We start from the raw sequence: 52774 nt of genomic DNA on the forward strand, positions 1-52774 counted from the left end.
GCAAACAACGACGCTCGCGATGATGTCAAGTTCTCACGCAATCTTAGCCAGTAGGGCAGGTGCTCTTGCAGGTGAAGCTTCAGCGAACACTTTGATTGTAAAAAAAATATCTCAACGTTTCGAATCTGAGCGATTGCTTCAAATTTAACGCAAATTGCGCATTTATACCTTCATCGTGCTTCGACGCGTCCATATAATCGATTCACAGTTTTAGCCGATGGAGGCATCGATGCAGGAAGGAATCGACTTGGAGAATCTCCCCGTCGTGCGGGAGATCGACGCGGAACGCGACCGATTGGGACGGGCCGGGGATGTCATCATCAGCGATCTGAAGGCTCGCGGTGAGTTGCCGAAGGAGCAACACGACGCGATGACTGAAGTGCTCGGTGCCGTGGTCGAGTACTCCGATTCGCTCAACTTCGCTCGAGCCGGCATTTTGGCGTCGACCGTGCATCCTGACGATCCGCAACTGGATCGGTTGATTGCTCGCTCGAACGCGGTATCGACGAGCATTCTGGCGGCAGCGTAGGGAGAGCCTGATGAACCTCGACTACGTTGCACTCAGAAATCAGATTCACGAGCGTTTCAAGGCCTTGTCGCCGAAGTCGGCCGAGCTGACGCAGGACGACCTGCACAAGTATTTTCGCGATCGCTTGGCGCAGCGCAGCGCGGCCAGCGAAGCGGACGCAGCACGTAGCGCTCGCGCGGACCGTATCGGGCTTGCGATCGTATCCGTGGCCTCGATCGGTGCGGTCGGCAGCGTGATTGCTGCGGGCCCGATCGCAGCTCCGGCGGTTGGAGCGGTGACGATCGGCGCTGCCGGCTATGCTGCTGCTCGCGCTATCGTGAATACAGTGCGGGGTCTGCAGGATCGCGACGAGCGATTCCGGACTGGCGCATTGCTCAAGGCGTCGATCGACGAGCAGCGCCGGGAATATGCACGCGACCAGAGCGGCGGATTCTTCAAGCGCCTGTACATCGACATCGCCGATCGGTTCAAGCGGCACGACGCCACGGTCGAGCAGCTGATTGGCCGCATCGACAATCTGCAGGTGCCGCGTGGCGAGACGTACGCGTCCGCAGTCAAGAAGGAACTGGATCGAGCGATGACGCCCGAGCTCGTCGACTATGTGAATCGGACCGGGCTCGATCGTCATTCGCATTCAGCGCATTTGCTGGCACGTGTATCGACGATTGCCGATCTGGCGGGACCCAGCGGAGAGTTGCGTCTTGGGGATACCGCGCGCGCGGCACGCGGCCGGACGGCACTCGCCGCGATGGGGATCGGTGGATCGGAGCGGGGCGTGCTGTCGTCTACGGAAGGGCGGTCAGCGCAGCAACTGCTGGGGATGCCTCGAGCAGCGGCTCTGAATGCGCACGCCACCGACGTGACTTACTACGGCTACATCCGAGGATCGGAAGGCGATCGCGAATTTCTGGAGTCGTTCGGGATCGAGCTGGGCCCGTTCAACGGAGACACGTTCAATGTGAAGGCGGATCCGGAAGCGTATCAAAAGATCCTTTCGCTGGGTGGTGCAGTCGGCGCTGTCGAGATGTATCCGCTCAGCGAGGCGACAAAAGCACCGGGTGCAGTCACCGCGCAGGTGGACCTCGACAAGCTGTCTGTATCCGAGCTGAGCGCTTATGGTGCCTTTGTGGCCTATGCGACGGTGTCCGATGAACTGCCGAGCGATCCTGTCGGCCGCAGTCGTCGCGCCAGCTTGGTGGCATCCGGTCTCGCCGTGGCGAACGAATGGGCTCGCCGTAACGAGCTCGAACTCGCAGCGCCGATCGGCGACCATGCGGCAGCTCACAGATTCGAAATGTAGCAACGACCGCCGCAGCGCGACAGCGAGGGCAGCGACCGCGACGCGGCGCTGCCTTTTTTAACGATGGACGAAAGTGATCAAACGGTTTTGTGCAGCGCTCGACCTGCACGCATAAACCAGTGACGAACCGCCGGCCGCCTATTCGACTGACCCGTAACGGCGCCATTGCCGATTCAATATTCTAGATCAGGCGTCCCGTGGATTAAAAAACATATCTTTTTTTGCTTGCTGTGTGAGAGTGCACTCCGTAGAATGCGCTCAATCCGCACGAAATCAGGCGGTCAACTCGCTGCAAGCGAATGGGGGTATCGTGGATCTTCGAAAAGTCGTGGCCGCGCTCGCGGTCGGTCTCATCACAACCGGTGCCCACGCGGGCGACCTCTATCTGCAAGGCGGCACGCAAGGTGTGGGCGTCGGGTACGCACAGCCGCTTTCGTCGTGGGCCGGACTCCACGCAGACATTAACGGGTTCGGCCTCTCGCACAAGTTCTCGGCCGGCGATCTCGACTACGACGCGCGTCTTCATCTGTTCAACGCCGGCACGTACCTCGATCTGTTCCCCTTCAGCTCGAGCTCGTTCCGCATCACGGCCGGTGTGCTGTTTAACGACGACTACATCGACGGCAATGCGGTTTCACAAAATGGTTCGTACAAGATCAATGGTTCGTCGTACTACGCGCCGAATGCATCGGTCAGCGCGCGGGTGAAGTACCCTACGGCAATGCCGTACATCGGCCTCGGCTTCGGCCACAAACCCGTGACGAAGCGCGGACTCGGCTTTATCGCCGACGTCGGCGTCGCGTACGGCCGCCCGCGTGTCGACTACAACGTCTCTCCGGACCTCGTCGCTGCAGCGGGGGCCGCCAACGTCGCGGCCGAAGAGCAAAAGCTCCGTGACAAGGTCGACCGCTACCGCTTCTATCCGATCGTTCAGGTGGGTGTCAGCTACCGCTTCTAACAGCGGCACATTCAATACTCGGGTCGCTCGTAGGCGGCCCGCTTCTATTTCAGAGGTGAAGATGAAGTATCAAACTCTGGCACGCGCTGCGGCGTTCGCGCTGACGCTCGGGTTGTCGGCCATCGGTTCCGCGCAGGCTCAATCGGTCAAGGATTCCGGCATTACGGCGCCCCACGAAAAGACGTCCGGAAATATTGGCGCCGTGAGCTCGTCAACCGCGTCTTCGCCCAAGAACGCGCTGTACGTCGTTACCATGCGTCGAGGGAAGTCGGTGACGCAAACATCCATGGCGTCGATTATCGGTGCAGCGGCCACGGCGGGTTTCAGAACCTCGGCGCCGGACGCGACGTGTACGTTCAAGAGCGCACTCGGAACGAGTACGCTGCAGATTGCCCAAGGGGATGACGTTTCATTGACGGTCGTGCCGGCGGAGGAGAAGGACGGTGCCGTCGCCACGATCGTTCGTGCGACTACGTCGCACGCACCGCAAACGCCGAGCAAGGTCGTCGGCGGATGCCCGCTGTTTGCCGGCGAGACGAAGTCGGAAGGCTGGCTCGATGCCACGACCCTGCGAGTCGGGCAGGAAATGAGCGCGCGCTTCGGCGATACGCAGATCAGCGTTCGATTGACGTCGCTGGCTGACTGACCAATTGAGTGAGGCCATGGACGCGATGTCACGAATCGCAGCGCGAGCCGCATTACTTCTTGCCACCGCCACTCTTGCGGGAGGGGCGCCGGCGGTATACGCGCATGCTGCTCGGGTTCATGGCCATACCGACCGCTCCCTTTCGCGTCATGACACGTTCCGCTCACCGATCCCCGATGGGACGTTGGACGGAGCGGTTGATTTTGCGGACGTGCATTTCGTGCCCACAAAGGGACGATCCGGCTATCTCGTTCCCATTCCAATGCAAGGGGATTTCGATTCGGTCCGGATCAACGTTCGCGCGTCACATGCCGGAACGAGCCTTGGGACCGTGAGGGGCGGAATAGTCTACTGGCGCCGAGGACGCCCAGTCGTCGCATTTGGAGGAATGGAGGGCAGTGGAGGCCAGACCATCCCGGTTCGGGGCTACTTCGAGGTCGCTGCGCTGGTGCCGAACCGGGCGCCTCAACGAAGCTTCAAGCCCGGAGAGAACCTTCTTCTCGTCCGAAGTGCCGAGATTCGGTTGCCGCTGGTCATCGATCACACCGAGATCCCACCGTCCGATGCCGAGGACGACGACTGACAAGCTCGCCTATGCGGCCTTGCCGATCGCGCAACGTGGCGCTGCGTGCTGGCGGCGAAGCAGTTCCTTGTTCGCTTTCATGACCAGATGAAGCGGTGCCGTCCGCAGCTGGTTCTCATGCAGCTCGAGAAGTGCACACAAAACGCCATACCCCTCGCCACGCAGCACCCATGATCCCGTACATGTGCCGCTTTCCTGAGCCTCCATCAGCGCGCCTTCGATCGCCGCCACGCCTTCGGGCGACAGGTCCCCGATCCCGAGGTCAGTGAGAGCGCACGACACAACGAGCACCTCTGCGAACGTAACCACGTGCGAGGCATCGGTCGAGCCGCCGCGAAGGCAGTCGAGGTCGAAATGATATCGAATGAAGAGAGGATCGAGGATCTCGGAAGGCATGACGCTCAAGCGCGTAGCCGCATCAAACAGGGGATCTTTCCCGGAGGTCGAGCGCATCGGATCACGTTTCCGAAATGGTTGTGCGCGCTATTACGGCAAATTGCCGCTCTTACTTTAGTGCTCGCATCAGAATAGTGCGATGTGCAGCCGATCCCATTGACATAGTGCACATGTGCACCTACGATTATTCAACATGTTTGACCTTCAAATCACAACCCGAGGGATTGATGAAAAGAGTCTTTTTGCTCTCACTTCTTTGTGTCGCCGCGTCTGCGACAGCTCAATCGACTGACTTGCCGTCGATCGCCGCTGCTCGCCCAAATCCGGACCTCGTTGCCTCTGCATGTACACAGGCGGTAATGCGCGAGCAAACTCCGTTGAAGCGAATCGACATTCGCAAACTCTCGATCGCAAGGGGAACGACCGATTCGACCGCTACGTGCCAGATTAGCGCTGCGGTTCGCGAAGGATCCGGTGTTGCCAGCCAGTCAGGGACCGTCACGCAGGTCGACGCAGAGTACAGGGTGCGCGTCGATTTGCGAACTGGCGATACGATGCTGGCCCGGGTCGATACGCAGCAGGCGGAGAAGACGGCACGCGACGCGCTGGCCTCGATGTTCATCGACCTTCGGCCGATCGCACTCTCGCCTGACACGGCAAGCTACAGCGCCATCATCGCTGGCCGAAAGTGCAAGATCGACGTTGCCAAAGAGAACGCGACCGAGCCGCAACAGTGGCTTACGAAAAAAATCGAATGTGCGGGCGGCGCTGCAGGCAGAAAGTAAAGTTTCTCGAAGTCCGTCCGTTAACTATGAGCGGAACAGTTGGTAGAAAAATCAAAATGACCAAAATCACACGAGGGCGCCCGACATTTCGGGCCGGGGTTAAGCAATTCGTCACGTCTCCAACCAACTGGTTGAAAGTCGCAGCGACGTCGCTACTGCTGAAACTCGTCTGGGATATTGAAGCCGAAGCGATCGTCGCAATGACGCCGAGTTGGTTTCTACCCATCGGTTTGGCAATCACGGCCGCCGGCATCATCGTCTCCGCGCTCGTGATCGAGCCGAAGGTCGGGGAAGTACTTTCTCTTGCTATGTTGGTCTTTTTGCCGGGCGTCCTGCACGTGACGATGAAAGCGTCGGGCTCCTCCGCGCCTGTCGCCGCGCAATTGGTTGTGGCCGTTGTTCTGTTGGTCGGATCGTGGGGCGTTGGGATCGCTACGTGGATCGATTGCGCAATGCATCGAGTGGACCGCTCTGTGCCGAATGGGGAGATCTAGGCATGGACAAGCAGATTGATCGTCGACGTCCCGATCCCGCGCGCACGCTCCTCGAGCGGCATTCGCTCGGCTCGGCAGGGTTCTGCGTCTTGATTCTGTTGGCGCTTACTGGATTGTCTAAGCTCGACCTGCAGCTGACGGTTGCCCTTTGGTGCGTGTGTCTCGCGCTCCCGATCTTCCTCAGCGTGTACTTGGCAAAGGAGGAGATTCTCTATCTGCGAAATCGCACGGAACCGAAACTCGAGGCAGCGCTACATGCAGCGATTCTTGTCGCGCATACCGGCCTGCTGCTTCTCGGAACGGCAATCGCATGCTTGGCTTCTCATCACAGTCCGCCGCTCGGCGTAGTCGTCTGGTTCGCGCTCGCCACCATATATTGGCTCAACTCGGCGCTCGAGAAGGCAGTTGAAAGTGTTAAGTGCCATCAATCCGTGAGCGGGAACACAGCAGAAAGTGCTCAGCATCATTCGAAGCAGTTAATCGTGTCGAAGAGTGAGTGCGACGGCGACCATTCCAACGAACAGAGGCCGGAGGGTGTGTGAGTCAAGCATTCTTTAACGCGACGTGGAAGGACCAACCCGTACAGGTGATGGCAGGATGGGACGGCGTCGAATCCGAGCTATACGTCAAGGTGTTCTATCTGGACGAGCTCGGTGAGGTAGATGAGTCTGCCGGCCTTTTGCTCGATACGTGGAAGAAGGTGGATCCGCGTCCAACTGAAATCACCGATGGTGCGGCCGCTCTTGTAATGGGGATTCAAGACAAGCTCGCTCGACTCGACATCGCCATACCGCAATTGATGCTCGGCGAGATCCTTGCTCACATGGTCGCCGACGACAACCATACGCGCTCGATATACGACGACGCAGGCAACCGCCGGGTTCTCAACGGCGCTTCTTGAGTTAGGAGAGACATGCACGTGAGCGATCTTGACCATCAACAGCTTGTCGCAGCTCGAAATGCTATGGCCTCGGCCCTGAGCGACCTTGCCGACAAAGCCGAGGCGGGTGCAAGCGAGGAAGCGACTGCGGCTGTAGTAGAAGCCCGCCGCGTGCTTGCGGAGTACGGCGAGCGTAAAGGTTTTGTCTTGCCGGACGCACCGGTTCGAAGCGTCTTAGAAATACCGTGGGATTCCGTAAAGAACTTTCTGATGGTGTTCTGGCCAATTTGCGCCGTGGCGGTCGTTACGGTGGTTGCTGCATACGGCCTCGTTTATTGGAGTAATGCCGATCCGATGTGCGACAACCGGCTCTATCGTATGCTTCACCGGTCAGAATGTGCGTGGGCGGGTGAGCGTGCCAGTAGCTCACGGTAAACCCGAGGACAACAAGTAAGGCCCTTTCCTGAAAGCCGGCGTGGTGTACTCCGCGCGCTTGGCGATAGTCTCGCCGTCGCACGCCAGCAGAATGACCTTGAGGAAAATTAAATGAAGGTTAGCCCGATCAAGCTCCACAAGCAGGCCGGCAAAACCGCGCTCCCGCCGATCCCAAAGAAGCTGGTAGACGATTGGCAGAACGTCGTGGACACCAAGCTCAACGTGCCGGGCGGAACGATGCTCACTCGGCTCGAGGCGGTCTATGGGTATCTCGATCGCTACGCGGAGTTCGTTTCGTCGTTCAGTGTCTGCAGCAAAGGCTGCAGTCATTGCTGCAGCATTGATGTGAGCGTGAGCAGGCTCGAAGCTGAATACATAATGTGGAAGGGCGGCCCCACGCTTGATCAGCACGGGAAGACGCAGACGACAGGGCACAAGGATACGTGCACGTTCTTAGCGGAGGACGGGGACCTATCCGTGATTTCGTGGGCGAGGCATATCATGAGGTGTAAAGGCCATGGATATGCCGATGAAGAAGAAAAGACAAACTGTAGCGCGTCAGGCAGCGGCCCGCGGGCCGCTGCCTGAACTGCCCAAGGAACTGCTGGACCAGTTGGTCAAGGGGCCGATGACGCCAGCCGAGGTGCAGGACCTGATGCTGGCGTTCAACAAGGCGGTCATCGAGCGCGCGATGGGAGCCGAGATGAATCTGCATCTGGGCTACCCTCTGGGCCAGCCCAAGCCGCCCGGGCAGGTCAACGAGCGCAACGGCGCCAGCGGCAAGACGGTCATTACCGATCGTGGCCCAGTCCGGGTCGACGTGCCTCGTGACCGTGACGGCAGCTTCGAGCCGATCCTGATTCCCAAGCACGAGCGCCACTTCACCGGCTTCGACGAACGCATCATCGCGATGTACGCCCGCGGCATGAGCGTGCGCGAGATTCAGGGATTTCTGGCCGAGCACTATGGCACCGAGGTCTCGCCCGACTTCATCAGCTCGGTCACCGACGAGGTGATGGCCGAAGCGCTGAGCTGGCAGAGCCGCCCCCTCGAGACGATGTACCCGGTGGTGTTCTTCGATGCGCTGCGGGTCAAGATTCGCGACGATGGCGTGGTCAGCAACAAGGCCGTGTATCTGGCTTTGGGCATTCAGGCCGACGGCCAGCGCGACGTGCTGGGCCTTTGGATCGAGCAGACCGAGGGCGCCAAGTTCTGGCTCAAGGTGTTCAACGAACTGAAGACGCGCGGCTGCCAGGACATCCTGATCGCCGTGGTGGACGGCTTGAAGGGGCTGACCGAGGCTATCAGCGCAGCCTATCCACGGACCACCGTTCAGACCTGCATTGTGCATCTGATCCGCAACAGCCTCGAATACGCCAGCTACAAGGACCGTAAGGTACTCGCCGCCGCGCTGCGCCCAATCTACGCGGCTGCCAGCGAAGAAGCGGCTAGACAGGCGCTGCAAGACTTCGCCGACGGACCTTGGGGCGTGAAGTACCCGACAATCGTGCAGTCGTGGCAGCGGGCATGGGAGCACGTCGTACCGTTCTACGTGTTTCCGCCGGAGATTAGACGGGTCGTGTACACCACGAACGCCATAGAAAGTCTGAACATGCAGCTGCGCAAGATCATCAAGACGCGCGGCCACTTCCCGAATGACGAGGCGGCGATCAAGCTGCTTTGGCTGGCGCTGCGCAACGTGCTGGCGAAGACCGTGCGGTCCGCCTTCGACTGGAAATCAGCGATGAACCAGTTTGCTATCCTGTTCGGAGACCGATTTATGCAGGCGCGCGGATAACGTGCTGTTCAACCGCCTCGCCCACAAAAATGCGGACAGGTTCGAGGACGGCAGCTGCTCGATCTACGCTACGCGCCCATTCAACTGCCGCACGTTCTTCACGCTCGACGATCCAAAGTATTGCGAAACACCGGAGGTCGACCATGAAGTGTATGGCGCCGCGAGTATTGGTTATGGCGTCAGCGTCTACGCCGGAATTGCGATGTGGATCGGCGATTGGCAGAAGGCGCACAACATGCCATACCGCGATATTCGCGACTGGTTTCCGAAACCCGTACCGGAAGTCACGTCAACGACACCGAAGCGCACGTTGATCGATCGTCTGTTCGGACGCAGTCGTTCGGAAGACTAACGCAGCGCCCGTATTCCAGACCCAAGTCCTCAAACCTCATTCCAGTTGCTGGGTGCAGTTCCCCGCTGTGCCCACGGCCGCGACGCATGCCCCTTAACATGCGTCGCATTGAGCCGCCCGCATTCGCCGAGCGGCTCCTTTTTCCGCGACCACGCACTTTCCTCGCTCCCTAGACCGCGCAAAAGAAACTCGAATATTGACGTTGACATGGTGCACATGTGCACCTATCATCGAGCCATGCTTTAGTGCTTTTAGATAGCCGCTGCGGGAGAATGGACGTGAATAGCGAAACACGAAGAGGGGCGACGATGAATGCCGAAGAACGCAAGGAGCTCAAGGAAGCCTGCGCAGTGATGTACGGCAACAAGAAGAATTCAACGCTGACGCACAGCGAGGCGCGAACGATAATCGACGCGGCGGATCATCAAGGGCTGAAGTTCGACACAAAGGGCAACATCGTCGAGCAGCGAACGGCTCTCACTGCAGGAGAAAAGCGGGTGCAAATCACGCTTTGCGACTTCCCGGCGGTGATGCAGAAGTACGCTAAACGGAATGAACGCTTTTCTGGTCGTGGAACGCCGGATTGTCCGTATATCGGAGGCTGGACAGTGGAGCGTGAGGCCGCATCGTACGACGACGAGGCGAAGAATTGGCTTAAGTCGCAGGGCTTTGCTTTCAAGGGCCGACGCTGGTACCGGGCTGACAAGGCCTGATAGAAATTTCCGGCGGCCAACCGCTCCCGCTACAGGAGAAAGACGTGTCTACCCAAGTCAGATTCGGAACGATCTTGCGTGACCACGACTTCATGTTGAACGGACGCAGGTGGCGGCGCATTCGAGGGACGTTTGCGCTGCCCGTCGACCAGATCGGGACCGGTCATGTCGGCTGGCCGTTCAGTGTGAATGACCTTGTAACGTCGTGCCCTGACAACGCCTGACCAACCGCTCCCGCCTTAGGAGAAAGACGATGGGCCGCAAACCTGACATGCCGCGCATCACTGAGCCGAGCACTGGAGACGTCCATTACGAGGGCGCTCCGTTCATCGGCAGCATCACCCTGTGCGGCCTGAACGACTTCATTGGAGTTCAGGCAGGTGAACACACGCAAGAACCGGTCACTTGCGTCGCTTGCAAGGCAGTCTTCGACTGGTGCAACACGCACCACGCCTGATCAGCCGCTCCCGCGATCCGCACCGCGCCGAGCTTATTGAAGTCTGCGAATGGTAACTGCTTTCGCTACCGGAGAATGATGATGGACCGATGGATGCAGCAGACGACGAAAATGCAGCGAGAGAATGCACTGAAGTACTGGGGAGAGAGCATTGCGATGCTGGTGTTTTGCATCGTCGCTGCGTTGCTCATCTACTACTTGTGGGTACAACATCCAAACGAACAACGTGAACGCCTGTGGCAGAAGAACGGTCTGAACGCCTGCTCGCAAGCGACTCATCACACCGCCGACCGAATCTCAGGCGCCATGGGCGTAAAAAATGATGTTTCCTTGGTAGCAATCCACATGACCGACCACGACGGGTCGTACGCATGCATGGCGGATGTGCGATTTACTATCAACGGTCATGAAGTGAGTGAAATGTGGTCAATGAAGGGAGGGCGCAAAACGCCTTGCGTTCTCACATCGGCGCCATATCGAGGGAATGATTGGGCCACCGGCTCGCCTGCCAATAGTTTACGTTGAATGCGTGCTATGCTTGGTGCACTTGTACACCATTGATGGAAGTCATGAGCGACGTTTCAGATAACGGCGCCGCGTTGCGCGCGCTGATCGAGGAGGCCGGTATGACGCAGGCGGAAGCGCTTGACGTCGTCAATGCAGGACAGGCGTTCCCGATCGCTTTGTCGACGTGGAAGGCCTATCTCGCAGCGCCGGAGAGCGCAAGGCGACGTGTCTGCCCGGACAACGTTCTGGACCACGCGAAGAAGACGATCGCTGCAGCGGTGAAGAAACGCTAATCGAGTTGCCGAGTCCTGATCGAAGCCGACAACTTTCTCCGGTGAGGTGCTTATGCCGCTGCAACTTCAACTTCGAACGGGCTTTCGCGCGCTGTCGGTGCTGATCACGTCCGCCATCATGCTGGCGGTCGCGGCGGGCGTATGCATCGGTCTGGATCTAAACATCAGCGCAAGCCTGCGGGCGCGCTTCGTCGCAACGCTGATCTTCATCACGTTGCTCAATCTGTACGATGTGCGGCCACTGGCGAATTGGCGCGTATTTGGGCTCGTCTCGATCGGCCTCGTCGCGTCATGTGTCGTCGCCGAGCTCATCGTCGACCTGTCGGCGGCTAGCTGATTAATTTGGAGAACACTATGCAAGCAGGTGCACTGGCGACCCCGACAAGTCAGGTTCCGGTCGAAATCGTACGAGCTGACGGAACCGTGATTCGGATCGGGCGAGCCGAGCATTTCGAGGTCTCTCATCGCATTTGGATCCGCGATCTCGATCTTGATCTTTCCGGTGCCGAATCCGTACGCATTGCCGACACGACGTGGCTGATCAAGAGCATCGAGCGCCGTACGCAGGTGCTGGAAGTCCTGCTCGAATCCCGTTGAATTCATGCACGACGACGCCATCGCTCCGCTCGATGGCGCATTCGCCGTCATGCACAGCCGACGGGCATCTCTTTGCTGTGCGTGACATGCTGCCGGCGTTGGGCATCGCAGTCGATCGGTGGCGAGATCTCGTCGGGTTCGCTCTATGATCGGCCGCGCGTTCACACCATCCTCCAATTGCTTGCACGCAAGTGGAGCCTGTTTGAGCGAGGCGCGGTGCCTTGGTGGATGTGGTGGTGCCACTCAGGTCAGCAGCAGATGCGCGGTCGACGATCCACTTTGCCCGTCACTCTACGACGGCTGTGAATGTCTCTGTGACAGCCATCTCGACGGTACGACCTTGGATCAGTACCGCAAGCGGGCGCTCAATGCTGAGAGAATGCTCCTGCGTCTTGTCCAATCAGTTCGCTGCGGGAACGTTACGGAATTGCTCTTGCAATCGGCGGCTCGGGTCGCCATGCAGCACGACGAGGAATAGTGCGCGGCCGCGCCCGCTGACCAGAGCGGACGCGCGCCTCAATCAAGGCTGCGGCGTGGGATCTTGCGGCGGCGCAGACGGCCGCGAAACCGTCCCAGCGTCGCGAGCAAGCGCGACGGCGTCACGCAGGTTCAGCTTCAGCATCTCCATGCCGCCCACGTAGCCGCCGATCGCCTCGTTCGCGCGGGCCTCGATCTCGTCCGCATTGGTCAGACCGAGGCGGACGAGCTCGCGGATGTCTTCGCGATCGTTGTCCGCCAGACGAGCGATCTTGCTGACGGCAAGGTCGACTGGCGAAAGCACATTGACCCTAATTTGTCCGAGGCCAAGATGCAGACGCCGCGAATCGTCTTGGTAGTCCTCGTGCATCAGCGCGAACGTCGGGTTGTAGTTGGTATCGAGATAGACGACCTGTTCGGAGCCGTCTTCAAGCCGAACCACGACCGCGAGATCGCTAGGCAGGATCACGCGGCCGGCAAACTCGGCGTCGATGTCGCTGGTGACGCGACTGCCGGTGTACAGATGGACCGCCATTCCGCCAGCCAGATAGACCTGCAGCGGTTGCTTCAGGTCCAGCGTCTGCTCGAGCTGCTCGAGCAATTCGCGAAGACCCTTCGCAAGGGCGGTTTCCAGTTTGAAAGTCGGATCGTGATTCATCGTGCGTGATTCAGTCGGAGACGGTTTTCGAGCATATCGTGCAGTCGCGGCAGGCTGACGATCCAGCCTTTCCGCACCACCTCACCCGGTTCGAGCAAATCGCCGGCATGGCGATCGAAATAGCGCTGACTGCTCGCGAGCAGTCGGCTATAGGCCACCGGGAATTCGCTACGAACGACCATCCCAGCAAGTCGAAAGACGTTGGCTTCTCGCGCGTCTCCGGCCACGGCCGACGGATCGCGCGCGACTTCCACGCAGCGCACCAGCAGGCTGTTTTCCAGTTCACGGGCGTTCATCGCCATTTCCTCCGCACATGCTCGCCAGATCCGCCCCGGCGCGTATGCCTAATATAGCACTGCACCATGTGAAATACATCTTACAAGTCGGGCGCCACGGATGCGGATTCGACGCGCGGGACCTTCGTCAGATTTGCCGGCGTCGAGCCGTCCGACGGGTAGCAATCCGGATAACTGGCCGGTATGCAAACAAGCCCGGCAGCCAAGCGGACCTCGACCATGCCTTCGGTGTACATGCGAGCTACAGCACCCGGATAGCCGTTGGCGATTACGCGTTGACCGGGCTCAAACGTGAAACGTTGCCCCAACGTGTAGAGCAGGTCACCGGGGGGCAATTTGCGCTCGTGGTGAGAAATTGGACCGGCTTCCTGACGCTTTTTCTGCTCGGGGGTCACCCAGTACAGACCCTGCCAGTCGATCAGTTCGATGCCGATGTCGGACGGCGACGGATTTGCATTGGACGCCACCGCAATCTCGTAGAGCTTCTCCTCGATCGTCAGGTCGTGATCGGGCGGACTTCCCCAGCAGCGTGCGTATTCCTCGACCGCCTCCGCCGCGAATGCCGCGTCATCGACTACATGGGCGACAAGAATCATCCGATAACGGCCGTCGGCCAGCTCCGTCACGTCACTGCGAGCGATCTCGTATCCGGCCTCGCGAGGCATTACGGAAGGGTTGACGATAGCCTCTTCCAGCAGGTCGGTGAACAGTTCCGGCACCGGGCTCACGCGCGATGCGACATGCTCGCGCGCCGCATCCCGATCGGTACAACGAAAATGGATAGCGATCGTTACTGTCTGCTTGTCCCAAGGCGCAGGTTGGCCCTCGATCGCCATGCGAGTCTCGTGCAGGTGCGTATGCTCGAGGATCGCATGTATTGCTTCCTTCTCTTGGCTGGAGCTCAGCCCTTCGAGCCCGAGTCGTTTGGAATCCGATTCGCTGGCGCCGTACATGTAGCGAATGCCTTCGGCTTGGGCCGAGCACGAGACAAAAAAGTAGCCCTGTGACGGATTCGCGACTGCGAAGGCAAAAGGATCTTTGTCGTTGCCATAGAAGAGGATCCCCCGCGCGCGACGTTGGTAAAAGCCGTCTTGCCCGGTCGTCGCGGGGTCGAAAATGTGCGTGAACGTTTTCCCATTTATCCCGACCACTGGGTTCTTTCGCTGCACTCCGCAGAGCAGGTCGTCCACGGCCGTTCGGATACCCAACGTTCGATCCACGCTGACCGGGAGCGTGGCAAAGTCGATTCGCCCGGCAATCGCCGTCGCTTCGCCAACGCTGCCATCGCGCCCGAGTTCAGCGAGTGCAGCGAGCACTTCCTCCGCCGTTGGCGGCGCCTTAACGGGCTCGACTGGCGCACCATTCACGACGGCGCTCCATGACTGCCGAGGAGGCGGCGACCCCACATCGACCGGACGGGTACATTCCGCATCGACAAACACCGTGTCGGCGTCGACGACGATGTTGCCGCCGGCATTGAAGCCGGGTACGAAGACATTCAGCGAACGCCACGGCGTTCCGTCGCGGCGGAGTTTCCAGTCCCCCACCGCCGTAATCGAGCACGGGTAGACGGCCGGTTTTCCCTGAACGCTGATCGACGTTGTCCACACGTCAGTGCCGATCAACGGATCTGCTGCAACGTCCTGTGCTTGAAGAGTTTTCGTATTCATGGTGCTCTCGCTCCGCTCTTGAGGTCGCGATCGTGAAGGCACGCGACCCGTTGTAGGTCCGTGTCCGGTCAAAGATCCATCGCAGGCGTCTCGTCGCCGCGTGCACGCGTGATAGCCGCATCGGTGTGCATTGCAGCGAGCAACTCACCAGCTGCACTTCGCCGGGCAGCGATCCATTCCGGGCGTGGCGCTTCGTTTGAGAGTCGGGTGCCCGGAGCTCCAGCCAACAGACACTCCCCAGTGGCGCGATCCCACACCCCATATGCCCCATGAATCTTTGTCACAACCTGAGCCTGCGACGCATCGACCAACTGGTGTTCGCGACCGGTCTCGTCATACATCGGTCGATCGGGATTAAGACTCGCCACGGGGCGCGGATCGGATTGAAATAGAATCGGCCGTGCCGCATTGTCCGGCTCGATGCCGTCGATTTCGGCAAGCATTGGCGCTCCGGTCATGCTGACCTCGCACACAATCGTTTGATCGAGGACCTCCCCAAGGTTCGCGCTTGCACAATCCAAGTGATTGCGCAATTCGTCGCGTGCGATGGTTTCGTTCGGCGCACGAAACCGGATAGATGCACTCAGCTGTAGGTCGAACAGGAATTCGTGCGAACTTGCTTCGTGACACGCGCCACTTGCGTGCTCGCTGTCGACGCGAGGAAGCCCGATATAGGCGTTCAGCTCATCCAGTAGCTCTTGTTGCTCGTATCGATAGGCGGTCAGTACATCGTGATAGCCGTTGTGCGAGACCGTCATCATTTCGCAGCTTGCCGGGGCGACCTGCTTCATGATCACGAACCGCGCTTCATCCAGCGCGCACGAAAAAACCTCCCCCTGTCCCCAACATTTGGTCGACCGGACGGTCTCGGCAAGCTTTTCCAATGATGGGTAATGACCCACGTGATGTTCGCTGACCCCTTCGCCGTGCGACGCCAGAATCTCCTTGATTCTTGCGAATTCGAGACGCGGACGGTCGAACTCGATCAGCGCCCGCAAAGCGTCATCACTCAGGGTGTTGAGCCTCTCGCGCAAGGATTCTTCGCCTTCACCGTCGGCCGACATGCCCGCTGCATTGAATCGTGCGGCAAGGGCTTCGGCGTCCGACACAGTCGCATCGCGACCCAGCTCCGCCATGGTTGAGAGAACGTCTTCCACGGAGATTTCGACGCGCTGGTTGATTGGCTTGCTCATGTGCCTTTTCTCGATCAGTTCATGGGTAGTCTGCGGCCGCCGTCGGCTTCAAGGCTCGTTGCTTGCTATATCTGCCTCGCGGGGCGCTTCTGAAGCGAGGGAGCTCGAGTCGGGCGACGGCGCGGCGTCGAGCGTCTCGAGACGGGCTGCAAGATCTGCCTTTCGATCGTCGTCGGCATCCGCCGCGAGCTCGTACTTGAGATACGCCCGCAGTGCCCGTCGATCCTTGGAATCGAGCTTGCTCGGATCCGAGCAAATCAGCGCAGCGCTGACGGGCGCCAGCTCGAAGTCGTACTTGAACGAGGTGAGAAACTGCGTGACGTCCACCGACAACGCACCCGGCACCGAAACTGCGTAGCGGCCGGCGTGGTGGTCGTATTCGCCAACCGCAAGGCCCAGCGATCTCAGGAACTCGCCATCCGCCTCGGCGCTGTCGACGTGCCCGAAATAGGAGACCGCATAGCCGTTGTCGTTACGTGCGCCCGGTGCAGTGGTCACTGCGTCAACCGACGGCCCGACCAGCGCCTCGAGCTCGCGCATCGTCCGCTCGAGCGATCGGACCTGCGCCGTGGTCTCAAACCATTCGCGTGCCGTAACGCCATCGGTGTCGGCAAGATCGAAGTTCGCCCCGGCCTTGTAGAGGTGGTACGCGAGCTCGGGATGGTTCAACACAGCGTAGTGCGCAGCTGTCCGGCCGAACACATCCGGAACGTCCAGATCTGCGCCATGCTGCACGAGCGCCCGCAGCACACGTGGCTTTCCCGTCTCCGCTGCGACCATCAGTGCGGTTACATGGTGCTCGGTCCCGCTGGCGTTGATGTCGGCGCCGGCATGGCAGAGCAGGGCGATGGCATCCCCCGAAACAGCGTGATGGATCGCGGGTGAATGTTCCTCGGTATAGGCGTCCAGATCGGCCTTTGCCTCGATCAGCGCGGCCGCGAGCTCCAGCTCGTCGTGCGCGATCGCTGCCATCAACGCCGTGCGGCCCTGATGCGGACCATCCGGCTGACGTACGTTGGCCCCGACCCGCTTGCGGCGCAGCAGATCGCGGGCCGTCGTGACATCGCCCGCGCCAAGCGCGTCGAAAAACTCTTTTTCAGCGTTCATGGCCTGTCGCTCCTCATACATGGACGTTTAGATCGAAGCGATTATAAAAAACAGACCATAAATTGCGCAAAAATAAAGGAATATTTGGTGAATCAAGCCCCACGAAGACACGTTAAATATATTTTTCTATCTCAATTAGTGCGCCTGATGTGCAGTTTCCCACCCAGACCTCGTGGCGGCTCGTCTGTCAATTTTTGTCAGATCGCCTCAGGACGCCATCGCAAGAGGCTGGTTTTCCCGGATTTCATCTGGAGATTTGCTATGCTGGCCCGGTAAAAATGGCGGCCGGCCGACCCGGGACGGCTCAAGGTCGCCGACAGCGCGGGAGGCAATCAGCGTCCCGTCGAGCGAACCTGAGAGAAGGGATTCGAGCAATGGACATGCGACCTCGTCCGCCCGAGGACGCACAAGCGGCGTCGATCTTCGAAGCAATCCATCGCGGGCTGATGCAGCAAGGGCGGCTGCTGAAGCTTGATACACCGTTGGGTGCGAACACACTGATTCCGATCAGGGCGCAAGGCTGGGCCAAGATCGGTCGCGACTATCGCTGGACGCTCGAGGCGGCGTCGACGCGCGACGATCTCGCGTTGCTGTCGTTGATGCATCAACCGGTGACGCTGTGGATTCAGGCGTCGGCCACGGCGACCGACCACGAATATCGACCAATCCACGGATTCGTGAATCGCGCGGCGCTGCTCGGAGCGGATGGTGGCTTGGCGGTGTACCAGATCGAGTTCGCTTCCGCCCTGTACTTCCTCGGCTATAGCCGAGACGATCGTTTCTGGCTGGAGAAGACGGCCGTCGACATTCTCACGGACGTCCTGAATCGCTACCCCCAGCTGCAGGGCCGATTCCGCTTCGACTTGTCGAAGCAAGCGCGTATTCGATCGTACTGTCGGCAAGCCGAAACCGACTTGAACTTCGTCAGCCGGATTCTGGAGGACGAGGGCTGGTACTACTACTGGACCCAATCCAACTCGGACGACCGGCCTGAAGCAACCGTCGTGATTGTTGACAGGGTGTTCTCGCTGCCAGAAGCGCGACGGGTCGAGTATTACCAAGCGAATGCCAACGCCGAGATCGACGGCTTTTCTCAGTGGGCATCGCTGCAGGTACTGCAAAGCCTTCAGTACACGTCGCATGCTTTCGATTACATGCGGCCGCGCGCCGACTTCAAAGCGAGCAGCGCGCTACTCGCGACAACGTTTTCCGTCGATCGCGGCCGATCCCGGGATACGGAGACCGTGCCCTTCGCTCCGCTGACGGTTTTTGAACAAACCTCGTACGGCTATCCCAGTGCCGACGAAGGCGAATCACGCGCCCGCATTCGAAGCGAGATCTGGGATTCGCAGGCAAACCGCTCGCGCGGTGTAGGTGGTGTGCGCTGGATCGACGCTGGCGCCCGCTTCACCTTGGAGCATCACCCACGCTACACCGGGCAAGCCAAGGATCGCGAGTTTGTCGCGATCGAGCTCAATTGGCTGATCGAAAACAATGTTCCGATCGCGCAGCACATCGACTCGTTGCCCCTGAGTCTGCGCCCGGTACTGGAAAGCGCCAAGTCAGCGTACGGCAGCCGCTTCGCTTCGCAAGCGCACGCGGGCGACAACTCTGCGGGCTATTTCGTCGTCGAAGTCGAGGCTCAGCGCTCCAGTGTGCAGTACCGCAGTCCACTCGAACACCCGAAGCCGACGCTGCGCATCGAGCACGCGTGCGTCAACGCTCCGAAAGGAGAGGAGGCGTGGGCTGACAAACTCAACCGGGTACGCGTGCGGTTCGCGTGGGACCGGCAGAGCGCGGCTGATGCGGTCAATACGTCTCCGCTTCTTTTGTCGATGCAGTCAGACACCGGCAGTGGCTACGGGGCCGTGCACGTCCCTCGCGCGAAAGAATGGGTTGCGGTCGATCACTTCGGCGGTGATTGCGACCGACCATTCATCATCGGGCGCCTGCCGGGAGGTGAAACGCAGCCGCCGTGGAATACGACCGTGTTGTTCTCGGGCTTCCAGTCTCGTGGATTCGGAAACACCGGAGCGTTCAACGCATTCGTGCACGATGACGCGACCAATCAAGGCGCAGTTCGTCTAACGTCGTATTCCGGAGGCGATGCGAGCAGCTACAGCTTGCTGCATCAGGGTTACCTGATCGATCAGGAGGGCAACACGCGTGGGCGCTACCTCGGCATGGGATTTCTTCTGCATGCCGACCACTACGGCGCAATCCGCGCGAATCGCGGCCTGTATATCGGCACGCATCACGCCAGCCACAGCGCCGAGCAGCTCGACGTCAGTGAGGCACGCAAGCAGCTGAGCAACGCGAGCAGCACGATGCAATCGCTTTCCGACTTGAGCACGCATCACAAGTCGCCCACGTTCAACGATGGCCAGAGTGCGCTGGAAGAATTCACGCGGTCGACACAGAAGAGCGTCACGCCCAATACATCCGGCGGACGAACAGCGGGTGGCGGCATCGGCACGGCCAACGGCTTCGAAAATCCGGTCCTGCTGCTTGGCAGTCCGGCCGGCATAGCCGCGTCGACTCCCGACTCAATTCATCTCGCAGCCGACATGCAACTGAACATGGCGAGCGGCAAGAATACCCACCTCGCGGCCGGTCAATCGCTGATCGCGGCGGCCGCGAAATCGGCCAGCCTCTTTGCCGGAGACGAACTCCGCGTCACTGCTGCGAACGGGGCTCTCGCGATCGAAGCGCATGGCAAAGGTATCGATGTGATCGCCCAAGCACTGGTACGCATTCTGTCCGCAAGCGACAGCGTCGAGATCGCCGGCAACAAACAAATCCTGATCACGTGCGGCGGGGCGTCGATTCGATTGAGCGACGGCAATATTGAGTTGCATGCGCCCGGCAAAATCGATGTGAAGGGTAGTAAGCACGAATTTAGCGGCCCCACCAGCACGACGTACCCACTTCCGCAGTTCAAGCCGGGATATCAAGCACGCTACGTCCTGCGCAATCAGACGGACGGTTCGCCAATGATCCGGCACGCGTACGAGATGAAGCTGCCCTCAGGGCGTACGTTGACCGGTCACACAAACGATCTCGGCGAAACCGTCACGGCCTATACGCCAACCGCGCAGGATGTCAGTTTGCGTGCACTGGAGCAGGAAAAGGTCGAAACGAAGCCGTGGCATTTTGCCGGGGGTGGTCAACCCCAGATCTACGCTGACTATATGGACGAGGCCGATAGCGCCTGATTACACAAGGGAGACCATCACCATGGGATCGACGCTCCAGCCGGCAGGCTCGACCTGTACGATCGTCAACGAGGATCCGGCCTACGCCGACTTACCTCCTACCACCAAGGGCTATCTGCAGGAAAAGGTCGAGATCGGCCTGAAGTTTCCGCGTGTCGTCTACGTCCGTCTTCCGGACGGCAGAAACACCGTCAACCTCCTCAAGCAGGTAGCAATGACGCTGGCGATCCGCTACGACGAACGCAAAGCCGACTACTACTGGCCCTACAAGGCAGAAGTCAGCTTTGATATGACGCCATACTACGCAACCGGAAAAATTGCAGCGCCGATTCCGTTCCTCGCAGCAGACAAAGGTCTTGGCCCGGGGCGCCGGCACAGCCTGAACCCGTTCCCGAGACGACCAGACGGCAGTCTCGGCGTGATACGCCGCCCGGACGTCATCATCGTCCGCAATATGGGAAATCGTTGGCCCGGGCGAGGCAACGTCGACCTCGACGGGGCACCCCACGTCGACAACATGTTGCGCTTGGTAGAAGTGAAGTTCCCGGGCGATACATGGGGGGAAGGGCAGGAGGCCGCGTATCAGGGCATTGCCGGCGATTTTCTCAAGCGCATGACGGTCATCGACGTCACCGACTGTAATCGCGAGCTCGAGAAGGTTCGCGAGCGCGTGCTGAAAGATGTTCCCGCGCCTGAGACCGAAAAGGAGCTCAAGCGGACTCGCGTGCCGGTGCGAACCGTCACGCCGATCGCGGAGCCGGCATGGTACGAGGAGTGGTGGAACTGGGCCGCGCGGCACGGTGAGGAAATCGGGAACGAAGTGGGCGACGCTGTCGCCCCGATCTGGGATGCTGCAAAGCACGGTTACGAATACATCTCGTCGGAAACGAGTGCCTTTCTTCATCAGCATGCGCCATGGATTTTCACGGCTGGCCAATGGGTCTCCGACAAGGCGCACAGCGCATGGGTGTGGGTCGATGAGAAGGGAAACGAGATCTACCGCTATACGACCGCGCAGCTCAAAGCGGGTTGGGATGAAATCGTGAGGCAGACGGATCTCACGTGGGAAGTTCTCAAGCAGATAGATTGGGCGCAGGTCGGCGCAACGATTCTCAAAGGAATCGCGGCGATCGTCATCGTCGTTGCCGCCGTTGCAATCGTCATCATCTTGGCCGAGGCGCTCGTCGCGATCCTTGCCGCGTTGTGTGCGATTATTGCGGCAGCAAGCGCCGAGGCATTGGCCGCCCTCGCAATAGCACTTGGTGTGTCAGCCGTGGCTACCGCTGGCTAACCTGCTCCGAATTGAATCGACTGGACTATGACGATCGCTGATTCCAAACCCATCTTGACCCCGATGCAAGCGCTGGCGCGCTATCAAGAAGACTTGAGTTTGCGGTTGGATGACGACCGCATGGGGATCGTGCCGGGCGTCATCGGCACCGTCTTCTTTACGCGCGGCTCTCAACCAGATGTCCGGGAGGCAATTCTCGAATGCTTCGACCTGTTCGACGAAATGTTCGGCGAGCATCTTCGGGGCGGCAAGGATAGCGATCTAGGCAAATTCACGAAGCGAAATGCTGCAGGTGTGCAGAAGATCAGGCGAGCGATCATCGACACGCCGTCGTACACCGAGCTCAGCGCGGTCCGCTCGAGCGCAATCGATCAGGATACGGCGGGGGAGTATGGCATCAAGGTGCTGACAGGTACGTCACTTCCGTCAGAATACGTCTCGCCGACGGGGCGACTGCGCGTTCCAAAGGGTAAGGAATCGGGCCTGTCCTACCTGAAGTTCAACGTCCCCATGGGCCTGTTTGCATCCGATGAAGGCATTGCCCAATACGAGACGTTTCTACGGCATGTCTGCAGCCGGTTGAGCGTGCGGGGAGGTTACGGCGGCCTATCGCCGATCCTGCCCTATAGCGCGCATCGATATATGCCTCAGGAGTGGGCGCTCGCGTCGAGATTCTCTGGGCTCGAAATTGACAGCACCGCTCACTTGATTCGTGACAGATACGATCCCGTCTCGTACGAAGGCGAGTCCAAAGACGACATGACTGCCGTCTACGACTACCTCCATCCGGGCGCCAAGGTTGGCCGCTGGGGGTTCATCAAGGGTGTGAACTGGTACACGATTCTCGGCGAGCTGTACGTCAACCGACTGGGTGGAGAAGGATCGATTCGAAGCGCATTGGACCGCTCGGATATCCGGATCGAACACGTCGGCGAGTGCCTGTTGATTCGGGCGGGCGACTTTCCGCGCCTTGGCGCGCCCGAGGAAGGCCTTCCGGAGCCTTACGTGTTCGTCAACTCGGTCTTGCGCCAGCTGCGCGATCCGGATTCGGATGGCCTACACACGTACATCCCCGATCTTCCGAGCGCGGACAAGGGCAACGCGAAGGGTTGGTACGCACGCTTCGATTTACCCGACGCTCGGCCCATTCCAGCCGCCCCGACGATCGTTCCGACCGCCGCGCGGCACGAGCAATCGCGAGAAAGCGTCCGTGGAGGCCATCCTTGTCCCGAGTCGGGATGGTGGGACACGCCCGCGAAACCCGGCAGCCGGCGTTATTTCAATGCCGGCGAGTTGATGCCGTCGTTCGATGGCAATCAATGGGGGATCACGATGTGGCACTGGTCGCCCGTGCAGGACACGAGCGCGTGATGCGCGAGCGATGAGACACGCGTGGCGACGCTCGAGCCCGGCATTCGCGTCCGGCGCCTCGCCGGTTCCATTCAGGCGCGTGACGCCTGCATCACGCGGTCATTTCGGCTCGAGCGAAAAATGGAGCTCGGCATAGGCAGCATTGCAGCGCCAAACAATCTTTCCGTCCTTCCGGAAAATCGCGGTGCCGTCCTTCAGCTCAACGTCCGCCTCCGGATAAATCAGCGAGTGGCCGTTGATGGCGGCCGCAAGCGCGTTCTTCTCTCGACAGACGGCGCGATACTTGCCGTCCTGCAGTGCCTTACTTTTTTTCCCCACGGACACACCTTTCCTCCAACTGCGCCGCCGAGACTGGCACGTCGGCTGCGATGCACCGCAAAGCGCACTTGTGCACCTTATCAAGGCGCGGTGAACTCTGCAATGGCGTGCTAGAAGATCGGGCGATCTCCCGGCACACCAGACTCATCAGGGTCCACCGTGGTCTCTTCCGGAAGGTGCCGCGCTCGCTTTGCGAGCTCGGATTTAGCGTCGTCAAAAGCCATGCCTTTCCAGCGTGAGATCATGATCAGCGCCGTTGCGTCATCTCGCATTTCAAGTGCATGCCTCACGGCCAGATCCGGCCACAGATCGCGGCGATCGGTTTCCTGCTTCGCGAAATTGAGATAGGCGTCTCGCGCACGGTCACGGGTGCGCTCCATGCGGAGGAATTGACCGATCGGCAGGGCAAATCCGCACTCGAACGCAACAGCGACCGCCGTGAGCAATCCGACTGACCAAAGTGGACCGTCTCGATGCAACTGCAGCGCGGCGCACAGCGCGAGCGACGCGCTCGCCGCATGGATGACGAGCTCGAGGCAGAAGAGCGCACGTCTAGCCTCGGCCGACGACAGCACGAACCATCGACGTTCAGAGAGTACAGCGTCGAGAACGAGACCGGACAACCCGATCATTCTCGCCCTCCGAGCGGCGGCGTCGCTCGGATCCTGTCCAGCAGTCCGTTAAAGATCGTCAGCGGCGTACGCCACCGACCTTCGCCCGAACCCGCCACGTGTACCGAAATCCCCATACATGAGAGGCGATCCGCGATTGCGGCCGCCGTGTCTTGGTCAAAGCCTTCGATGGTGACGTGGTCGGGCGAGGAGGCCAGCACGCAGTCGACGATTTCAGGAATGTCTCCCGAGGTCACGCCGACGGAAGCGAACGCGCCCGGGTATAGATTGAGTCCGGTGAGTGTGTTCATCAATGTCCCATTGAAACTTGTTTCTGCAGCTCACCGCGCTCAGTCATCAACTTGAGGGGGCGAGCGGCGCAGCAGGCCGCGCTCGACGAGCGCCCACACGGCCACACCAAACGCGAGTGCGCCGATATACGGCCATATGCTGTTGCATCGCGTGTACGCGAGGAAAAACACAATCAGTCCCGCCAGATGCCCCGGGAGATAACGGATAAAACGGATGAGCATAGTTCCCCCTTGCGCCTGCCGACGAATGTCTTCGCATAACTTCGCGTCGGCGATCCGAAGGCGCTTACTTTTTCGGTGTCTTTCCCAGCATCAGCATTGCTGACGTTGCGTATCGCGTCGCCCGAGGCGTCAGCGACGCGGTCGGATCATCGCCGCGTGACGCTTTCGGTGCACTCGTCGCGCCGTTTAGCCATGCCTGTATCAGCGCGGCATTCAGCTGCTCCTCGGTGATGGCCGCGCGCTCCTCCAGCGCGGCGCTAAGGGCGTGTGCGTCGCCTTTAAGCCGCTCGATCTGATCGGTCGCTCTAACAGCTCGCTCCACGGCAGAGGTCAGCTCGGCGCGAAGTCGCTCGATGTCACGCGACATGTCGCCAACCTGTGCCGACAAGACTCGCTCAGCACCCTTCGCGACACCCAGCTGCTCGACCAGCTCCGCCGCTCGGGCAGCCAAGTCGCGCTCTCGCGCCACCGTGTCATTGAGCTTCGCATGCGCATCCTTCTCAGCTTCCTTTGTTGCACGCAGCTCGACGCGCAGTCCGTCGATCTCGAGCAATTGGCGCTTGCGATCAGCCTCGGCCGCTTCCCGCTCCGCCGCGAATCGCGAGGTTTCCGCCTCCATCCGCGCAGAAAGAACTTCGAGGGCCTTTTCCGCACGGATTCTACGCTCGCGTTCGGCCTCATTCGATTGTTGGGCGGTCAGCAACTCCTTGCGCAGGCCGTCTCGCTCTGCGGCCACCGCTTCGAACGCCGCTGCCGTTTCGCGACGGGCAGCCAGTGCTTCGTCCCGCTCGCCTTGGGCTGAGATCACCTCTTGCCGTGCCGCCTCGATCGCAGCCCGCGTGGCGCTTTCGACTTCGGCCCGGTCCGCGTCGAGTTCTGCGCGGGCCACGGCCAGCAGATCCTCGCGCAGTTTGACGAAGAGTCCGACCGTCTCGGCCGGGATGCCGGGTAGGGCGAAACTGTCTTTCACACGCCCTGCGACCTTTTCCCAGCACTCTTTCGCCACGCTGTTGACGACGTTCCGATCGCGCTTCCCGTTCCCGCGCTCCAGCAACCATGCGTTGATGAGGTCCACGGTCGGTGGTTTTCCGCTTGCGAGGATGGCCCAGAAAGCCTCCTCGGCGAGAATCACGGTCTCTTCCTTTCGCTTCACTCGGGCAACTCCACGGTCCAGAAAGCACCATTATCCATTGACGCGGCCCCTCGGCACAGTCGGAAGCGGTTGGAGAGGTGGCGCCAGAAAATCAGGGCCTTGCAGAGGCGGGGGGAACGAGCGAACTGCCTGAGTAGAACGCGGATCCGGAAACAAGCGCTTTGCGATTGCATCACCTGCGCCGAACAGGATCGGCATCGCGACAATCGCCCCGCAAACGGCAGCGCAGCCCAGCAACGCGACGATGGTCCAATGGGGCGACCTCGTGCCATCGGGAGTCGCCGCCACCGTGCTTTGTGCACTGGCATCCGCGCTTTCGTGTGGCGGCTTGTTACGATCGGATTTCGCAAGAATCGCTGTTTCGATCTCGGCAAGCAAGTTGAGCGCTTCGACTTGCGAGCGACAACTTGCCACGAGATCGCCCGCACCCGACCGCTCAGTCGCCCCACGGCCAGACCAGATCTGGAACCCCACTTCTCCGTGATCGCGTGCCTCGTGCACCGACAGCCGTCGCACCGAGCGATAGTCCGGCCAGCGCAGCAGCGAGAATGCGTTGCTTTCCCGAATAAAAACCGTCCATTCCCCGGACAGCGTTTCAACTCTCACGCGGGGGGGCTGATCCACAGCAATTTGCGGCTCTCTGACCACTCGCGTCTCTGCAACCTCATGCGATGTGCATCGAGCGACAGCTGCTTCCGGCATCGCCAAGCATCGCTCATCGAGCTTGGGGGACAGGGGATAGTCCCGCAGCACGTCGTCGGGTTCCGCCACTACCGGATCACTCACGTTCAGACCCAGCAGAAAGCGTGTGCCCGCCGCGAACTCGGTTGCGCCATCGACAATGTAATAGCTGCCGGTACGCGTGTCCGGATCGAACTCGTTCAGCCCTGCGTCCATCTCGAGGTCGACGATCACGTCTGCGACGGTGTTCCGGGAAATGACCAACTCGGAATCCGAAGCCGCGAGATGAAACAGCACGTAATCGTTCCCGCATCCCGGAAAGAGGTGGCTGGGCAAGTTGGGATCGCTCGCGCCTTTGATCTTCACGATCTCGATTTCAACGAGCGCGATTTCGCTGTCTGCATGGATTGCGCCGATCACTCGATGGATATCGGCATCGTCGAACGCGTACTCCCGGAGGACGTCGACCAGTCGATTTTGCGCTTCGGTCCATCTTTCAGCGCCATAAGTCGCGGGCCGAAACAAATGTCGAGCGTGGTCCGCGACCACTATCTCAACGAACTCCCTTTGCCAGTCGTTGACGTCGAGCAATTGCTCCTCGAACCACGATCGGCCATTCAGGTACACCCCTGACCTCTGAAGCGCATACAAAAACGAGCGGCTAGACATTCGTCAACTCCCAGCTATGGATCAGGCGGCGGCCACGACGCGAGCCTTTGCGGCGACACGCCAGCCACCGGAAGCAGCGGGATTCAGATAGGCGAGCATGCGATCGCCGAGCACGGTCGTGAAGGCCTGCTGCAACGCATAGCCCCCTTCCTGCGCTTCTTCCGACGGACCGTCCTTACGACTTCCCGGATAGCACGTCGTCAGAAATGCCTCGACCACTGCCTGAGGAGTGGGCCGAACACCACTGTAGCCGGCTTCGAGTACGGTAACGCTTCCTGCTTGGTTTTTCATGTTGGTCTCCTACGTATTGAAGGTCAGTTCATCGCGTTGGCAATGCTTCGATCGCGCGATCAATCGCTTCGCGCCCATCACGGGACGTCGGCCCTAAGCGTTCGTGCACCAACGAACCATCGTCGTCCGCCCAGCGCGCCACGTGGCAAACTTCATGGTCGCGACTCCATGCCAGATGTGCGTTCTGTACGATCATGAAATTCAGCCGCTCGGTATCCGAGTTGCCGTCGAACTGCGCATCGAGGAGCGATCGCGCGGCGCGTCGGAGACGATCGTTGTTGCGCTCATGCTGAGTGAAACCGGCCGCTTCCATCACCTCGAGCAGTCGCATGAGCTCCGACATTTCTGCGGTGCTCATCGACGCTCTCCTTTCGGCTCGAAATCGGCACTTTGGAGCGCCGCCAGCGCTTGAGCGAGGGTCGTTCGCGTTCGCAGTCCGCCGCTGCCTTCGGCGATGCACCATTCGATCTCGGCGATCAGATCGCGCAGCGGTTCGATCGCACCCGTGCGGTTAAGCTGTTCGCGCAACTCGGCCGCGCATGCGGCGAGCGCCCGTCTGTCCTGTGATCCCTCGGCCGTCGCGATGATGATCTCGTCACGCCTCGCCGTATGACCATCGCCGTCGGTCCGATACAGGTGCGCTCCGTCTTGCCGCCAGCCTCCGATCAATCCAGATTTACCGGTGATGTAGTTCGCGTACCGGTGTTGACACCACCGATTGATCTCGCGGATGAACGTCGACATCCACGGCGCATTGCGCAGTGAAGGCAGGCCGCTTGCGAGCGTTGCCTGACGCGCGCACTCGTCGTAATCGGGCACCGGCGCCGCACGATCCATCGGCACCATTACCCAGCCGACTGCTGTCGGCTCGGGCAATTCGGCAGCCGCTTCCGCTCGCGCCCCATTGGGCGACGAGGCGCGGGCGTCTAACACGGCGCGGATGATTGCCTCGGCCATCGGCGGGTCGGACAGGTGCCAGCGATTTGCGCCAGCCATCGCGAATGCCTTGCGTGCCATTTCGGGAAGCGCGGCCTGCTCGTCCGCCACTGGTGGTTCGGGCTGCGCGGTAAGGATCGCGCGCAAATGGGCAGCCTTTTCTTCATCAAAAGTGCCCATGCCCTCCGCAAGATCAACCGCCGTTCGCAATGCGATGCGGTCGGCAACGCAAATTGCATCGGCCGGCGCTGCTTCGTGCTGCTCGACAGGGGATGCGGCAAGAAGTGCGCGTAGCTGCTCAGCATGGTCGATCCATGCGGTGAGATAGTCTGCATCGGCGCACGAGCCGCAAATCATTGCACCGTCGTGCGGTCGAATATTGCTGCGCTTGTTGCAGTGGTCACATTCTCCGAACCGCACGGCGTCGGCATCGTATTCAGGGCGCACGGGCGCATCAGGAAGTGCAACGGTACGCAGAGCAGACTGCTTGGCTAGAATGGCGCGCGCAAACCCGCGCCAGTCGATCGAATCGTGTTCCGTGTCGCCGTCGCCGAGGATCAGGAATTCCGGCGCGATAGTGTCGATCTGTTCGTCCGTCAGCGCATCAGCGCGGCTCTCCGGAGTGCAGCTCTTGTCGGTCGTCGTCATGCGTCGCTCCCGTGATAACCGATTTCCTCATCCATTGCCGGCTCGACAGCCGGCTGCCAGTGGCCACCGAACTTGTCGCAGTCGACGGCCTGCGTGATGCCGTACTGGCCGATCGAAACGAAGCACTTTTTCGTCGCCGCAGACCACAGAACATTCAGCGGAATCGGACGCGCGTCGAGGTCGCCTGTCCAGTGCCAGTACAGGCCTTGCTTTGCGGGCGGCTCCTTCGACCACTGCTGCACGGGAGGGTGAAGCACGACGCGCCAAACGTGGATCCCGCCGATCTCGAACGCAACCGACCATTGATTGCCAGCCCATTCGTCTTCATCTGCAAGGTCCCCTGCGAACTGAGTGCGGACGTCAGCTGGAGCATCTGACAGGGGGCGATAGATCATGCCAAGAACGGCATCGGGCAGATCGTCTTGTCGCGTGACGATCTTCGCCTCGGGAATGTCGGATTCGCCGTGACCGATGACAATGAAGCATTCGCCAGTCCGTTCTCCCGGCTGAGCGGATGCCTGGGTGGGAGGGGGCGGGGCGAGATAGAGGGGAATGTCGCCATCGACGACAAGCACCTTCGCCCACATGGTTTCGCATTGCGCCCTTCCATTGGCGAGCCGCTTGAGTCGGTCGGGATGCGTGTAGGCCACCGGTTCCGCCGCCTGCGCGGGGGGGGCGTAGACGATGCGGATTTGGTAGAACTGCGGTTGTTCGGCGCACACCACATACGTTGCTTCACTTACGTCGTCCCATCGTTTCTCTTCGTCGGAGTGCTGCCGAGCCTGATAGATCGCCCCTTCCGCACCCGCCGCATTGGGCAACGAGGCGCGGGCGTCTAATACGGCGCGGACGATTGCTTCAGCCATCGGCGGGTCAGACAGGTGCCAGCGATTTGCGCCAGCCATTGCGAATGCCTTGCGTGCCATTTCCGGAAGCGCCGCCCGCTCGTCCGCCACTTGCGGTTCGGGCTGCGCGACCGACTGCGCAACCAACCGGCTCGGCTGCTTCGGGCCCGGATTTAGCGGCGGTACTGCGGCAAGTCTCGCGGCGGCGGCAGCTAACAGCGTGCGAGCATGGCCGCCTACACCGTGCGGCGCGAGCACGCCAGCAGCGTCCATTTCAAGCAGCGTCATGATCGATCGGATCAGGCTGTTCGTATCCTGCTCGTCCGACACCGCCGGCGCGGCCGGCGCCGAGCGCAAGGCGCGAAGTTCGGCTGCTTGTCGTACGAGTCCTTGATACTGGACGAGCGGCACCGTCGCCATCGGCACATCGTCGGCCGGCGCTGCTTCGTGCTGCTCGACAGGGGATGCGGCGAGGAGCAGGTCGGCAACGGGTTCGAAGCGTCGCAGTGCCGCAGCGGCACGACGAGACGCAGCGCGAATATCGTTGAGCGGTTGAATTGCGTCGCCGACCTGTTCGCGGCGATCGGCAATCGCGCGCAACGCATCAGTCGCGTACTGAACGGCGCAAAGATGGTTGTCCGCCAGCGTTGCCGGCGGATCAGAACGGTTCGCCGACGCTGCAAGCAATCGTGCGGTTTCAGGGTGCATCGGGTCGGCACCGATATAGCAACTGTCAGGTGCATCCGGCCAGTCACGGCGACACCGATCGAATTCCCCCTCGTTCCAGAGCGACAGCCATGCCATGCCTTCCTCTGCTTCCAGCGCGTAGCCGATTGCGGCCACCGCAGCGTTCAAAACGTGTTCAGCCATCTCAGTGCCCCGTAGCATCAATCGTCGAAACCGCAGCTGACTTCTGTCTTGCAGTGAGTGCTCGCTGCAGGACGGGCATCAGCTGGCGCGGCAATGGCGCTCAGCAACATCCAGTACTTGGCGCACTTGTTCAGCCACTCGTAGTCTTGCGGAGACGGGCCATCGGCGAAGTCCGCGCCGACCCAGCCTTGCTCAACGAAGTCCCAGCGCGCAACGAGTGGCAGAACTTGCTCGCCGTCGTTGAGCAACACCATGGCGCTGAATTGCTCGCCGTAGAACTGCAATGCTTCAACCGGGGGAGTCGCCGGTAGCCGCTCCCATGCGAGCGCGAGCATCGCGCGTGACTCGCGAAAGATCGTCGCTGCAAACGACAGCATCTCGGCATAGGTGCCGCCGTTGACGGCGCCACCGCGCGCCTGAATGTAGTTGTCGACCATCGGACGTACAGTAGCGAGCTCGGCGATGACGACGCTGAAAGGCCGCTCCAGCGGCCCGTCATGCGCCGCGACCGAGGGCGCACCCAGCATGGTTGCGTGCCCGCTTCCCGAGAAAAGAGTGTTTTCGCTCATCGTGACCTCGAATCCGAAAAAGAGGGGTGCTGTACGAGCCACCCGCCAAGAAACGTCGCGCCTTAATCCGAGGGCCGAGCGCGACGCTGAGAGACCTGTGAATTTCGCCGATAGACGAAGAGGGCGCCTACTGCTTAGCGCGCCGACGCGGCATCGCTGCACGAACGCGGATGCCGATCAATGCTTTGCCGTCCATGTCACACACATCGGAGAGCTGAAGAAATGCCTTGTAGCGCGCCTTGCTGCGTGTACTCGCGGTGACCGTGAACCACGCCTCCCACTCCCACTCATCGCGCCACGGCGGAAGACATCGCCACTCCCGAAGCGCCGGGACATCAACCAGTTCCCCATAGACCACCTCGTCAGTCGGGTGGTAGATCCGCTCGCACTCGGATTTGTCGTCATCGAGAACCACACGGATGTACTGCTCGTGTGCACCCACGATCACGCCAGCCTGACCGGAGCAGATCACGGCGCGGCCGCGCTCGGCCGGCACACCGTAGTAGCTGCGGATGTATTCAAAGCTCATGCGATATCTCCGTGCAGATCAAACAGCACAGCCGTCGATAGCGGCCTCTGTCGCATGGGGCGTCGTCGGCGTCGACACTGCCGCGCGCGCCTCGAGGAGCCGCTCCATGTCGCGTTGTTCCATCAGCGCGAGGATGCGTGTGTCGCCACGCATCCGTGCCGCGCTCACTCGATGGCCACCGTCCATGACCGCTGCCGTGAACACATGCCGACGCTGCAGCCGCGAGCCATAGAGCAAATGAATCGGCTCGAACTGCCCCGGGCTGGCTGCGTAAGTGCGTGCGCGATGCAAGTCCACCGTGCTGTCGTACCGCGCGTCGGCCATATTCGGCGCCACCCAGTCGAGTGGAAGATTGACCAGCACCCAATCACGGCCATCGTCGAGCGGCGGCACCCACCGCTTGTCCTGACCGTCGTGCTTGCCCTTCGCGAATGCCGCACGCAGCTGCATATGCGCCTCGCCAGCCGAAATGACTTTCATCTGCACAAGCCCCGTTGAAGGTTGGAACGGATCGCCCGATGAGGCGCGAGGACGTCACGCGTCGAAGGCAAACAACCAATTTGAAGCAATTTCGACTGATTATATGGACGACTTCCGCACGTGTCGATACATTTTCATATCTTTTTTTTATTCGAATTGAAGCGCGATCGTTGCGAACGCGTCGAAATGTACGGTATTCTCGGTAGTACAGGCCCTAACCTTGTCGCCTCCCGCTCGCGCCGCTCGTCGGTTGTGTAAAGAACAAGGTGCCGTAGTCACTTCCATCGTTCGGTTGCCCTAGTGCCAGCGATTGGTAAAAGCGAGCGCCAATACCGCCCATAGCGGTTGCTGGCTACAGGAAAAATCGAATGTTGACAAAAGCCGAAGCTAAACAACGGGCCGAGCAGGTCGAGGCTCGCCTGCGCACCCTCGGATATCCGATCAAACGCAACCACGCATTTCAAGCGGTTGCGGCTGCGTTCAACTTCCCGGACTGGAATCGGATGAACGCCGCGATCGCGGCCGCGCCGCTGAGTGCCCCGCGCACCGACTCCATTTACGTGCAGGCGAATGAGTCGACGCACTCCGCATCGAGCTCGGATGCCGAGAGTGGGAATACCTCTCGGATCGCACTGACTGGGGCGCCATTCAGTAGTCCGGATTGGCCCGGGATGAATAACGCGGTCGCGGAATTTGGCAACCACGCTCACTCGACGCAGCATGTTCGCACCGACACAAAGCAGTACGTAGCCGATCTGACGCACTACGTGCTGTTATCCGAAGCTGGCACTGGGAAGAGTTCGGCCCTCTGCCTACGTGCCTATGAAGAGATGGTTGCCGGTGGGGTGCCGCTATACATCTCATTCGGCTGCGAGCCGGGCATCGATCGCGCGATCGCAGCGCAGTTCAAAGACAGTGTCGCGAAAGTCTGGCTATTTTGTGGTGGTGGCGAGTATGCGAACTGTCTGGAAAACCTGACTGTCGCCTTGGAAGCGCCCTCACGGCCGCGCGCCATCTTCGTTACTATTGATTCCCCCTCCCGCCACCGGCCCCTGACATCGGATCGGAACGTTCAAGAAGCGATGCTTTGCGCGCTACCCGCCGCGCTCAAGTTGCTCGGCGCACGCAACCTTGCCGTGCAGTCGCTGCTCGATCGGATCTCCTTGGTGCTGCTGGATGAGTTCCATCGCATCGGGGAGCGCAACCGCGCGGCGAGCGATGACCCGCCCGACGCGTGGTCCTCTCTTGACGCATGGGCGGAACAAGGAATCAGGATCATTGCAGCCACGCAAATGCCGCCGGCTAGCATCGGGCGCGGCCCTCGGGCCTTCAAGCATAAGCTCATCGTGCTCGCTTCAGCATGGTGGAACGCGCCGGCACGGCAGGGCGCCGGCAAGCTGCGCTCCATCGCGCTTGACTCGGCCTTTGGCGAGCTCCCCGGCGGCAGCGAATACTTCGAGCTCGGCGAGCCCGTTACCTTGCCCGGACGGGACGAAGTGTTCGAACGCGCCGCAGCGTACACCTACGGGATCTTGAGCCAAGGCATGGCGCTCAATGGGGCCGGCCGATATTGGCACTGGAACGAGCTGCTCGCACCGCGACAGTAGACGGCGGAGCGCCGCGCCTCACCATTCACAGGGACAGCGAGACCGGGATATGCGCCGGAGTGTCGTTGTGGCGGGGCGCGACGCAGCCCACGTTCGATTTCCCTTACGCATATACTGTATATTTATACAGGCATCGGCGACGAAAATGGGGACGGTTTGGGAGTATCAATACGAGTACACCGACCTCGATACCAATGAGGTGAAGCTGTACCCGTTTTGGCTGACGCCGGCGGAGGCCGGGCAATGCCACACGCTCATCGCGAACGATTTCGGGCGTCGGCTGAAGCGCCGCGAGCGGGTGGGGCCATCGGCATGGCGCGAAGCGTGCAAGGTCGAGCCGTACGGTATTAAGCCGCTGCCGGAGTTCGATTCCCCGGTGCACGCCGAGCTGGTTGCGCTGTACCGCCGCGAGCGCGACCCTGACGTTCGGCGGGTGATTCTCGAAGTGGTGCGCGCGCGGCGCGTGATGGGCGAGATTGAGAATCTGTATCGCACCATTCGGGCCGAATACAAGGACAAGCTCGTTGCAATGAATGTGCTGCGCTGCCTGCTCCAGAAGGAGCGATGGCGCGTGGGTGGCGATTTCGGGGGCCCGTCGGACGTGGAGGCAAAACGGCGGGCGGCGGCCGCCGATGCCCGCAAGGACGGCAACCGGCCGGATCGTGAGGCAGAGGGGCCGAAGTAAGCGCGCTCAGGACGCGCTGTCGAGTTCCCAATTGGGGGTGCCGGACGTCACGCGCGGCATTTCCTTGAAGCCGAGACCGGTCAGGAATTCTCGCACCGCTGCCTCATCCTTGAACGGAACGAAATGGCGGGAGCCGACCGCCCAACCGGGCTGCAGCATTTCTACGAGTGGATGATTACCTTCGGCCGTGCGGCCAAACCGGAATATGGAACCCGGCGCGGCGCGCTTACCCACTTCGTCGTTCATCAGGATCAACCAGCCGTCAACCGGCTCGCGAATTACCTTCGTCATCGGACCCTCCGTCAAAGAAGCGATGCCCGCATTGTCGCGCAAAATAGGAGAGGGTGAAGCGAGGCGCCAGCGTCGAATATAGAAGCTAAATGACGGGGCGCCGCGTGATGGTGTCATGCCCGTCACGGCGCTCCCCCTCATTGACGACGAGAAGCGGGTCCTCCGGCCAGTGAAACTCGTCAGGCATACCCAGCCTGCGGAATCCGTCGTAGTCATAGCCTGATCGGATCATTTCACCGCAACGGGGGCACGCGGCGCGATGAAGCGACTTGGACAAGACATAGTGTCCGCACTCCAGCGCGACGATCCGTTTCCCAGTTTTCAAGAAATGGGCAGTTCGCTGCTCGAGCTCCCCAAACCATCCGCTGTGGATCTTGAGCTGTTGCTGCTCGCTTGCCAACTTCTCGACCGGGTTCGGTTCGTTGCGCAGCAGTTCGCGAAGGATGTTGTCAGCCATTGGCGCTCACCCATTCCGTCTTGTGCAGTTCACGCCGCAGCGCGCTCCTCGTCCGACGATCCGTCCTGCTCGATCGTGGTCTGCCCGGCGGCCGCTTGCTTTTCGCGCGCGAGCTCGGCCTGACGGTCCCGCTGATCCTTGATCTGGCCGCCGGCATTCACCAAGGCGAGCACCAGATCGGCGTCCAGTTCGATCTTCTTGCCTTTGATTTGCGCCGGATCCAGCTTTTCCAGCTTCGCGAGCTCGACACGCGTCCGATTGTCGAGCCGTGCGGTCAGCGCCTCGATCGACTCGATGGCACTCGTGACCAGCTTGCCGGGCAGTGCCCGGCCTTTGACTGCCGCCTGCGTGACGCGCGTGCGGCCCTGCGTTTCCAGCACTTCCTTTTGATCGGCCGCGAGCATGCTGTACGCGTCGTCGCCATGCTTAAGCACCGCGTCGAGCGCGACGCTCGACGACACTGTACCGTCGTCGATGAGCGCGTGAATACGCGGGTCGGCGTCGGCCAGTTTCAACAACGTGCGCACGCTCACCTCCGAGCGGCTGAACTCTTCCGCGATCTGCGCGATCGACCACGGCTCATCACCGTCGCTACCGTCCCGGAAATCCTTGAACGCGAGCCCGAATTCGAGCGGGCTCGGGTGCTTCGCCATGCCAGCCCGGACCATCGCGGCTCGCACTTGACGCTGCGACGACAACTTCCGAGTGACCACGTCCACCAAGAAGCGACCATCGATCAAGACGCCCTCGGCCGCATGCATCTGCAATGCCGCGACGCTGGAGTTACCGTCGATCACCGTGAAGTGATCGTTCTCGTCCGCCTGAATAACGATTTCGTGCACACAAAGGGAGACGCCTTGCTTGAGCTGCATGCTGCCATTGCGCGGGCCATCCTCCGTGCATTCTTCGAGATCCGTCTTGAACTGGCGGGCCAGCGTGAGATAGATCGAACGGATGTGCTCGACGTTCTCCTGCGCATCCGCGCGACGGATGTTGTCCGCCCGCACGTTCAGCATGCTTACGGGCACACGGTACTTATCGCCTTTCTTCACTGCACCGCTGGCAGCGAGCTTCTTCAGTGACATTTTTGGCTCCTTTGTGACGTCGAAAGTGTACTACGTTTCGTTTGGGATAAAAGAAAGAATCTTTTTTTACGGCTGGATGTGCCGAATCTTAGGAGGGCGATTTCGGCGTGTCAAGATAAATATCTGTGCGTATCTGCATACGAAAATACCTTGTGGGAAGCTCTGATAATGATTATCCTAATAATCGTTATATTGCATGAACGTAGGGTCGGATCGACAAAGCGCGGTTTTTGCGGCTATTTCGGCACCGCCTCGGCGTCACGCCCGAAGCCGTCACCACGGCGCTCGGATGTCGGCGCCGACGTCCAGCACGCCGTCCGCGTCAACGCGCGCCCGGCACCCGGACGCCCCGTTGGCACCTGCTACCATCCTGAACACCACACGAGCTCACCATGAACGATTCGACCGCCGGCACGCCGAGCACCGCCCTGACCACCAGCAGCGCCCGCGACGATGCAACCGTCGACCGCGTCGCGCGCTTCCAGTCGCTGCAGTCCGGCCAGTACTGGCGTGCGGCGGTCGCCGTCATCGAGCAAGGCATCGAGCAAGGCACCGTGTTGCTGATTCAGTCGATCCGCTGGGTGGACGACAAACCGCACACGGTGATCCTGCGCCCGCATCCGTCAAAAATCGGCCGAGAGGTCAAGCTGGCGATCCCGCAGGACGACGGCAGCACGCGCACGCAGTGGTTCCGGTATGACGAGCATCGGTTTCTGATCGACGACTTCCTCAACCAGTTCGAATACGAGCCCGACCATCAGCCGATCCGCAACAACGAAGTGCGCGCTGTGCAGAGTCGCGTCAATGCGCTCCAAGCCGAGCTCATCGAGACACAGAGCAACCCGGCGCTGCTCGCCAGCGTCGTCGACGCTGGCCTGCGCGCGCACGCCGAGAAAGAGAGCCAATCGGCCACGACTCCGGCCGGCACCGAGCCGACGGGTATGCCCGACGTATCACTGCCCGCCCTCTCGACCGGTGCGGACAGCGGCATCGTCTCGCTCGCGACAGGCACCGTCGCGAATGCGATCGGTTCGGGCATCACCGCCGAGCGCATCGCCGAGATGAAGGCGGCCGCCTCGCGCGAGCACCAGATCGCCACCATCAAGGCCAACTGGATTCAGAGCAAAACCAAGGCGATCGCCGACACCATCACCGAACTCACGCCGTATTACGAGGAACAAGCGGCCGCCGCGCTGGCGCAGACCGAAGACGTGCGCACGTATGTAGCCAAGCTCCTGCAGGGGATCGAGTCGCTCGATCTGTACATCGGCAAGGGCGTCACGGTGGATACGATCCGCGAAGGCACGCCCGCCGCGCGCGACGTACCGCTCACATTCGTCCAGAAAAAGCTGGTGATGGACGAAGAGCTGGCGGTATGGACCGACATTGACGAGTGGTTCGATTTCCAGCACGAAGACAAATTCTTCGACGCGCTGCGCGTGCACGACGGCCTGATCGACCAAATCTTCCCGACCGAGCGCTGCGTACTCGTGATGGCGACCACGCGTCGCTTCATCGACTACGGCGACGCGCGGGACAACGTCGCGCGCAACGAAGAGAACGCCAAGGTCTTCTTGCTGGTGCGCGACGGCATGAACATCCATCGCGTCCTGTCGCCAGTCGAGAGCCACTTGGGCGCCAATCGGCTGTTCCCGACCCAGAGCGATCAGGACGCGGTGTTTCGCGGACTGGACGGCAGCCAGATCAAGTTCGAGGACGTTGCCTTCACAGACAAGCTTGCGAAGCACGAGCTGTTCGCGCTGCATTACAAGCGCTTCCTGCTGCTCGCGTGCGGGCTCGATCATCGCCTGAAGCTGTTCGGCCACTTCTACGAAGGCGCACCGTCGCTCGACTTTGTGTCGCTCGCATTTCAGGAACGGCACTGCCGCTTTCTGCATGACGACGACGCGAGCACCCAGTTGCCGGGCGGCGAGCGCCAAACCCTGAGCGACTGGATCGACGAGAAAAACGCGTATCTGCGATCGGGCTCGCGCGTGCTGTGCAACTGGCGTGAAGTGATGAATCCCGACACCGCACCGGGGGCGTGCAAATCCAATGGCAGCACCAGCGGCCGAGGCTTTGACGCGAGATACACGCCGCAAGACCGGCTGACTGTCGCGATCGCCTATCGCGACGGTAAATCGATCTGCGTGGACGTCGAAGTCTCCGGCTATTCGTACAGCAGCCATGGCGACCGCACGTTCAATTGCAAGGTCAACCTGTCCAAATTCCGCCCCGGCGCGTGGGATTACGTCGACCTGCCCTTTCTTTGCCTCGACGCGGTCGATCCGATGGATCTTCGCTGGTACATCCAGCATCGGGGCTCGCGTAGCAATCACCTCGCCTACATCCGGTTCTTCAAGCAAGCGCTCAAGCACATCGAGCGCGAGCGCGACGAGGAGCGCGACACCCGCAATCAGCTGATGCAGGCGCTGGTCGACGGCAACGTCGCCGACCCGGCCGACCACGACGCGATCATCGATCAGACCGTGCTCGCATGGCGCGCCGCGAACCGGGGCAAGCCGCTGCCGCGCTTCGACGGCGATCACGCGCCTGCGGCATGGACCGCGCTGCTCGACCAGATGTACATGTTGGCTGGCGAAGGCAAGCGCCGCGTCGCCGAGATCGAATCATTCGTGCTCGCGCTGGGCTACCGCCCGTTGCGACTGGTCCTGTCTGGCGCGGCGAAATGCATCGTCTACGCGGCCCCGCGCGCCGACGAATGCGACGACCGCCTCGAGCCGCATGCGTGGGTCCACCGGATCACCGTCGAGCGCGGCAAGACCAAGTACGTCGAGAAAAGCCGGCGCTGGGTGGCATTGCCCAAGCATGCCGCGTCCGAAACGACGTTGCACGAGTGGAGCGAGGCGAACGAGTGGGCGACACGCACCTCGGTTTTCGCATCATTCGAACACAAGGCGGAGCTGTTCGCCGCCACCGAGTCGTTCGGTGCCGAGCTGGCGCAATTCACGCGGCCGCTGACCGAGCTCGCGCACGAAGATCTGTTTGAACGCTGGAAGCGCCTGCGTGCCGCAATGCTGGACGGAGCGTCAAGCGTTCAAAACCCGGTGCTCGCGATCCCCTTCGGCATCGTCTACAACGAACGAGCCCGTGCCGTCCGGTTCCTCTGCATTGGGACAGCCCTGCCGCACGCGTTCCTGCACCGGCTCGCACCGAACGACGCCGCGCAGCAGGCGGTGCACAGCGCCTTCGTCCGCCCGTACGCACGCAAGGAAAGAGCCGCTCAGGAGATGCGGAAGGCGCTGCAGGTCGACGCACCGTGGGCGCTGTTTGACGCGTCGATCTCGGCGGTGAAACCGGATCACGCGCCGTTCGTCGACTACGCGCACGAGCTCGACGGTCAGGGCAATAGCCCGCTGCTCGCCGACTGGTTCGACAACTGGCGTACCCGCGTTGAAAAGAATGGATCGGTTTGGGTCGCACCCGGCGCGATCACGGCTGACGGGCGGCTCGCGCTCGACCCGCTGCTCGGCATCGCGCTGCCGGCCGACTATGAGCCGGTCCGGATGCTCGAGATCACACTGACGTCCCCGTCGGATCAGCACCCACCGCAGTACGGCCGCTGGATCGACATTTGCCGGGGCGAGGAAGCTGCGTGGGATCGCTGGCAGATGGGGGACTCGCCGGAGATGAAGCGGCTGCTGGCCAGCACCCCCAAGGCGCTCTACAGCGGCTACAGCAGAAGAACCCATACGGCGCACTCGCCACGCGACGCACGCGAGTTCATTGCTCGTCACGTTGCGGCGGAGTATGGCGCACGATTTCGCGCCGTGCCGGCGACGCAGATCGCCGAGGCACCACAGCCGCCTGAGGGCATCGAGCGCTTTTTCGTGCTCGACGATACTGCAGCGAACTGACGATACAGCTATGGCAAACAACCCCCAACCAGCACGCGGCGAGTACGACCTCGCCGAGTACTTCCGAATGAAACGGCCCTGCAAGAACTGCCCCTTCCTGAAAGAAGGCGGTATCGAGCTGGCCCCCGGTCGGATGGAAGACATCGTTAACCACCTGTACGCGTCGGACGAAAACAGCTTCCAATGCCACGAAACCGTGCACAGCGACAAGTTCGGCGGCAAATGGGACGACGAGACGGGCGACTATAACCCGTCGGGCAAAGAGGCGCACTGCGCAGGCGCAGCAGCGTTCCTGCAGAAGACCGGGATGTCGAGCAAGTGGATGCGAATCGGCTACGTCACCGGCGCACTGGATTTCGATCAGGTGCGCGCGACTATGCCGGCCGTCATCGATTCCGCCAACGAACACCATTCAAGCTCTGACCCGCATGACTGATTCTGTCGATCCCGCAGGCAACAGCCTGCCCCGAGCCATTGCGTTCGATGACATATTTTCGGGCAAGGTCACCGCGCCAGTATTCGCCGAGCCCGGCTACAACCGCGCACGCGGCGTCGCGTGCCTGATCGGCGCGACCGACGACGTATCGGCGATCTCTGCGTGGCTGGCAGAATTCGCCGATTCGAAGAACACCTTGCGTTCGTACCGGAAGGAAATCGAACGCTTCTACAACTGGCTGACTCTGTATCAGCGCAAGGATCTCAGCTCCGTGATCCGCGACGACATCGATCGATTTATCGAGTTCGTCAAGAACCCGCCCGCGCACTGGGTCGGCAAACGCGGCCGTCCGACGGGCAACGATTGCGCGTTTAGGCCCTTCTCCGGCCCACTGTCGGCAGCCTCCTGCAGACAGGCAATCGTGATCATCGGTTCGCTGTTCTCGTGGCTCGTCGACGCGCGCTATCTCGCCGGCAATCCGTTCAGTGTCCGGCGCCGAAAATCGAAGTCGACCGCACAAGAAAAACGCGAACAGACCGAGACCGGCCAAGCGGACGAAACGGAGCGCTTTCTACCCGTTCCGACCGCACGCCTGCTGCTCGAGGAGCTCGAACACCGGACCACTGTGGCGAAGGACCGCCGGTCCCAGCGACATGCCGAGCGCAATCTCTTTGTGGTTCGCTTTCTCGTCAATACCGGCCTGCGTCGGGAAGAACTCGCGAACGCGCGCATGTCGGACATCCAACGCAAGCACGACAATGCCAGCGGCGAAGACTACTGGACGATGCGTATCACGGGCAAAGGGGGAGTCACGCGAACGATCGCCCTGAACGAAACCGCGCGGAATGCGCTCCAGCGCTACCGGACCTTCTTCAAGGCAAGCACACATTACTTCAAGAACCCTTGCCCGGTCTTGTTGGCACTGTGGGGGGAGCGAGCCGACGCACAACCACTCGGCGATCAGGTCGTATACAAGGACGTACATGACGCCGTCAAACAGGCAGCGGCAGCGCTCGCACCAGACCATCCGGAGGAGGCGGCACAGATCGAAGAAGCCAGCCCCCACTGGTTCCGCCACACGTTCGGCTCAATGCTGGACGAGCTGGGCGTGTCGATCAAAACGATTCAGGTTCAGCTCGGACACGCTTCCATCGAAACGACTTCGATCTACATCAATAAGGGCGGGCACGAGCAGTATCAGGCGATTTCGCGGATGTCGCTCTGATTCGCTAGCGCACCTCGAACTTGGCAGCCACCGCGTCGGTGCGCGGCTGGTACGTGTCAATGATCGAGCCCGGATCCTTCCGATAAGCTTCGATCCACAGATGCACCATCGCGTCGCATTTGCCGGCGACAATTTCCTTCAAGAGACCACCCGTATAGCTGACGCCCGCGTGCACGCGGGCGCTCAACTCCTCGTCCGGATTCAGGATCGCGATGACCTGCCCGTCCTCGTGCGTGCCGTGTGCGGCGCCGATCAACAGCACCGGTTTCGGCGAGCCGTCGACATTCAGCGTGAATAGCCCCTTGAACGTGCCCCCGTGATCGGCGTGCCGAAGCGCGCCGATCACGATATCGATGGCGGCCGCGCCAAGTCGCGTCAAAACATCCTGTCGATTCACCGTTGCCATGATCACGTCTCCTGTTAACCGGCGTAGCGCTCCCAGCGCTTGATCGCCCGTCCCGCCTCTTCGATCGGTACTCCGGTACGACCTGTCAAAGCATCTGCGTAATGGATGTGGGCGGCCATGTAGTCATCGAAGTCGGCTGTCGGGACGCCATGCGTCAAGGCGCGCGACCACCACGAATACGCAACGGCCAGCGTCCCATCCTCGGCCGTGTAGCAATCCTTGAGCCGATCCAGTCCACCATCGTTGTGGGCAATCGCATATCCGAAGCCCTTTAACATCTCGCGTATCACAAGCGGCATCGCGCCCTTCGCAAGCGCCTTGTGCTCATCGTGATGCGCGCGAACATCATCCGCGTTATCCGTCACGAACGTCTTGCGGCAGATGCGGCATGTCGCCGACGTCGAATCCGGCGAGCTCCGGATCAGCATTTCCGCGTTTTTCAGCGCCATCTTCGATTACCCCCTCATTCTGGACGTCTCGGCCCCACACCGATCACATTCCATGTACACGATGTCAACGTCATTGCCCTGTACCGTCTGGGTATCGACCCAGACATGTCCGAATATTCGACAAATCAGCTTTGCGATTGCGCTCATTGTGTCATTTTCCCGATATTTCACCGGCAGTGGATTCTTTAGCGCTCGAGACGATGGCGCCGATGGCCAACAGGACCGTCGCGATTGCGGAGAGCAGCGGCACCACGAGCACCTCCCGAAGGACGAACGACAGGGTAACGGCCACCCCCAGTGCGAATATCGAAAGCGCGAGCGCAAAGAGATGAAACAGCCCGACCGAAATTTTCTTTCTCATTCCATGCCCCAAGGACGTGACATCGGGGCCTCAAACAAGCCCGTTATAGGTTTCGTGGCTGATGAATAGCGTTGGGCGGAGCGTGCACGCGTCAACCAACAAGCGATAGCTGTAACCGATCGGCACCGAATAATCCCCCCCGCGCCGAACCAGAATCTGGGCGCCCAACGACAGCGGGTGCGCCCCCTCTTCCAATCGCTTGAGAACGTTCAGGGCGCGCCGCAGGACGGCCGGCAAGTGGGCCGCCGCGCTCAAGTCGACGCACGCCCCAGCGACCGACGCCTTCAGGCGTGCCCGTTCCGCCGCAGCGCCGGCAGTATCACGCCGTGAGCTGGCCCTTCGACTCCGAACGACTTCGGAACCCTGTTGCACAGCGCCTCCCCCCAGATCGATCAAATCATGCCTGCCGTTGCTTCACGGTCATGCCGCAGCGCACCGGCCCTACGGCCCGAAGGACCGATGCGCCAACGCACCTGTAAGGCCCCGCATGCCCCTCGCGTTAACGGAATTCTTGCCAGTGACTTGAGGGTAGTCGTGCGTGCTAGCTGCTCAGCTGAGCCTCACGTCCACTCTTGTTCACAAGCCGTACTTTTCCTTGATCGCCTCGAGGCGGCGAATCCGGGCGCGATGCCCTTCAAGCGCATCCTCAGACACGTCCTCGATCTTAACCTTGCCATGGGCGATCGCGTCGTCCCATTGGGTGATCGCGACCTGCACTTTGAGCATCTCGCGGAGCTCTTGCTGCGCAGTTGCAAATACGGACATTTTCTTTATCCAGTTTGCCGGCTACCGGCCGACGTTCGGAGCCAATATCACCCTTAGGCGATCGTCCCGGCTCGCTACTTCGAAAACGAAATCAGCTCTTTCGGCACCGTGATGCCGTGGTGTTCTTCGATTGCCGCTCGAAATGCGTCCCACGCGTCCTCGCCACCCGGTTCATGCGTGCAGAACAGGCACTGATCCGCGCCCGCGAGCATTTCGGCAACCGTGCGGTGGACGTCGATACCGAAGCGTTTGCTGAAACGACCGACGCAGGATCCGTCGCTTCCGTTCACCCACACCGTGTCGCCAGCTGCCGATACCTCAACCTCATGGCCGCCTGCGACATCGTCGTCAATCTCTTGCGGGATCGTCATTCGATCGTTCCTTCGACATCTCGATTTCACTTTGAATGCACACACCAAGGAACTCGCGCCCTTCGGCATCACGATAGACATCTCGCCGACCCCGCCGCGCACCACCCACAAAGACTCTTTCCCCCACGCCAACGCCCGCAAGCGCAACGCGGACGATCGCGGGCAACAGCTTTGCATGTATCCCCGTCAAATCCCTCTCCAATCGTCAACTCTGAAACTCGAAGCAGCTGATACCGTCGTCGTCGATGACGTGAGCGGTGATGTGCTGACAAACCGACACCGGCTTGACCGGGCTCGTCGGCCCCTCAATATGTGCCAGTATGTTTTCGTATTGGCATGCCGGGCATACGGCCTTCGCGGCAAGATACGGGCCGATCATATCGATGGCCGTTGATTCGGGAACGAGGTGAACTGTCATTTGCGTGATCCTAGAGATTCGAAGCGTTGGCCGTCAAAACTGCGGTTGCCAGCCAATCAGCGCCCGGCTGCAGGAGCGTAGCCCCGTGCCCGGTGCGCACCAGAAACCCCTTTTTGGCGAGCCCCGAAACCGCGCGCCCATCCATGTGAGTGAACGGCACATTCGAGCCGACAGGTAGCGCACCGAGCGTCTTGCGCAACGAGCTCATAAACGTCTGCTCTCCGGGCGATAATTTCACCTCGGCATGGGCAACCACCTTCCTTGATGAATCGTCATCCAGCAAGCGCTGTGTCTGCCCCGCCCGATAACACGCCCAAGCCAACGTACCGTTGTTGACGAGATACGGCGGCGTTAAGTCGTAGCCCTTCCAGAATGCCGAGCTTAATGCGTTTCCCAAGCATCGACGGCCATCAGGATGAACGACGTCAGGATGCCGATCGCCGTACGCTCGGAGCATCTTGTCGAACAGCTTCGCCAGTGCGCTATCTGCCTTGAACGGATTACGCCTTGAAGGCTTTGGCGTCTTCGGTGCCACATTCATACCAGCATCCTTGTACGAAACAGATATCAGAAATAGCCGCGTCGCATGGCGGATCTGGTGGCCCGACGCAAACGAACGGCACGACCGGGCGAGCGGTTGTACTTACTTGCGCGGCTTTCTCGCCCTCCAGCCGTGGCCGCAGACGACTTCACTGCGTCTGCACTTGCACGCCCTACCGCCACCTCATCGATCAGGACACGCAGCGCTTGGGTCGCCAGTTCCATTCGTTCCCGATCGACAGCGGTCGCTCGGGCACACTCGGCCTCCGCAGCGTCATGCAAGCGAGCACGGGCACACTGCAGCCAAACTACCCTCTCCGCGTCGTTGATGCACGCGTGATAGTCGATGCTGCTTCGGCGGACCGCTTCGCAAATGTCTCGAAATTCAACGACCTTCATCTGCACCCTCGATTTCGAATGGCCGACCCACTTCGACCACCGAGCCACTCTACCATTCTTTTTCGTGGCGCGCCACGTTAATTAAATCTGGAATTCGTTACTCGCGGTTGATGGATGTCCCGGTGCCGCGAGAATAGCGGACGAAGTAGTGGACCGCTCCGACTAAAGAAGGTTGGGGGAATGCCGTTATCTCGCACGGAATCAGCGTGCTATTTTTGGTGCACTTGTACACCAACACCGAACACCGTCGACATAGAAAGCGTACCTAGCCACCCCCTGAGAGTACTAGGCGACGAGAGTGCTCCCCCCTCACGGTCTTCACCCACACGTTAAAAGTGCTTGAGCAGGCCGAAACCGGGGTTGACGTGGTGCACATGTGCACCTATGATGAGCCATCTTCTACACGGAGATGCGTGTACATACGCATGGCCACTAACGCGAACGTAAACGGCTAGGAAGAAGTCATGAGAATCGAGACACCCGAGAGCCAGTCCACTGCAGAGGCTGCGGACGATAAGGCGATAGTTGATCTAGCCTTGAAAAAGGACTGTCCCGCTGATTGGCTGGCCAAGGCTTGTCGTGTGGGTCACGTTGCTGCGAGTCGCCGGGAGCGTTTGAGGGGCATGCTTTCTCAGCGGTTGGCCGAATCCGCATCGAACTGATCGGAAAACTACTATGCCGGATCTCACTCTTGCTGACGCGCTCCGCCTCGCGATCAACGTCCTGCGTGACTCGGCCGAGTCACGCAGGATGCCGTCGGGTGTCGATCTGGACAACGCGGCGGCCGAGATGCACGCGAGCGCGGCTGATGTGCTGGGTGATTCGCTAGAGCAACTGCGCGGGCACGAATAGGAAAACAAAGAGAACTTGAAATGAGCACTGGGGCAAAACTGGCGCTGCTGACTCTAACGTGCATTTGCGCCGCAGCCGGCATGACACTCTTGTTGTTGCATTGATCGGAAAATTGGACAAGGGGTGGAACGTGAACAAGCAAAGTGTGTGGACTGAAGCTCGCGTATTTACGGCGACGGCGATTTTGTGTGTGATGATTGCCATAGCGTGCGCAGTCACCAAGGAATGGTTCGGCATCGTCGGTTCGTTGCTTGGCGCGAGCAACGCGCTGGCCGCGCGCTCGTTTCTCGTGCGGTTGAAGCCGTCCGCGAAGTTCGAGTAATTGACCATGGAAAATAACAACATGAAGAAAATCGCGTTGCTGCTCGCACTGGCAAGCATGATCGGGGTGAGTCAGGCCGACGAAACATGCGTAGTCAAAACGGTCAGGTTGCCCGTCGTCGAGGTGAACGATCTGCATCAGGAAATGGACATGCCTCAGACGTCCTCGACGTGCGAGAACGGCAAGTGCGAGTCGAACGTCGTCAAGATCGATCACTTTAAGACTGAACCGAGATTTGAGATTGTGCTTTCGTACAAGGGTGACACCCTCTCCTACGAGGCAAGTGAAGCGCCCGCCGGCAACACGGTTTTGGCGCAGGTTCAGGAGTGCGGCAAGAAGCACAAGCCGCACGCTGTGAAACCGGCGGCCTGACGCAACGGAAATGCCGTATCTCGTTGCGCTGATCGTTTTGTGCGCTCTCGGCGGTATTGCACAGCGCATCATTTGCAGCCGTGCCGACAAGCGCGCACGGTGAGCTCACATCTCAGAAATATCCGCCACGCGCGGCACTGGGAAACGACATCATGAGTGAGAGAATTGACGAGAAGCAGGTTCTTGACCGGCAGGTTCAAGAGTGGACAAAGGAATTGAAACGGCTGGCGAATCAGATCGCCGCCGCGAAGGGTGTCCCGAGTGCCATCGTGATGATCACTCCACGCGACGATGACTACGCTGACGTCGCGCCCGAGTTGATCGCCGAGGATGCACTGCGGGTCCATCGAGACGGTTGGCCCGAGGGGTTCGAAGTTGAAATCCTTAACCAGCTGGACTAGGATAATTCACCGCCACGCGCGGCAACAGAAAACATGACTCAAGTGTCTTATCCAAGAATGGGACCCGTTACCTCGCGGGTCAAGCAGGGAGTGTGCGCATGCTGCGAGTCGCTCGCAACCACGCGTATTTTTGTCCAGCACGACCACATGCGTGGCAACGATGACGCACTGAAGCTCTGCCATGAGCACTACTTGGTTGCCCGGAATACGAGCGGCTTATTTTCAGTGCTCGATGCGTCAAAGGCCAAGAAAGAGCGCAACGCGGCGGAGTTGGCCCAACGCATCGCTTTGAAAGTGGAGTGCCCCGCGTGCGGGAAGCGAGTTACGCCGGCGGGGCTGAAGATGCATGCGCAGGCCAGCCACGCCGACGCCGAAGTCGACGTTGCAGGTGTACTTCGAGCTTTCGAGGAGCGGGCAGCCTTGACGCTGGCGGATGAGCCTGCTGAGAACGTGCCCGCAGTAATCGTCGACGCGAACCCTGAGCCATAATTCTTGGCTGAAGTCACTCGGGAACAATGCATTCCACGCAGCGAGCCGTGCGTGGCACATCGAATAGGTCGAGCTACGTCATGAAAAGCGATGATAGAAATGGTTGGGTGGTACGGACGCCTGAAGGTCAGTATCTTTTTCCCTATGAAGGTGATGTTAGCTTTACGCCGAACAAGTCGGAGGCTGGCCTTTTCAATTCGTACAGCGAGGCGCACGAGGCTGCTGTCGATCACTGCAGCGCCGGCTTCAAGATCGTACCTGCCCGGCACGTCGCCTGAGAACGGAACACAGGAGATGAAGAAACTCATCTTGCTGCTCTCTATGGTGAGCACTGCGATGGTAACGGCAGCCGCCGAACCAGTTTCGGTGAAGGACAGAGTCGCTCTATCACCCGTGGCAGCGACTGCTTGGCGACAGATCGCGGCCGCGCTTTCGACGTCACCCTGTGGAATGACCCTCCAGACACATACGAACACCGACGGGACAACCTCGATCGACTATTCCGCGCCGAACGAGACGCTTCACTTCTGTCAGTACGTTCGTGAAAACGTGTCGCCTGCGTGCGTCGCGAATCGCTCGTGCGAGAGCTACGAGACGTGGTCAAAATCGAATGCTGTTCTCGATCCCCGCCTCCCCCATTCCCTGTTTGTGTCGCTGCTGCTCGAACGGCGTCGCACACGTACGCGGCCTTCGGTCTCGATGTCAAATTGACCACGGAAAATATGAGGAATTATTCTTTTCGCGCCGAATGTTCAGCAGATGTGGAGCGATTGCAGCACGCGCGTGCTCAACGCGGTCTGCTCACAGCTTGGGCCGTGAACGCCGATATGACTGGCCTCCCCGATGTCGGGGTTGACCTTCAGTCGACCGCGTCGCTCGATGAGCTGCGTCAAGCCATGCGTGACGTGGATGATGGCCACGTAATGCTCCAAACAATGCGCGAATGCCGTTTGACGGACAACAGCCTCGAACGTGACCTCGACCTCGGGTGAGAGTCAGGAATCGTGCGATGGATCGTCGGCAACTAGACAAGGGAAAATTTGAACAATGGCAGCTCTCGTACTGAATATTCTTTCGGCCCTCGCGGCCCTGTGTGCCGGGGTCTTGTGGTTCGTATCAACACGAGTATCTGTTCCGCACGTGGAGCCTGAGCCGATCAATGGATTTATTTCCGGTTCGATCTCCGTCGACTATGGTGACGGACGGGCCATCGATCCGTTCGCGACTGGCGACTTGCAGGCGAGGTGGAACCGCTGGGCTGCACTTGCTGCTAGTGCAGCTGCGATCTTTCAATCAGCAGCAATTTTCGCCGGCATTCAGGCGTAGCAACGGAAATCACAATGGCTCACCCTTCATCTTCCACTGTCGGATGGGCTGAGGAACTGTTCAGGCGCATCGGCAACGCAGAGCATGTCGTACGCACCGGCTACTACACAAACGGCCACGTCGGGCGTCGCGGAATGTGCCATGAGAACGTCGCGCAATGGTTGCAAGAGCATCCTTGCGATCGACCAGTGCGCGGGTGGCTGGTCGACCAAAGCCAGTTGCAGTACGGCTTCATTGATTTTCACGCGCACTCTGTCGTAGATGTGGCGGGCGGTGGACTGCAGGACGTTACGCTCGGTGTGTGCGACCCGGACTACGAATTCCTGCGCGACGAGCGGTCCGATGAGGAATTCCTGACTCACGCAAGGGCGAAGCCAACGTTACGTCACGTTGTCGATCAGGTTCGCTATGATGCATTTCAACTAGCCTTGGAGAACCCCTATTTCTCCGGTGGCCTCGACTCAGAAGAATAGCGATCCAGAAACTTCTCCGCCACGTGCGGCACTGAGTATTGAATCGACCTGACACGACGGAAAATAACGGAGTAAAGCGATGAAATTGCTTTTGCGAAATATCGGCTTTGTGTGCCATGTGGTTGCAGTCGGGATTCTTCTCCAAATCGCCTATACTGTATTTTTCGTTCCGACCGCTCGTGATTACGCTCTGTCGGTCGGTGGATGGGTCGTTGTCCCGGCTGCGATCGGGTTCGTCTTGCTGGTTGCCACGAAGAACCGTGGTGAACGGCAACGAGGTTAGCCGAGCGACGACGCTAAGATCGTGGAGTCGTGGATCAAAAAAAGGATTCAGCGACGAATCCGCACAATCACATGCACGCGGAAGTCATCGTGGGCGTAGGACAAGGAAAGCATGAAAAAAGACCAAGTTGCGGCATTTGCCCTCGGTGGCGGAATCGTTGGTGGGTGCATGGCGGCAGGCGTTGCGGGAATTACCGCTGTCACGCTCGCCTTTCTGCTAGTAGCGATCGTGGGTGGTGGCGCCCTCTACTACTTCAACCTCAAACCGGCTAAAGACGCGTAACAACGTCCATCGGAAAATATATGAACAACGCTTCAATCTTGATCATGCCTGTTGTGCTCCATTGATAGGGGAAGGTCATGATTCCGTCTTTCAGCCTCGACTCAGCTAAGGCGATCTATCGGAAAGCGATTGATCCTCGCGCGGGCAATAACGAGTCCTCCGAATGGTGGGATGAGGTGGCCGACGAGATGCGCGATGTTGTTGCTGCACGCACGATCGCAGAGGCGGCTCAGGTAATTGAATGGTGGCACCTCGACTGGACGAGCGTATCGGATACCGCTCGGGACGCCGCCAAGCGCATCCGCTTAGCCGCTCGTGATATTTATACGGCATCCCACGAACACGACGGGAAAATATCTGGCGTGCTAGCAGGTTGCGCCAATCGGTAGCCGATAACCGCCATTTATGGACAATTCAAAATGAGCGACGCTCAAGACATGCACCCGAATTTCCCGTCATCTTTCGTGCAGGATGGAGCGCTGGAACACTACAGCTCGTTGGCTGTTGACGCGCTCGACCCAATCGCGCCGCAGTTGTTCCAGTTGCGCAAGGTGGGCATAACGATCCACGTCCCGGAGGCAGTACGTAAAGCAATGCTTGAAAAGAGCGGTCAAAGTGCTGCGCGCCTCCTTGCGCTCATCGATGGTCGTTTGAATGATCATTGACAGCATAAATTTCGCGCTTGCAGCGCTAGCGATTACGATTGCAACCGCGAGCAGCGCTTGGCCCCCGCATGGCCAGCAACCGAAACAAGAGGACAAGATGAAAAAGCATTTTTTCATGGCGTGCAGTGTGACGAGCTTGGCAATTGGTTCCGCCTCGGCAGTAAATGCACTGGAAGGAAGCTCCCCGGTTCATTGGGAGTCTGTGACGACTATTTTGCTGAGCATCGTTGGTATCACCGGAGCGGTCCTTCGCGGCCACATTGAAAAACAACACGCATAGGCATCGGAAACCGGAGTACGACATGCATATCGAACGGCTCGCGTCGGGCGCCGCTGACGACGCTACGCTGCTTCACTGAAAGCATCGGAAGATCAGGATCATGGACGCGACTTGGCGTGAGTTTGACGAAGGCGAAGAGTGGTTTGCCGGAAGGGCGCTCTGGGTATGGGCGCCCTCATGGCAAGAACCACGGCTGATCACTGCAGATCGCGGAGACGACTTCGAGTGGTTCTACGCGAGCGGCCCGAAGCTTGAAGACGCTAGCTGGGAGTTCCCCACACACTGTTGCAATCCGGCGCCGCCGACACCACCGGCAGTCTGAAAGCATGGCGGCAGATTGAAAGTGCGGGAGATTGGCATGCGTCAGATTGCTGACGTAGAATTCGCACTGCTCAATGCGGCGAAGCAGATGCGCAACACGGGGACCAAATTGGCGGCAAACTGATCACACACAGCTTCTGACAGGACGCCGCTTCATCCAGCACGGCGCGATGAACGGCTCCCCATTAGGGCCCAACCGATGATCGCCGCTTCGATGGCTTCTCGCTCCGATTTATAGCTCGGCGCGATTTCGTTGAGCGCACTCGAAGCTTCAGGGCCAAGGCGCACTCGATTCAAAGTTCTACCGCCCGCCGCGCGCAACTCCTTCTCACGTTTCTCTGCACGCTCGGATCCCGTCATCGCCACACCGGTTGCCGGACGTCCGCGCTTCTGCGGCTTCTCGGCGCCACCTGTCGTCCCGGTGCTCGCCTTCTGTACGCCCGCAGGTTTCACATTGCTCATTGCTTCTTGCCCGTGTGCAAAGGGCCGCAGCTGCGGCCCGATCTCGAGAAATCATCGCAGCATCAGCTGCGCCACACCGTTCGCCCACTTCGAAGCGAAATCGCTATGCCCCATCGCCAAGCGCTCTTCACGCTCGACATCGGCCATCGTCGGCTCACGAATCCCGAGGATCCTTGCCTGACTTACGGCCGCATGAAACACGGCCGCGCGCTCGGCAACCGCCCACGCATCGACGCGCCGCGTCCTGCGCTGTCCAGCCTCGTGCACGATCGCATCGTAGATGCTGCGTCCGGGCTCACGGATCGGTCTGAATGCGTCCATCGGCATCTCCACTGAAGTAACACTCAATCCCGAAAGCCGAACTCGGCACGCAAGCGGTCATACAATACGCGCGCTTCGTGCGGCGCCAGCGAAAGCACTGCGCCGTCCTGACGTCCGTTGTACGTCACGCGAAAGACCTTTTCTCCGTCGAACAGGTTCATCCCATCGAGCGGCACCTCTACGCGAACATCAAAATTCTTGCGGCGATACGCGCGCATCTCGTCTTCAGTACTGGTTGGCATCGTTCGATTTCTCCACCATGTGAGAATTTTGCTGAGCAGGTATTTCGGGCCGGAAGAATGTCCGAATGTCCGCGACGACATCGCGGGCAATCAGCTCGAGATATGCCGCTTGCACCGGGCCGCCCACGAGCATCGGCACTGGACTTACGGCCGGGTGGCGCTGCTGCGACAACTGA

75 protein-coding genes (1 of these 75 running past the window's edge) are annotated in these 52774 nt (G+C 60.3%); 40 read left to right on the top strand and 35 right to left on the bottom strand.

Going from position 1 to position 52774, the window contains the following annotated elements:
• Positions 1-229 precede the first annotated feature (229 nt).
• The 5 genes from G3N98_RS00615 to G3N98_RS39625 all read left to right on the top strand — a co-directional run bounded on the left by G3N98_RS00615 (position 230) and on the right by G3N98_RS39625 (position 4016).
• Complete coding sequence (locus tag G3N98_RS00615) at positions 230-529, top strand: hypothetical protein (RefSeq protein ID WP_206146800.1); 300 nt, start codon at positions 230-232, stop codon at positions 527-529.
• A gap of 10 nt (positions 530-539) precedes the next feature.
• A complete protein-coding gene (locus G3N98_RS00620; protein WP_206146801.1) occupies positions 540-1829 on the top strand; it encodes a hypothetical protein in 1290 nt (429 codons plus the stop codon).
• A 328-nt stretch (positions 1830-2157) separates the two neighbouring features.
• On the top strand, positions 2158-2787 hold the full coding sequence (locus G3N98_RS00625) for a hypothetical protein (RefSeq protein ID WP_346779047.1): 630 nt from the start codon (positions 2158-2160) through the stop codon (positions 2785-2787).
• A 61-nt stretch (positions 2788-2848) separates the two neighbouring features.
• Complete coding sequence (locus G3N98_RS00630) at positions 2849-3433, top strand: hypothetical protein (protein WP_206146802.1); 585 nt, start codon at positions 2849-2851, stop codon at positions 3431-3433.
• A 388-nt stretch (positions 3434-3821) separates the two neighbouring features.
• Positions 3822-4016 carry a hypothetical protein gene (locus tag G3N98_RS39625; RefSeq protein WP_241025643.1) on the top strand — a complete coding sequence of 65 codons (195 nt, stop codon included), beginning with the start codon at positions 3822-3824 and terminating at the stop codon, positions 4014-4016.
• Between the two features lie 9 nt (positions 4017-4025).
• Here the strand turns inward: G3N98_RS39625 and G3N98_RS00640 are convergent, their stop codons facing one another.
• Complete coding sequence (locus tag G3N98_RS00640) at positions 4026-4469, bottom strand: hypothetical protein (RefSeq protein ID WP_241025644.1); 444 nt, start codon at positions 4467-4469, stop codon at positions 4026-4028.
• Between the two features lie 113 nt (positions 4470-4582).
• On the opposite strand from G3N98_RS00640, the gene G3N98_RS00645 reads away from it, so the two are divergent.
• Genes G3N98_RS00645 through G3N98_RS00665 form a run of 5 tightly spaced genes read left to right on the top strand, consistent with a single transcriptional unit; the run spans position 4583 to position 7006 of the window.
• Positions 4583-5197 carry a hypothetical protein gene (locus tag G3N98_RS00645; protein WP_241025645.1) on the top strand — a complete coding sequence of 205 codons (615 nt, stop codon included), beginning with the start codon at positions 4583-4585 and terminating at the stop codon, positions 5195-5197.
• 56 nt (positions 5198-5253) lie between these two features.
• Positions 5254-5691, top strand: a complete 438-nt coding sequence (locus G3N98_RS00650) for a hypothetical protein (protein ID WP_241025646.1) — start codon at positions 5254-5256, stop codon at positions 5689-5691.
• 2 nt (positions 5692-5693) lie between these two features.
• On the top strand, positions 5694-6233 hold the full coding sequence (locus G3N98_RS00655; RefSeq protein WP_206146805.1) for a hypothetical protein: 540 nt from the start codon (positions 5694-5696) through the stop codon (positions 6231-6233).
• Positions 6230-6592: a hypothetical protein gene (locus tag G3N98_RS00660; protein WP_206146806.1), complete on the top strand. Its 363-nt coding sequence runs from the start codon at positions 6230-6232 to the stop codon at positions 6590-6592. Before G3N98_RS00655 ends, G3N98_RS00660 begins: the two co-directional genes overlap by 4 nt.
• Before the next feature lie 18 nt (positions 6593-6610).
• Complete coding sequence (locus G3N98_RS00665; RefSeq protein ID WP_206146807.1) at positions 6611-7006, top strand: hypothetical protein; 396 nt, start codon at positions 6611-6613, stop codon at positions 7004-7006.
• Here the strand turns inward: G3N98_RS00665 and G3N98_RS00670 are convergent.
• Positions 6998-7417: a hypothetical protein gene (locus G3N98_RS00670; RefSeq protein WP_206146808.1), complete on the bottom strand. Its 420-nt coding sequence runs from the start codon at positions 7415-7417 to the stop codon at positions 6998-7000. The genes G3N98_RS00665 and G3N98_RS00670 overlap by 9 nt on opposite strands.
• 118 nt (positions 7418-7535) lie before the next feature.
• On the opposite strand from G3N98_RS00670, the gene G3N98_RS00675 reads away from it, so the two are divergent.
• The 8 genes from G3N98_RS00675 (at position 7536) to G3N98_RS00710 (ending at position 11723) form a co-directional block, all read left to right on the top strand.
• Positions 7536-8804, top strand: coding sequence for an IS256 family transposase (locus G3N98_RS00675; protein ID WP_206146809.1), 1269 nt, complete (start codon positions 7536-7538; stop codon positions 8802-8804).
• A gap of 1 nt (position 8805) precedes the next feature.
• Positions 8806-9156, top strand: coding sequence for a hypothetical protein (locus G3N98_RS00680; RefSeq protein ID WP_206146810.1), 351 nt, complete (start codon positions 8806-8808; stop codon positions 9154-9156).
• A gap of 308 nt (positions 9157-9464) precedes the next feature.
• Positions 9465-9869, top strand: coding sequence for a hypothetical protein (locus G3N98_RS00685; RefSeq protein ID WP_206146811.1), 405 nt, complete (start codon positions 9465-9467; stop codon positions 9867-9869).
• Positions 9870-10122: 253 nt separating this feature from the next.
• Positions 10123-10326: a hypothetical protein gene (locus G3N98_RS00690; RefSeq protein WP_206146812.1), complete on the top strand. Its 204-nt coding sequence runs from the start codon at positions 10123-10125 to the stop codon at positions 10324-10326.
• Positions 10327-10419: 93 nt separating this feature from the next.
• Entirely contained in the window at positions 10420-10851 is a 432-nt protein-coding gene (locus G3N98_RS00695) for a hypothetical protein (RefSeq protein ID WP_206146813.1), read from the top strand.
• Positions 10852-10895: 44 nt separating this feature from the next.
• Positions 10896-11126 carry a hypothetical protein gene (locus G3N98_RS00700; protein ID WP_206146814.1) on the top strand — a complete coding sequence of 77 codons (231 nt, stop codon included), beginning with the start codon at positions 10896-10898 and terminating at the stop codon, positions 11124-11126.
• Between the two features lie 46 nt (positions 11127-11172).
• Positions 11173-11463: a hypothetical protein gene (locus G3N98_RS00705; RefSeq protein ID WP_206146815.1), complete on the top strand. Its 291-nt coding sequence runs from the start codon at positions 11173-11175 to the stop codon at positions 11461-11463.
• 17 nt (positions 11464-11480) lie between these two features.
• A complete protein-coding gene (locus G3N98_RS00710) occupies positions 11481-11723 on the top strand; it encodes a hypothetical protein (RefSeq protein ID WP_206146816.1) in 243 nt (80 codons plus the stop codon).
• 520 nt (positions 11724-12243) lie between these two features.
• On the opposite strand, the gene G3N98_RS00715 is transcribed toward G3N98_RS00710, so the two are convergent.
• The 5 genes from G3N98_RS00715 to G3N98_RS00735 form a co-directional block, all read right to left on the bottom strand.
• Positions 12244-12858, bottom strand: a complete 615-nt coding sequence (locus G3N98_RS00715) for a DUF6036 family nucleotidyltransferase (protein ID WP_206146817.1) — start codon at positions 12856-12858, stop codon at positions 12244-12246.
• Positions 12855-13154 carry a hypothetical protein gene (locus G3N98_RS00720; protein ID WP_206146818.1) on the bottom strand — a complete coding sequence of 100 codons (300 nt, stop codon included), beginning with the start codon at positions 13152-13154 and terminating at the stop codon, positions 12855-12857. Before G3N98_RS00720 ends, G3N98_RS00715 begins: the two co-directional genes overlap by 4 nt.
• 80 nt (positions 13155-13234) lie before the next feature.
• Positions 13235-14824: a hypothetical protein gene (locus tag G3N98_RS00725; RefSeq protein WP_206146819.1), complete on the bottom strand. Its 1590-nt coding sequence runs from the start codon at positions 14822-14824 to the stop codon at positions 13235-13237.
• A gap of 68 nt (positions 14825-14892) precedes the next feature.
• Positions 14893-16017, bottom strand: coding sequence for a hypothetical protein (locus G3N98_RS00730; protein WP_206146820.1), 1125 nt, complete (start codon positions 16015-16017; stop codon positions 14893-14895).
• 48 nt (positions 16018-16065) lie between these two features.
• Positions 16066-17124, bottom strand: a complete 1059-nt coding sequence (locus tag G3N98_RS00735) for an ankyrin repeat domain-containing protein (protein WP_206146821.1) — start codon at positions 17122-17124, stop codon at positions 16066-16068.
• 374 nt (positions 17125-17498) lie between these two features.
• On the opposite strand from G3N98_RS00735, the gene vgrG reads away from it, so the two are divergent.
• Genes vgrG through G3N98_RS00750 form a run of 3 tightly spaced genes read left to right on the top strand, consistent with a single transcriptional unit; the run spans position 17499 to position 23001 of the window.
• Positions 17499-20339 (top strand): type VI secretion system tip protein VgrG, encoded by a 2841-nt coding sequence (gene vgrG, locus G3N98_RS00740; protein WP_206146822.1) that lies wholly within the window; start codon positions 17499-17501, stop codon positions 20337-20339.
• A 22-nt stretch (positions 20340-20361) separates the two neighbouring features.
• Positions 20362-21630, top strand: coding sequence for a VRR-NUC domain-containing protein (locus G3N98_RS00745; RefSeq protein WP_206146823.1), 1269 nt, complete (start codon positions 20362-20364; stop codon positions 21628-21630).
• A 27-nt stretch (positions 21631-21657) separates the two neighbouring features.
• Positions 21658-23001 carry a type VI immunity family protein gene (locus tag G3N98_RS00750; RefSeq protein ID WP_206146824.1) on the top strand — a complete coding sequence of 448 codons (1344 nt, stop codon included), beginning with the start codon at positions 21658-21660 and terminating at the stop codon, positions 22999-23001.
• A gap of 99 nt (positions 23002-23100) precedes the next feature.
• Here the strand turns inward: G3N98_RS00750 and G3N98_RS00755 are convergent, their stop codons facing one another.
• From G3N98_RS00755 to G3N98_RS00815, 13 genes are all read right to left on the bottom strand, one after another.
• Complete coding sequence (locus G3N98_RS00755; protein ID WP_346779048.1) at positions 23101-23325, bottom strand: hypothetical protein; 225 nt, start codon at positions 23323-23325, stop codon at positions 23101-23103.
• Between the two features lie 104 nt (positions 23326-23429).
• A complete protein-coding gene (locus G3N98_RS00760; protein ID WP_206146825.1) occupies positions 23430-23951 on the bottom strand; it encodes a hypothetical protein in 522 nt (173 codons plus the stop codon).
• Entirely contained in the window at positions 23948-24241 is a 294-nt protein-coding gene (locus G3N98_RS00765) for a hypothetical protein (protein WP_241025647.1), read from the bottom strand. Before G3N98_RS00765 ends, G3N98_RS00760 begins: the two co-directional genes overlap by 4 nt.
• A gap of 39 nt (positions 24242-24280) precedes the next feature.
• A complete protein-coding gene (locus G3N98_RS00770) occupies positions 24281-24463 on the bottom strand; it encodes a hypothetical protein (RefSeq protein ID WP_206146827.1) in 183 nt (60 codons plus the stop codon).
• 64 nt (positions 24464-24527) lie between these two features.
• A complete protein-coding gene (locus tag G3N98_RS00775; protein WP_206146828.1) occupies positions 24528-25616 on the bottom strand; it encodes a hypothetical protein in 1089 nt (362 codons plus the stop codon).
• A gap of 30 nt (positions 25617-25646) precedes the next feature.
• The gene (locus G3N98_RS00780) at positions 25647-26888 is read right to left on the bottom strand and encodes a hypothetical protein (protein WP_241025648.1); all 1242 of its coding nucleotides are present in this window, start codon (positions 26886-26888) and stop codon (positions 25647-25649) included.
• 99 nt (positions 26889-26987) lie between these two features.
• Positions 26988-27257 (bottom strand): hypothetical protein, encoded by a 270-nt coding sequence (locus tag G3N98_RS00785; protein WP_206146830.1) that lies wholly within the window; start codon positions 27255-27257, stop codon positions 26988-26990.
• A 28-nt stretch (positions 27258-27285) separates the two neighbouring features.
• Positions 27286-27615: a hypothetical protein gene (locus G3N98_RS00790; RefSeq protein ID WP_206146831.1), complete on the bottom strand. Its 330-nt coding sequence runs from the start codon at positions 27613-27615 to the stop codon at positions 27286-27288.
• The gene (locus G3N98_RS39630) at positions 27612-28841 is read right to left on the bottom strand and encodes a hypothetical protein (RefSeq protein ID WP_241025649.1); all 1230 of its coding nucleotides are present in this window, start codon (positions 28839-28841) and stop codon (positions 27612-27614) included. Before G3N98_RS39630 ends, G3N98_RS00790 begins: the two co-directional genes overlap by 4 nt.
• The gene (locus tag G3N98_RS00800; RefSeq protein ID WP_206146832.1) at positions 28838-30556 is read right to left on the bottom strand and encodes a hypothetical protein; all 1719 of its coding nucleotides are present in this window, start codon (positions 30554-30556) and stop codon (positions 28838-28840) included. The genes G3N98_RS39630 and G3N98_RS00800 overlap by 4 nt, the downstream gene beginning before the upstream one ends.
• A gap of 17 nt (positions 30557-30573) precedes the next feature.
• A complete protein-coding gene (locus tag G3N98_RS00805) occupies positions 30574-31125 on the bottom strand; it encodes a hypothetical protein (RefSeq protein ID WP_206146833.1) in 552 nt (183 codons plus the stop codon).
• Positions 31126-31252: 127 nt separating this feature from the next.
• On the bottom strand, positions 31253-31654 hold the full coding sequence (locus G3N98_RS00810) for a hypothetical protein (RefSeq protein WP_206146834.1): 402 nt from the start codon (positions 31652-31654) through the stop codon (positions 31253-31255).
• An 18-nt stretch (positions 31655-31672) separates the two neighbouring features.
• On the bottom strand, positions 31673-32134 hold the full coding sequence (locus G3N98_RS00815; protein ID WP_241025650.1) for a hypothetical protein: 462 nt from the start codon (positions 32132-32134) through the stop codon (positions 31673-31675).
• A 368-nt stretch (positions 32135-32502) separates the two neighbouring features.
• Between G3N98_RS00815 and G3N98_RS00820 the strand changes: the two genes are divergently transcribed.
• Entirely contained in the window at positions 32503-33741 is a 1239-nt protein-coding gene (locus G3N98_RS00820; RefSeq protein ID WP_206146836.1) for a hypothetical protein, read from the top strand.
• 145 nt (positions 33742-33886) lie between these two features.
• Positions 33887-34426: a hypothetical protein gene (locus G3N98_RS00825; protein WP_206146837.1), complete on the top strand. Its 540-nt coding sequence runs from the start codon at positions 33887-33889 to the stop codon at positions 34424-34426.
• Positions 34427-34432: 6 nt separating this feature from the next.
• On the opposite strand, the gene G3N98_RS00830 is transcribed toward G3N98_RS00825, so the two are convergent.
• The 3 genes from G3N98_RS00830 to G3N98_RS00840 all read right to left on the bottom strand — a co-directional run bounded on the left by G3N98_RS00830 (position 34433) and on the right by G3N98_RS00840 (position 36259).
• Positions 34433-34717 carry a hypothetical protein gene (locus tag G3N98_RS00830; RefSeq protein WP_241025651.1) on the bottom strand — a complete coding sequence of 95 codons (285 nt, stop codon included), beginning with the start codon at positions 34715-34717 and terminating at the stop codon, positions 34433-34435.
• 85 nt (positions 34718-34802) lie between these two features.
• Positions 34803-35174, bottom strand: coding sequence for a hypothetical protein (locus G3N98_RS00835; protein WP_011875846.1), 372 nt, complete (start codon positions 35172-35174; stop codon positions 34803-34805).
• Positions 35175-35203: 29 nt separating this feature from the next.
• Positions 35204-36259 (bottom strand): hypothetical protein, encoded by a 1056-nt coding sequence (locus tag G3N98_RS00840; RefSeq protein ID WP_206146838.1) that lies wholly within the window; start codon positions 36257-36259, stop codon positions 35204-35206.
• A gap of 392 nt (positions 36260-36651) precedes the next feature.
• On the opposite strand from G3N98_RS00840, the gene G3N98_RS00845 reads away from it, so the two are divergent.
• Genes G3N98_RS00845 through G3N98_RS00855 form a run of 3 tightly spaced genes read left to right on the top strand, consistent with a single transcriptional unit; the run spans position 36652 to position 41798 of the window.
• Positions 36652-40137 carry a hypothetical protein gene (locus G3N98_RS00845; RefSeq protein WP_206146839.1) on the top strand — a complete coding sequence of 1162 codons (3486 nt, stop codon included), beginning with the start codon at positions 36652-36654 and terminating at the stop codon, positions 40135-40137.
• A 10-nt stretch (positions 40138-40147) separates the two neighbouring features.
• Positions 40148-40573, top strand: a complete 426-nt coding sequence (locus G3N98_RS00850; protein ID WP_206146840.1) for a hypothetical protein — start codon at positions 40148-40150, stop codon at positions 40571-40573.
• Positions 40566-41798 carry a tyrosine-type recombinase/integrase gene (locus G3N98_RS00855; protein WP_206146841.1) on the top strand — a complete coding sequence of 411 codons (1233 nt, stop codon included), beginning with the start codon at positions 40566-40568 and terminating at the stop codon, positions 41796-41798. The genes G3N98_RS00850 and G3N98_RS00855 overlap by 8 nt, the downstream gene beginning before the upstream one ends.
• A gap of 4 nt (positions 41799-41802) precedes the next feature.
• Here the strand turns inward: G3N98_RS00855 and G3N98_RS00860 are convergent, their stop codons facing one another.
• The 7 genes from G3N98_RS00860 to G3N98_RS00890 form a co-directional block, all read right to left on the bottom strand.
• Positions 41803-42204, bottom strand: coding sequence for a hypothetical protein (locus G3N98_RS00860; RefSeq protein WP_206146842.1), 402 nt, complete (start codon positions 42202-42204; stop codon positions 41803-41805).
• Positions 42205-42218: 14 nt separating this feature from the next.
• On the bottom strand, positions 42219-42653 hold the full coding sequence (locus G3N98_RS00865) for a hypothetical protein (protein ID WP_206146843.1): 435 nt from the start codon (positions 42651-42653) through the stop codon (positions 42219-42221).
• A 151-nt stretch (positions 42654-42804) separates the two neighbouring features.
• Positions 42805-43014, bottom strand: coding sequence for a hypothetical protein (locus G3N98_RS00870; RefSeq protein ID WP_206146844.1), 210 nt, complete (start codon positions 43012-43014; stop codon positions 42805-42807).
• 576 nt (positions 43015-43590) lie between these two features.
• On the bottom strand, positions 43591-43779 hold the full coding sequence (locus tag G3N98_RS00875; RefSeq protein ID WP_241025652.1) for a hypothetical protein: 189 nt from the start codon (positions 43777-43779) through the stop codon (positions 43591-43593).
• Positions 43780-43853: 74 nt separating this feature from the next.
• Entirely contained in the window at positions 43854-44150 is a 297-nt protein-coding gene (locus G3N98_RS00880; RefSeq protein WP_241025653.1) for a hypothetical protein, read from the bottom strand.
• 205 nt (positions 44151-44355) lie between these two features.
• On the bottom strand, positions 44356-44568 hold the full coding sequence (locus tag G3N98_RS00885) for a hypothetical protein (RefSeq protein ID WP_206146846.1): 213 nt from the start codon (positions 44566-44568) through the stop codon (positions 44356-44358).
• 10 nt (positions 44569-44578) lie between these two features.
• A complete protein-coding gene (locus tag G3N98_RS00890; protein ID WP_206146847.1) occupies positions 44579-45109 on the bottom strand; it encodes a hypothetical protein in 531 nt (176 codons plus the stop codon).
• Between the two features lie 1073 nt (positions 45110-46182).
• Between G3N98_RS00890 and G3N98_RS00895 the strand changes: the two genes are divergently transcribed.
• The 7 genes from G3N98_RS00895 (at position 46183) to G3N98_RS00925 (ending at position 48654) form a co-directional block, all read left to right on the top strand.
• Positions 46183-46359, top strand: a complete 177-nt coding sequence (locus G3N98_RS00895) for a hypothetical protein (protein WP_206146848.1) — start codon at positions 46183-46185, stop codon at positions 46357-46359.
• A gap of 130 nt (positions 46360-46489) precedes the next feature.
• Entirely contained in the window at positions 46490-46681 is a 192-nt protein-coding gene (locus G3N98_RS00900; RefSeq protein ID WP_206146849.1) for a hypothetical protein, read from the top strand.
• 6 nt (positions 46682-46687) lie between these two features.
• Positions 46688-47053, top strand: coding sequence for a hypothetical protein (locus tag G3N98_RS00905; RefSeq protein ID WP_206146850.1), 366 nt, complete (start codon positions 46688-46690; stop codon positions 47051-47053).
• A 152-nt stretch (positions 47054-47205) separates the two neighbouring features.
• A complete protein-coding gene (locus G3N98_RS00910; RefSeq protein ID WP_206146851.1) occupies positions 47206-47454 on the top strand; it encodes a hypothetical protein in 249 nt (82 codons plus the stop codon).
• Positions 47455-47601: 147 nt separating this feature from the next.
• Positions 47602-47943 (top strand): hypothetical protein, encoded by a 342-nt coding sequence (locus G3N98_RS00915; RefSeq protein WP_206146852.1) that lies wholly within the window; start codon positions 47602-47604, stop codon positions 47941-47943.
• Positions 47944-48023: 80 nt separating this feature from the next.
• Positions 48024-48221 carry a hypothetical protein gene (locus tag G3N98_RS00920; RefSeq protein ID WP_206146853.1) on the top strand — a complete coding sequence of 66 codons (198 nt, stop codon included), beginning with the start codon at positions 48024-48026 and terminating at the stop codon, positions 48219-48221.
• Positions 48222-48237: 16 nt separating this feature from the next.
• Positions 48238-48654 (top strand): hypothetical protein, encoded by a 417-nt coding sequence (locus G3N98_RS00925; protein WP_206146854.1) that lies wholly within the window; start codon positions 48238-48240, stop codon positions 48652-48654.
• Positions 48655-48695: 41 nt separating this feature from the next.
• On the opposite strand, the gene G3N98_RS00930 is transcribed toward G3N98_RS00925, so the two are convergent.
• Positions 48696-48863, bottom strand: a complete 168-nt coding sequence (locus G3N98_RS00930; RefSeq protein WP_206146855.1) for a hypothetical protein — start codon at positions 48861-48863, stop codon at positions 48696-48698.
• Positions 48864-48990: 127 nt separating this feature from the next.
• On the opposite strand from G3N98_RS00930, the gene G3N98_RS00935 reads away from it, so the two are divergent.
• The 7 genes from G3N98_RS00935 to G3N98_RS00965 all read left to right on the top strand — a co-directional run bounded on the left by G3N98_RS00935 (position 48991) and on the right by G3N98_RS00965 (position 51252).
• A complete protein-coding gene (locus tag G3N98_RS00935; protein WP_206146856.1) occupies positions 48991-49269 on the top strand; it encodes a hypothetical protein in 279 nt (92 codons plus the stop codon).
• A gap of 14 nt (positions 49270-49283) precedes the next feature.
• Positions 49284-49742: a hypothetical protein gene (locus G3N98_RS00940; protein WP_206146857.1), complete on the top strand. Its 459-nt coding sequence runs from the start codon at positions 49284-49286 to the stop codon at positions 49740-49742.
• A 79-nt stretch (positions 49743-49821) separates the two neighbouring features.
• Positions 49822-50025, top strand: coding sequence for a hypothetical protein (locus G3N98_RS00945; protein ID WP_206146858.1), 204 nt, complete (start codon positions 49822-49824; stop codon positions 50023-50025).
• Positions 50026-50136: 111 nt separating this feature from the next.
• Positions 50137-50307, top strand: coding sequence for a hypothetical protein (locus G3N98_RS00950; protein WP_206146859.1), 171 nt, complete (start codon positions 50137-50139; stop codon positions 50305-50307).
• Between the two features lie 77 nt (positions 50308-50384).
• Positions 50385-50696: a hypothetical protein gene (locus G3N98_RS00955; RefSeq protein ID WP_206146860.1), complete on the top strand. Its 312-nt coding sequence runs from the start codon at positions 50385-50387 to the stop codon at positions 50694-50696.
• A 30-nt stretch (positions 50697-50726) separates the two neighbouring features.
• Entirely contained in the window at positions 50727-50972 is a 246-nt protein-coding gene (locus G3N98_RS00960) for a hypothetical protein (RefSeq protein ID WP_206146861.1), read from the top strand.
• Entirely contained in the window at positions 50962-51252 is a 291-nt protein-coding gene (locus G3N98_RS00965) for a hypothetical protein (RefSeq protein WP_206146862.1), read from the top strand. Before G3N98_RS00960 ends, G3N98_RS00965 begins: the two co-directional genes overlap by 11 nt.
• Before the next feature lie 474 nt (positions 51253-51726).
• Here G3N98_RS00965 and G3N98_RS00970 read toward each other — a convergent pair whose 3' ends face one another.
• The 4 genes in view from G3N98_RS00970 to G3N98_RS00985 are tightly spaced (at most 51 nt apart) and all read right to left on the bottom strand, a layout consistent with a single transcriptional unit that may run on beyond the window.
• A complete protein-coding gene (locus G3N98_RS00970; protein WP_206146863.1) occupies positions 51727-52035 on the bottom strand; it encodes a hypothetical protein in 309 nt (102 codons plus the stop codon).
• Between the two features lie 51 nt (positions 52036-52086).
• Positions 52087-52356: a hypothetical protein gene (locus G3N98_RS00975; RefSeq protein WP_206146864.1), complete on the bottom strand. Its 270-nt coding sequence runs from the start codon at positions 52354-52356 to the stop codon at positions 52087-52089.
• A gap of 23 nt (positions 52357-52379) precedes the next feature.
• Positions 52380-52598 carry a hypothetical protein gene (locus G3N98_RS00980; RefSeq protein WP_206146865.1) on the bottom strand — a complete coding sequence of 73 codons (219 nt, stop codon included), beginning with the start codon at positions 52596-52598 and terminating at the stop codon, positions 52380-52382.
• Positions 52582-52774 carry the 3' end of a YkgJ family cysteine cluster protein gene (locus G3N98_RS00985; protein ID WP_206146866.1) on the bottom strand. 515 nt of this gene lie beyond the right edge of the window, so the window shows 193 of its 708 coding nt (coding positions 516-708); its start codon lies beyond the right edge, outside the window; it ends in the stop codon at positions 52582-52584. The genes G3N98_RS00980 and G3N98_RS00985 overlap by 17 nt, the downstream gene beginning before the upstream one ends.

The sequence above is a fragment of the Burkholderia sp. Tr-20390 genome (assembly GCF_017104595.1).
Lineage (GTDB): Bacteria > Pseudomonadota > Gammaproteobacteria > Burkholderiales > Burkholderiaceae > Burkholderia.

Bases quoted from the DNA above. Each gene is read 5' to 3' on its own strand.
- G3N98_RS00855 (WP_206146841.1), top strand. From the start codon at position 40,566: ATGACTGATTCTGTCGATCCCGCAGGCAACAGCCTGCCCCGAGCCATT.
- G3N98_RS00750 (WP_206146824.1), top strand. From the start codon at position 21,658: ATGACGATCGCTGATTCCAAACCCATCTTGACCCCGATGCAAGCGCTG.
- G3N98_RS00850 (WP_206146840.1), top strand. From the start codon at position 40,148: ATGGCAAACAACCCCCAACCAGCACGCGGCGAGTACGACCTCGCCGAG.
- G3N98_RS00935 (WP_206146856.1), top strand. From the start codon at position 48,991: ATGGCAGCTCTCGTACTGAATATTCTTTCGGCCCTCGCGGCCCTGTGT.
- G3N98_RS00905 (WP_206146850.1), top strand. From the start codon at position 46,688: ATGGAAAATAACAACATGAAGAAAATCGCGTTGCTGCTCGCACTGGCA.
- G3N98_RS00860 (WP_206146842.1), bottom strand. From the start codon at position 42,204: ATGGCAACGGTGAATCGACAGGATGTTTTGACGCGACTTGGCGCGGCC.
- G3N98_RS00630 (WP_206146802.1), top strand. From the start codon at position 2,849: ATGAAGTATCAAACTCTGGCACGCGCTGCGGCGTTCGCGCTGACGCTC.
- G3N98_RS00695 (WP_206146813.1), top strand. From the start codon at position 10,420: ATGCAGCAGACGACGAAAATGCAGCGAGAGAATGCACTGAAGTACTGG.
- G3N98_RS00955 (WP_206146860.1), top strand. From the start codon at position 50,385: ATGATTCCGTCTTTCAGCCTCGACTCAGCTAAGGCGATCTATCGGAAA.
- G3N98_RS00885 (WP_206146846.1), bottom strand. From the start codon at position 44,568: ATGACAGTTCACCTCGTTCCCGAATCAACGGCCATCGATATGATCGGC.
- G3N98_RS00945 (WP_206146858.1), top strand. From the start codon at position 49,822: ATGAAATTGCTTTTGCGAAATATCGGCTTTGTGTGCCATGTGGTTGCA.
- G3N98_RS00645 (WP_241025645.1), top strand. From the start codon at position 4,583: ATGTGCACCTACGATTATTCAACATGTTTGACCTTCAAATCACAACCC.
- G3N98_RS00825 (WP_206146837.1), top strand. From the start codon at position 33,887: ATGGGGACGGTTTGGGAGTATCAATACGAGTACACCGACCTCGATACC.
- G3N98_RS00890 (WP_206146847.1), bottom strand. From the start codon at position 45,109: ATGAATGTGGCACCGAAGACGCCAAAGCCTTCAAGGCGTAATCCGTTC.
- G3N98_RS39630 (WP_241025649.1), bottom strand. From the start codon at position 28,841: ATGACGACGACCGACAAGAGCTGCACTCCGGAGAGCCGCGCTGATGCG.
- G3N98_RS00655 (WP_206146805.1), top strand. From the start codon at position 5,694: ATGGACAAGCAGATTGATCGTCGACGTCCCGATCCCGCGCGCACGCTC.
- G3N98_RS00650 (WP_241025646.1), top strand. From the start codon at position 5,254: ATGACCAAAATCACACGAGGGCGCCCGACATTTCGGGCCGGGGTTAAG.
- G3N98_RS00620 (WP_206146801.1), top strand. From the start codon at position 540: ATGAACCTCGACTACGTTGCACTCAGAAATCAGATTCACGAGCGTTTC.
- G3N98_RS00845 (WP_206146839.1), top strand. From the start codon at position 36,652: ATGAACGATTCGACCGCCGGCACGCCGAGCACCGCCCTGACCACCAGC.
- G3N98_RS00730 (WP_206146820.1), bottom strand. From the start codon at position 16,017: ATGAGCAAGCCAATCAACCAGCGCGTCGAAATCTCCGTGGAAGACGTT.
- G3N98_RS00710 (WP_206146816.1), top strand. From the start codon at position 11,481: ATGCAAGCAGGTGCACTGGCGACCCCGACAAGTCAGGTTCCGGTCGAA.
- G3N98_RS00785 (WP_206146830.1), bottom strand. From the start codon at position 27,257: ATGAAAAACCAAGCAGGAAGCGTTACCGTACTCGAAGCCGGCTACAGT.
- G3N98_RS00715 (WP_206146817.1), bottom strand. From the start codon at position 12,858: ATGAATCACGATCCGACTTTCAAACTGGAAACCGCCCTTGCGAAGGGT.
- G3N98_RS00805 (WP_206146833.1), bottom strand. From the start codon at position 31,125: ATGAGCGAAAACACTCTTTTCTCGGGAAGCGGGCACGCAACCATGCTG.
- G3N98_RS00910 (WP_206146851.1), top strand. From the start codon at position 47,206: ATGAGTGAGAGAATTGACGAGAAGCAGGTTCTTGACCGGCAGGTTCAA.
- G3N98_RS00815 (WP_241025650.1), bottom strand. From the start codon at position 32,134: ATGAAAGTCATTTCGGCTGGCGAGGCGCATATGCAGCTGCGTGCGGCA.
- G3N98_RS00915 (WP_206146852.1), top strand. From the start codon at position 47,602: ATGCGTGGCAACGATGACGCACTGAAGCTCTGCCATGAGCACTACTTG.
- G3N98_RS00980 (WP_206146865.1), bottom strand. From the start codon at position 52,598: ATGCCAACCAGTACTGAAGACGAGATGCGCGCGTATCGCCGCAAGAAT.
- G3N98_RS00765 (WP_241025647.1), bottom strand. From the start codon at position 24,241: ATGAACACACTCACCGGACTCAATCTATACCCGGGCGCGTTCGCTTCC.
- G3N98_RS00760 (WP_206146825.1), bottom strand. From the start codon at position 23,951: ATGATCGGGTTGTCCGGTCTCGTTCTCGACGCTGTACTCTCTGAACGT.
- G3N98_RS00875 (WP_241025652.1), bottom strand. From the start codon at position 43,779: ATGTCCGTATTTGCAACTGCGCAGCAAGAGCTCCGCGAGATGCTCAAA.
- G3N98_RS00975 (WP_206146864.1), bottom strand. From the start codon at position 52,356: ATGGACGCATTCAGACCGATCCGTGAGCCCGGACGCAGCATCTACGAT.
- G3N98_RS00820 (WP_206146836.1), top strand. From the start codon at position 32,503: ATGTTGACAAAAGCCGAAGCTAAACAACGGGCCGAGCAGGTCGAGGCT.
- G3N98_RS00920 (WP_206146853.1), top strand. From the start codon at position 48,024: ATGAAAAGCGATGATAGAAATGGTTGGGTGGTACGGACGCCTGAAGGT.
- G3N98_RS00870 (WP_206146844.1), bottom strand. From the start codon at position 43,014: ATGAGAAAGAAAATTTCGGTCGGGCTGTTTCATCTCTTTGCGCTCGCG.
- G3N98_RS39625 (WP_241025643.1), top strand. From the start codon at position 3,822: ATGGAGGGCAGTGGAGGCCAGACCATCCCGGTTCGGGGCTACTTCGAG.
- G3N98_RS00690 (WP_206146812.1), top strand. From the start codon at position 10,123: ATGGGCCGCAAACCTGACATGCCGCGCATCACTGAGCCGAGCACTGGA.
- G3N98_RS00895 (WP_206146848.1), top strand. From the start codon at position 46,183: ATGCCGGATCTCACTCTTGCTGACGCGCTCCGCCTCGCGATCAACGTC.
- G3N98_RS00810 (WP_206146834.1), bottom strand. From the start codon at position 31,654: ATGAGCTTTGAATACATCCGCAGCTACTACGGTGTGCCGGCCGAGCGC.
- G3N98_RS00675 (WP_206146809.1), top strand. From the start codon at position 7,536: ATGAAGAAGAAAAGACAAACTGTAGCGCGTCAGGCAGCGGCCCGCGGG.
- G3N98_RS00840 (WP_206146838.1), bottom strand. From the start codon at position 36,259: ATGTCACTGAAGAAGCTCGCTGCCAGCGGTGCAGTGAAGAAAGGCGAT.
- G3N98_RS00790 (WP_206146831.1), bottom strand. From the start codon at position 27,615: ATGAGCACCGCAGAAATGTCGGAGCTCATGCGACTGCTCGAGGTGATG.
- G3N98_RS00800 (WP_206146832.1), bottom strand. From the start codon at position 30,556: ATGGCTGAACACGTTTTGAACGCTGCGGTGGCCGCAATCGGCTACGCG.
- G3N98_RS00925 (WP_206146854.1), top strand. From the start codon at position 48,238: ATGAAGAAACTCATCTTGCTGCTCTCTATGGTGAGCACTGCGATGGTA.
- G3N98_RS00965 (WP_206146862.1), top strand. From the start codon at position 50,962: ATGATCATTGACAGCATAAATTTCGCGCTTGCAGCGCTAGCGATTACG.
- vgrG (WP_206146822.1), top strand. From the start codon at position 17,499: ATGGACATGCGACCTCGTCCGCCCGAGGACGCACAAGCGGCGTCGATC.
- G3N98_RS00770 (WP_206146827.1), bottom strand. From the start codon at position 24,463: ATGCTCATCCGTTTTATCCGTTATCTCCCGGGGCATCTGGCGGGACTG.
- G3N98_RS00940 (WP_206146857.1), top strand. From the start codon at position 49,284: ATGGCTCACCCTTCATCTTCCACTGTCGGATGGGCTGAGGAACTGTTC.
- G3N98_RS00865 (WP_206146843.1), bottom strand. From the start codon at position 42,653: ATGGCGCTGAAAAACGCGGAAATGCTGATCCGGAGCTCGCCGGATTCG.
- G3N98_RS00960 (WP_206146861.1), top strand. From the start codon at position 50,727: ATGAGCGACGCTCAAGACATGCACCCGAATTTCCCGTCATCTTTCGTG.
- G3N98_RS00685 (WP_206146811.1), top strand. From the start codon at position 9,465: ATGAATGCCGAAGAACGCAAGGAGCTCAAGGAAGCCTGCGCAGTGATG.
- G3N98_RS00835 (WP_011875846.1), bottom strand. From the start codon at position 35,174: ATGGCTGACAACATCCTTCGCGAACTGCTGCGCAACGAACCGAACCCG.
- G3N98_RS00725 (WP_206146819.1), bottom strand. From the start codon at position 14,824: ATGAATACGAAAACTCTTCAAGCACAGGACGTTGCAGCAGATCCGTTG.
- G3N98_RS00950 (WP_206146859.1), top strand. From the start codon at position 50,137: ATGAAAAAAGACCAAGTTGCGGCATTTGCCCTCGGTGGCGGAATCGTT.
- G3N98_RS00970 (WP_206146863.1), bottom strand. From the start codon at position 52,035: ATGAGCAATGTGAAACCTGCGGGCGTACAGAAGGCGAGCACCGGGACG.
- G3N98_RS00735 (WP_206146821.1), bottom strand. From the start codon at position 17,124: ATGAACGCTGAAAAAGAGTTTTTCGACGCGCTTGGCGCGGGCGATGTC.
- G3N98_RS00745 (WP_206146823.1), top strand. From the start codon at position 20,362: ATGGGATCGACGCTCCAGCCGGCAGGCTCGACCTGTACGATCGTCAAC.
- G3N98_RS00720 (WP_206146818.1), bottom strand. From the start codon at position 13,154: ATGAACGCCCGTGAACTGGAAAACAGCCTGCTGGTGCGCTGCGTGGAA.
- G3N98_RS00615 (WP_206146800.1), top strand. From the start codon at position 230: ATGCAGGAAGGAATCGACTTGGAGAATCTCCCCGTCGTGCGGGAGATC.
- G3N98_RS00880 (WP_241025653.1), bottom strand. From the start codon at position 44,150: ATGACGATCCCGCAAGAGATTGACGACGATGTCGCAGGCGGCCATGAG.
- G3N98_RS00640 (WP_241025644.1), bottom strand. From the start codon at position 4,469: ATGCGCTCGACCTCCGGGAAAGATCCCCTGTTTGATGCGGCTACGCGC.
- G3N98_RS00700 (WP_206146814.1), top strand. From the start codon at position 10,896: ATGAGCGACGTTTCAGATAACGGCGCCGCGTTGCGCGCGCTGATCGAG.
- G3N98_RS00830 (WP_241025651.1), bottom strand. From the start codon at position 34,717: ATGACGAAGGTAATTCGCGAGCCGGTTGACGGCTGGTTGATCCTGATG.